Genomic DNA, 55,965 nt, shown 5'->3' on the forward strand with positions numbered 1-55,965 from the left:
ACGTTTGCGAAAGTGGTCATTTTTAGATTAGCGCTAACACGCTCGTCCCAGACGTGGCCCAGCCTGATCAGGAACATGTTGAGGCGCTGCCTGGCGCGGCGGTACTCCGCCGTGGCGTCGTCGAGGGCGCGGTCGAGGTCCCGGGCGGCCTCGACGGCCGCATCGGGCAGCGGGACCTCCACGATGTTGTGGGTGGCGAGCATGCGGGCGATGAACTCGGCGTCGCGCCGGTCGTTCTTGCGGCGCGCGTCCGCCGCCGGCCTCTGCATCTTGGAGACGGCGGCCACGGCGCAGTCGAGGCCGAGCGCGCGCAGCTCGCGCGCCATGTGGAAGCCGGTGGGGCCGCTCTCGTAGCAGGCCCTGGGCTCCTCGAACCCGAGAGCCCACTCCGCGATCTCGGCGGCGTCCGTCCCGAAGTCACGGTGCACCACCTCGCCGGTGAAGGGGTTGAACGCCGCGGCGGCGACCGATCGCGCGTGGACGTCCAGGCCGATGGAGGTAACATGGGGCATGGGAAGCCTCCTCCCCGCAGGTGCGGTAAGGGCTACCGCACGGGCCGATACTCAAAGCCCATTGTGGCATCCCGAGCCCGCGAAAAGAAGCTGCGCCGCGGGGGAGGCGACCCAAATGGCTTTCTCATATCGTCTTGACACCAAGGGTGACACAAAAACTGACACTAAAATCGGATCGTAGTCGTCTAAGGCGTCATTATTTTCGCGCCCTTTTTGCTGATGCTATCGCATGTTTTGTATAAAACGCATGCGTATTTCCATTGAATTCCCCATCTGTTTCGAGCGCAAATGTGGAGACATGGACCACACAACCAGGGCTCCTTCCAGCGGAATTGTATTGCACGAGGGATTTTCGGCAGAACTCGTCAAGCTATTGGTTTGCTTCCGGTACTTACCCGCATGATGGCCCAGTAGATAATCGGCCATGCCCGTGATCCGCACGGCCCGCGGCCGAAACCAGGGGAGGCGCAAATGGACGAAGTCGTCTGCGCAAACACCGCATTCCGCTACTGGCGCTGCCCGCCGCAGGTGCGCGATCTCTACCCGCGCCTGCCCAACTCCGAAGACGGCTGGCGAGCTCTATCTCAATCGCCCTTTGTAATCGACGTCCTCAAGACCCCGATTATCGCTATAGCTTCGCCAGGTTGTTGTAATCACCACTCGGGATTGCGCTCTACTGTTCGCTGGGAAGGGGCATCGGATGCCGGCACAACAATCGACACTCATTTAGGCTTTAGTGTCACCAATCCGCTTAACACGTTATTTACTATGACACGCTTTGTGTCTCAAATAGATCTCGTGCTGGCTATGTACGAACTATGCGGCTGGTTTTCTGTTTTCGAGCCAACTCCCGCTGCCGAAATGCAGCTAAAAATGGCAGAAGAGGAGAATCGCAATTCCAGCACGCAGGATCTGTTCGAACTTGGAGAAGGCGAAGACGAGGTTCCTTGGAAACGAGTTTATGCCCACGCAACCGTTAAGGTCCCAGATAATGAAGGCCAATCGAACAAGCGTGAGGATGGAAGAGAGGTTACGAAACTCAAAGGTACTTCTCTTTGGATGAGAAAGCCGCTTATCGAACTGAGCGACCTGCATCGATTCGCCGATAAGGTCAAAAGTCAAATGTGGGGAAAGCAGTTTTATGATGCCGCTCAACAGGTTATCGGCATTGCTGCATCTCCACTCGAGGTCGCGGGGGTCCTGCTCCTAAGTCGTTCTCGACGTCTAGGTGGTTCAGGTTTCAGATACGTATATCTCAACGATTTAACCCCTCTATCCGAGGCAGCCCAAAGTATCGCAGGTCAAAAGGTCTGCTACGGCGACATCGTGATTGTAAACCCAATGCTAATGAAGGCAGTAATTATCGAGATTCAAGGTGAAGTCATCCATGGATCAGGCGCGGTACTTGACCACGATGCGGAACGTATGACTGCGCTCCAGAGCATGGGTTTCGACGTGTTCCTGGTAACCCACGATATGCTTAACGACAAAAACCAGCTAGACACCATAGTCAAAAGCGTCTGCAGTCGTTTGGGGATTCGATATAAAGCCAAATCCGAGGCGATGAAGCGCGCCGAGACGCGACTGCGAGCAAATGTTTTGTGCAACTGGTTGGAAATCGGGAATTAGCCGGCAACGAGATACTAGAACAACCTTGTTTGCCTGCCAGTTAATTAGTGCCATCTCAAAACCATGCCGGATTACGGGGCTGGACCCGGACCGGCCGTCCATACCCTGCATCTCACGAAATTCGCAAGTCGTCTACCTGCGGTTTTGATTTTACCGATTACGGCATGCCCGAGGGTTCCCGGCCTGGCCCCGTAAACCGGCATGGTTTTGAGATCGCCGGGCGGGCGGGAGCGCGATTGGTCCCGATAATGGGCCTGGTGCCGGCAGGATGGCCGTTGGGCGGGTGGCGGCCCGCGCCGCGGAAGCGAAAAAACGGCGGCCGGCGGGACTCGAGATGTCCCAAGGGCGCCGGAGAGGGGGCGGCGGCCACGCCGCCGCCCGCGGGGCGCGCCCCCGCGGGCCGGATCGGGCACCGCGGGCCCCTCGCTCCCGAGCCCGTACCGCATCCCCGGCCCCGCCGCCGAAAGTTTTTCCGAGATTGTCCTTGCATCGGCGGGGGAGTTCCCGTATAGTACTTCTTCGCACGGGGGCGTAGCTCAGCTGGGAGAGCGCTTGACTGGCAGTCAAGAGGTCAGGGGTTCGATCCCCCTCGTCTCCACCCGAGCATTGAATGAGGCTCCAACGCAAGTTGGGGCCTTTTTTCATATCAATCGTCCTACAGTTTATCTTTACTTAGTGGCTGTTGAAGTAAATCCATCCTAAATTGCAAATATGAATGAAATTAACGCCCTACGCCATTGCAGGCCAAAATAAGGCGTCAACGCAATGTAAAGAGGCCAGGCGTGTTGCCCGGCCTCGAAATACTCTGGTGGGCCCTCCGGGATTCGAACCCAGAACCCAGGGATTATGAGTCCCCTGCGCTAACCGTTGCGCCAAGAGCCCTTATGTACTGTGATAATAATTTCAACAATGGAAATTCATTTCCCATCGGGTTAAATCACGATTTGAAATACTACCATGCACAAGCATGTCGCACAACGCACGATCAAGCCATGTTTTTAACACCCGGTATTCCCTGACAATCAAGATGCATCACAAGAAATATCACTGGATGGGAATTGTTCAAGCCATTATCCCAAGACTGCAAATAGAGTTAACCATCGGCGAACTGGTGCCATTTCAAAACCATGCCGGATTACGGGGCTGGACCCGGACCGGCCGTCCATACCCTGCATTTCACGAAATTCGCAACTCGTCTACCTGCGGTTTTGATTTTACAGATTACGGCATGCCCGAGGGTTCCCGGCCTGGCCCCGTAAACCGGCATGGTTTTGAGATCGCCGGGTGGGCGGGGGCGCGATTGGTCCCGATAATGGGCCTGGTGCCGGCAGGATGGCCGTTGGGCGGGTGGCGGCCCGCGCCGCGGAAGCGAAAAAACGGCGGCCGGCGGGACTCGAGATGTCCCAAGGGCGCCGGGAGGGAGGGCGGCGGCCACGCCGCCGCCCGCGGGGCGCGCCCCCGCGGGCCGGATCGGGCGTCGCGGGCCCCTCGCTCCCGAGCCCGTACCGTATCCCCGGCCCCGCCGCCGAAAGATTTTTCCGAAATTGTCCTTGCATCGGCGGGGGAGTTCCCGTATAGTACTTCTTCGCACGGGGGCGTAGCTCAGCTGGGAGAGCGCTTGACTGGCAGTCAAGAGGTCAGGGGTTCGATCCCCCTCGTCTCCACCCGAGCATTGAATGAGGCTCCAACGCAAGTTGGGGCCTTTTTTCATATAGGCACACAAGGTCAAAGGCGGCACCATGATCCTCCTGGTCGACAAGATCGAAAAAAGCTTCGGCGCGCGCGTCCTCTTTAGCGGCGCGTCCTTTCAGATCAACCCCGGCGAACGCTTTGCGCTCGTGGGACCCAACGGCGCAGGCAAAACCACCATGCTCAAAATCATCATGGGTATCGACAGCCCCGACGCCGGCCAGGTCCAGTACTCCAAGGACTGTCAGGTGGGCTACCTCGAGCAGGAAACCAACCTGGAGCACAAGGACACGACCATCCTCGCCGAGGTCATGGCCGCCGCCAAGGAAATCCGCCGCATGGGTGAGCGCGCCAACGAGCTTCAGGCCCAGATCACCGAGCTCTCCGAGCAGGGCAAGGACGTCGACGCGCTCCTTAACGAGTACGGCCAGGTCCAGGACCGTTTTGAGCACTTGGGCGGCTACGAGCTCGAAAGCAATGCCCGCAAGATCCTGTCCGGTCTGGGCTTTAAGGTCACCGACTTTGAGCGCCCGTGTTCCGAGTTCTCGGGCGGCTGGCAGATGCGCATCGCGCTGGCCAAGCTCTTCCTGCGTCATCCCGACCTGCTACTTCTGGACGAGCCCACCAACCACCTGGACCTCGAAAGCGTCCAGTGGTTGCGCGGCTTTATCGCCAACTACGACGGCGCCGTGCTCATCGTCAGCCACGACCGCGCCTTTATGGACGCCTGCGTCGACCACGTCGCCGCGCTCGAGAACCGCCGCGTGACCACCTACACCGGCAATTACAGCAGCTACCTCAAGCAGCGCGAGGACAACCTGGAGCAGATGCGCGCCAAGCGTGCCGCCCAGGAGCGCGACATCGCCCACATGCAGGTCTTCGTCGACAAGTTCCGCTACAAGCCCACCAAGGCCGCCCAGGCGCAGGAGCGCATCCGCAAGATCGAGCAAATCAAAAAGGAGCTCGTCATCCTGCCCGAGGGCCACAAGCACATCGACTTTAAGTTCCCCGACCCGCCGCGCTCCGGCGATATGGTCGTGAGCCTGGAGGGCGTCTCCAAGTCCTACGGCGACAAGCACATCTACAGCGACATCGACCTCAAGCTCTACCGCGGCGAGCACGTGGCGCTCGTCGGCCCCAACGGCGCCGGCAAGTCCACGCTCATGAAGATCATCGCCGGCCTGGAGCCGCCCACTACCGGCGCGCGCGACCTGGGTACCAACGTGGGCGTGGCCTATTACGCCCAGCACGCGCTCGAAGGCATGACCGAGTCCAACACCGTCCTGCAAGAGATCGACACCGTCACGCCCAAGTGGACCGTGCCGCAGCAGCGCAGCCTACTGGGCGCCTTCCTGTTTAGCGACAACGATTCTATCGAAAAGCAGGTTCGCGTTCTTTCCGGCGGCGAAAAGGCGCGTCTTGCCCTGGCTAAGATGCTCGTTGCCCCCGAGGCACTTCTGTGCCTGGACGAGCCCACTAACCACCTGGACATCGACTCGGTGGACATGCTCGAGAACGCCCTGCAAAACTTCCCCGGCACCATCGTGCTGATTAGCCACGACGAGCACCTGGTGCGAGCCGTGGCCAACCGCGTGATCGACATCCGCGATGGCAAGGTCACGGTCTATGACGGCGACTACGACTACTACCTCTACAAGCGCGAGGACCTCGCGGCCCGCGCCGCCGCCGAGGCTGCAGGGGAGAGCACACCTTCCGCGACCAAGCCCACCAAAGCCAGCGCCGCCCAGGCCGATACCCCCGCCGCAGCGCCTAAGCCGGCCGAGGGCAAAAAGACCAAGGAGCAAAAGCGTGCCGAGGCCCAGGCCCGCGCCGCGCTCAACAAAAAGCTCAAGGGCGTGCGCAACCAGCTCAAGAAGATCGAGGCAGAGCTGGACAAAAAGCGCGCCCGCTATGACGAGCTTATGGAATTGATGGCAAGCGAAGAGCTTTATGCCGATCAGGATAAGTTCAACGCCGCCCTGGGGGAATATAACGGGCTTAAGCAAGAGCTGCCCAAGCTCGAGGACGAATGGCTGGAGCTTTCCACCCAGATCGAAGAGGAGACCGCGCGTGAACTCTCGTAAGGCCGCTGCCGTGGCGATGAGCATCATAGCCATCGCGTGCCGCATCTGCGGCATCTTTATGAGCGCGATGACTGTGCTGCTGTGCTTTAGCGGCCTCACCGCCAAGCTGCAGATCGTGGGCTTTGTCGTTGAGCTTTCTCGCGCGCTGCCGACCGCCATCGCCGGCTATGGCGTCATCACATCGCCCTTTGGCGGCGTGTTCCGCCTGGATTACGCCATCGTGGCCGTCATCCTGTTTGTGGCCGACTACCTGCTCACGCGCGCCTCGCGCCGCGTCCGCTAGGGGAGCGCCATGTCCAGTAGCTACCTCATGAACCTGCTCGCGAGCGCCGTCGCCGTCATCGTGGGCATCGTGATCCACGAGAGCGCACACGCCGCCGCGGCCTGGGCACTCGGCGACAAAACGGCCCGTTCGCGCGGCCGCGTCTCGCTCAACCCGCTCAACCATATCGACCCGTTTGGCACCATCATCCTACCGCTGCTCATGCTCGCGGCCGGTGGCCCGGTGTTCGCCTTCGCCAAGCCCGTGCCCGTCTACCTCAGCAACCTCAAGCACCCCAAGCGCGACGAGGTCTTGGTGAGCGCGGCCGGTCCCGCATCGAACATCGCACTGGCATGCCTTGCCGCGGCCCTCATGCACGCAGCATACGGCAACCTCTACACCAGCATGTCCTTTGCCGTAGCGTCCCAAATCATGAACTTTGGCGCCACCTTTATCGTGGTCAACCTGTCGCTTGCGTTCTTTAACCTTATTCCGATTCCGCCGCTCGACGGCTCGTCGATCATCGTGCCGTTTCTCAAAGGCAAGGCACTCGCCAACTACTACCAACTTCAGCAATACGCCATGCCGATTCTTATCATCGTGCTGTATCTGCTGCCCATGTGGACCGGCATCGATGTGATCGGGCGGTATTTCGACGTTACCGTGTATCCGCTCGCTGGGCAGCTGCTTAACTTCGCAATCGCCGGCATCTAGGGTAAACTTACAGGTCGACCGTGCAAAACGGTCGCAACATGCACCCAAACCGCGCCGCGAAGGCGCCGTCAAAGGAGGTCGAAGATGTCGTATCGCGTGTCGACGCAGGTCTACAGCGGACCGTTCGACCTGCTGCTGCAGTTGGTAACCCGCCAAAAAGTTGATATCGGCGCCATCTCGATCAGCGAGGTGGCCGAGCAGTACCTTGCCGAGGTCGAGCGTATTGAGGCGCTGGACCTGGACGTGGCGAGCGACTTTTTACTGGTCGCGGCAACCCTTTTAGACATCAAGGCCGTCTCGCTGGTGCCCCAGGAGGCCCCCAGCAAATCCGTCGACGATGACGAGATTGACGAAGACCTCGAAGAGCTCAGCGCACTCGACGGCGACGCCCTGCGCGAGGTCCTGATCCAGCGCCTGATCGCCTACAAGCAGTTTAAGGGCGCGGCGGCGGCCCTTGGCGCGCGCATGCAGGCCGAAAGCCGCATGCATCCGCGCGTGGCCGGCCCCGACCCCGAGTTTTTGGGCCTTATGCCCGACTACCTGGCCGGTATCACGCTGCGCGGCCTCGCCGTCATCTGCGCCGACCTGGACGGCAAGCGCCAGACCTTCCTGCTGGAGGCCGAGCACGTGGCGCCGCATCGCGTACCGCTCGACCTGACGGTGGCCTCGGTCGACCGCTTTACCATGGCGCACCAAACCTGCACCTTCCGCGAGCTGCTGGACGGCGACGCCACCACCGAGCAGCTCGTCGTCACCTTCCTGGCCATGCTGGAACTCGCCAAGCGCGGCTCGCTCACCCTGAGCCAGGACGAGATCTTTGGAACCATCCGCATCAACCGCGTCGAGGGCGCCGAGGCCTACGTGCCCGGCGAGGGCCCCGAGCTCACCGAATAGGAGCGGCAACCATGTCAACCTTTTCTACGCTAGAGGCAAACAGCCTCAAAGGCGCCCTCGAGGCGCTCCTGCTGGTTTCGAGCGATCCGGTGAGCGCGCCCGCGCTGGCAGATGCGCTGGATATCGCCCCGGGCGAGTGTGCGTCGCTTTTGGCCGAGCTCAAAGTTGAGTACGAGGAGGCCAATCGCGGCTTTCAGCTGCGCGAGGTTGCCGGCGGCTGGCGCCTGTTTACGCATCCCGCCTACCATGACGTGGTCGAAGCTTATGTGCTGAGCTGGGATACGCAAAAACTGTCGCAGGCGGCACTCGAGACTCTTGCTGTGATCGCCTACCACCAGCCCGTCACGCGCGAGGTGGTCAAGGGCATCCGCGGCGTCAACTCCGACGGCGTCATCGCGTCGCTCGTTGACAAGGGTCTAGTGCGCGAGCTCGGTCGCGACCCCCAGCGCGGTCAGGCCATCATTTACGGCACGACCAACGCCTTTTTGGAGAAGTTCGGTCTGCGCTCCACCCGCGACCTGCCCGATCTGGAGCAGTTTGCCCCCGACGAGCAGTCGCGCCAGTTTATCCGCGAGCGCCTGAGCGGCCGCAGCATTCAGTCTACGCTCGAGGAGCAGGTCGAGGACCTGGACGAAGAGCGCGAGCTGCTGGATACCGATGTTGAGGATGTCGAGGCAGTCGGTGGCGAGGAAACACTTGCCACCGACGACGCTGCGGAGGATACGCATGACGAGGACTAACGAGGCAGGGGAGACGCGCGTCGCCGGTGCCACGGGCGCACCCGCGACCGATGCCCAGCCCGTCTACCCGCACACCATGCGCCTGCAGCGCTTTTTGGCGCGCGCGGGCGTGGCGAGCCGCCGCGGCTCGGAGGACCTGATGACCGCCGGCCGCGTGACCGTCAACGGCCAGGTCGCGACCGAACTGGGCACCAAGGTCGATGTGGACCGCGACCATATCGAGGTTGACGGCATGCCCGTCAAGCTCAACCAGGGCGCCGTGTACCTGATGCTCTACAAGCCGACCGGCTATCTCACCACCATGAGCGATCCGCAGGAGCGCCCCTGCGTGGCCGACCTGGTCCCGCGCGACCGCTTTCCGGGCCTGTTCCCGGTGGGTCGCCTGGACCGCGACACCACGGGCCTTTTGCTCTTTACCACCGACGGCGACCTGTCGCAGGACCTGCTGCACCCCAGCAAGCACGTCTACAAGACCTATCAGGCGCTGGTGGACGGCCACCTGACCGATCGCGACTTGGAACCGCTGCGCCGCGGCATCGAGCTCGACGACGGCCTGTGCCAGCCGGCGATCTGCCGCGTCATTACCGCGCGCGAGGCCGAGGCGGTGGCCCCGCAGGGTGTGAAGCCCGGTACAACCGCCGTGGAGGTCATCATCCGCGAGGGGCGCAAGAACCAGGTCAAGCGCATGCTGAGCAAGATCCACCACCCGGTGATCCGCCTGCACCGCTGCAACTTTGCCGGCCTGGAGCTCAAGGACGTGGCCAAGGGCTCGTGGCGCGAGCTCACCGACCGCGAGGTGCAGATCCTCAAGGCCGGCGGCATCCCGCCCAAGCAGGCCGGCGCCAAGCGCGGCGCTGCGCCGGCGACCCGCACGCGCCACCACGGCAGCCACGGCTCCGCGCCCAAGCGCAACACCTACCGCGAGCGCTACACGGGCTAGCCAGTCCGCCAGCAAGCAGCGCCCGCGTCCCATACCAGCACGTCAACCACCGAAAGGAAGCATTGCATGATCGTCGCCATCGACGGCCCCGCCGGATCCGGCAAGTCCACCATCGCCAAGGAGATCGCCCGCCAGCTGGGCTTTAACAAGCTCGACACGGGCGCCATGTATCGCGCCGTCACCTTCGCCGCGCTCGACCGCGGCATCGATCTGGACGACGAGGCGGCCATCGACGCCCTCGCTGAGCAAATCGAGATCCGCTTTACAAACGGCACCGGCGAGGACACGCGCCTGACCATCGACGGCGCGGACGCCTCGGCTGCCATTCGCACCCCGCAGGTGGACGCCAACGTCTCCAAGGTCTCGGCCTACCCGGGCGTACGCGCGGCCATGCTCATCCATCAGCGTCGCGCCGCCGAGGACCGCGACATCGTGGCCGAGGGTCGCGACATCGGCACCGTCGTGTTCCCCAACGCGCAGGTCAAGGTCTTTCTGACCGCCGACCCGCGCGAGCGCGCCCGTCGCCGCGTGCTGCAGCGCCACCAAAACGATGCCCAGCCGCCCACCGAAGAGCAGCTCGAGGCCGAGGTCGATGAGACGCTCGACGCCCTCAAGCAGCGCGACAAGCTCGACAGCAGCCGTGAGGTCGCGCCGCTTGTGCCCGCCGAGGACGCGGTGCACGTCGACTCCACCGCACATACCATCGACGAGGTCGTCTCGATAATCGAGGACCTCATCAACCAAAGGAGGTAGCTCATGCGCCTGTTTAAGCAGACGCCCGAGGATTACTACAACGCGCCTTATGCCGAGTTCCCCGTGCTCATCCGTGGCACCGTCTTCGTGGTCATGGGCATCCTGTGGGTCTTCTCCAAGCTCATGTGGCGCTGGAAGGTAGAGGACAGCGACCTGCTGTTTGAGCGCCAGGAAGGCCGCGGCAGCGTGGTCATCTGCAACCACACCTCGATGGCCGAGCTCCTGGCTGTAGAGACGGCGCTGTTTTTTGGCGGCCGCCGCGTTCGCCCCATCTTTAAGTCCGAGTTTGCCAAGAGCAAGATCGTGCGCTGGGCCTTTAGCCGCGTGGGCGGCATTCCCGTCGAGCGCGGCACCGCCGACATGAAGTGCCTGCGTGCCGCCCAGCATGCGCTGCAGCGCGGCGAGGACGTCCTGATCTTCCCCGAGGGCACGCGCATCCGCTCGCGCGAGATTAAGCCCGAGGTCCACGGCGGTTTTGCGCTTATCGCCCAGATGGGCAAGGCACCCGTCAACCCGCTCGCCATCTGCGGCTGGTCCGATATCACGCCTGCGGGCAAAAAGCTCATGCGCCCCAAAAAGTGCTGGATTCGTGCCGGCAAGGCCATCTCGCTATCCGATGCACCGGCCGAGCTCAAGCGCAAGGAGCGCCTGGCATGGTTTGAGTCCGAGGCCATGAACCGCGTCTACGCCATGCGCGACGACCTGTGCACCGAGCACCCCGGCAGGTTCTAGCCATGGGCGAGCACGTCATGAATACCGCCGCGACCGCGTCCGACCAGGCCGCCGCCCCCACCATCGAGATCGCAGCGCATGCCGGTACCTGCTACGGCGTACAGCGCGCGCTCGACATGGCACTGGCCGCCGCGCCGCAGGCAGGGGAGAGCGCTCAGGTCCACACGCTGGGTCCGCTTATCCATAACCCCATCGTGGTGCGCGAGCTCGCCGAGGCAGGCGTCGGTCTGGCAGACACCTTGGACGACGCCGCGTCGGGCACCGTGGTCATTCGCGCGCACGGCGTGGTGCCGCAGGTCATCGAGGCTGCTCGCGAGCGCGGCCTTACCGTGGTCGATGCCACCTGCCCCTACGTCAAGAAGGTCCATGTGGCGGCCGAGCGCCTGGTGCGCGAGGGCTACCGTGTGATTGTCGTGGGCGAGCCGGGCCACCCCGAGGTCGAGGGCATCCTGGGCCACGCCGGCGATGACGCGCAGGTCGTGAGTTGCGCCGCCGATGCGGACGCGCTGCCGCTCAAGGGCAAGGTGGGCCTGGTTGTGCAGACCACCCAAACCGCGCAGAACCTGGCCGAGGTAGTGGCCTCCATCACCCCGCGCGTGCAGGAGCTGCGTGTGATTAACACGATCTGCGCTGCCACGAGCGAGCGCCAGCAGGCGGCCGCTGCACTTGCCAACCGCTGCGACTGCATGGTCGTCGTGGGCGGCAAAAATTCGGGCAATACGCGCCGCCTGGCACAGATTTGTGCCGATGTCTGCGAGCACACCCATCACATCGAGGAAGCATCCGAGCTTGAGGCCGCATGGTTTGCCAACGCGCGCCGCATCGGCATCACCGCCGGAGCCTCAACGCCGCAAGAACACATCGAACGCGCCGTTGCGCGCATCAAGGAGCTTTGTCGCTAATCATGGACCAGACCGTACCCGCATACGCCGCCGAGGTGGCCGATTACGGGCGCAGCCGCGACCCCAAGCCGGGTGAGGGCGCGCTCGTAAAGAACGTGCGTCCCGAATCGCCCGCATGGGATGTGGGTATCGAGCCGGGCATGCGCGTGCTCACGGTCAACGGCGAGGCACTCACCGACATGATCGTGTGGCTCTGGGAGGCCGACGAGGACACCGTCGAACTTGAGGTTCTCGACCCGAGCGACGGCACCGTCACCCCCGTGGAGCTCGACCGTTTTCCCGGCGAGGACTGGGGCTTGGAGTTCGATGGCCCCATCTTCGACGGCATGCGTACCTGCGTAAACGCCTGCGTGTTCTGCTTTATGACCATGCTGCCCAAGGGCGGCCGCTCAACGCTCTACATTCGTGACGATGATTACCGCCTGAGCTTTTTGCAGGGCAACTTTGTCACGCTCACGAACCTTTCCGACGAGGACGTGCAAAACGTTATCCAACGCAACATGAGTCCCATGAACGTGTCGGTCCATGCCGTAAGCCCCGACGTCCGCCGCCGCATGATGGGCCGCAACGCCCAGCGCGGCATGGACGTGCTCGAGGCCATCATGGCCGCCGGCATCGAGATCCACGCGCAGATTGTGCTGTGTCCCGGCATGAACGACGGCGAGGAGCTGCAAAAGACCCTACGCTTTTGCGAGGAACACGAGCAGATCACCAGCCTGGGCATTGTGCCGCTGGGCTTTACCAAGCATCAAAACCGCTTTACCTGGTCATACAGCGACAAACCTGAGCTCGCGCGCGAAACCATTGCCATGATCCGTCCCTTCCAGGATCGTGCCTACAAGCGCTTTGGCCGCCACACCTTCCAGATGAGCGATGAGTTCTATCTGGACGCCGGCATCGAGCCACCCCAGGCCGATTTTTACGACGGCTACCCGCAGTATTACGACGGCATCGGTATGATCCGCTCGTATCTGGACGAGACCGACGATGTGCTCACCGCCGACGCCGAGCGTCTGGCCCGCGTCCGCGAGGCAATCGCCGGGCGCAACCAGCGCCTCCTGTGCCTCTCCGGCACCAGCGCGCGCGACACCGTGGCGCGCTTTGTGGAGTCGCCACGGGGCCTTGCCGGCACCGTCACCGCTATCGAAAACCGTTACTTTGGCGGCAACGTGGATGTGACCGGCCTCATCGTCGCCTGCGACATTCTGGAGCAGCTGCCGCAGGACCTCTTGGGGGTTATGCTCTTTGTGCCTAAGGTCATGTTCAACGCTGACGGCATGACGCTTGACGAGTATCATCGTGACGATTTACTCGCAAGCCTTGAAGCTCGCGGCGCCGAGGTTCATGTGGTGTCGACCATGCCGCATGAGCTGCTCGATACCCTGGAGCATATCCTTGGCATTGTGCCCGCAGGCTCTACTAATTCCGCTGACCCTACCCATTAAAGGAGTGCAGATGAAACCTATCGTCGCCGTCGTCGGACGCCCCAACGTGGGCAAGTCCACGCTCGTTAACCGCTTGGCCCAGACCTCGGACGCCATCGTCCATGAGTCCCGCGGCGTAACGCGCGACCGCTCCTACCACACGGCCGATTGGAACGGCCGCGAGTTCACCATCGTCGACACGGGTGGCATCGAGCCGCTCAAGAGCGATGACGTCTTTGCCACGTCCATCCGCGACCAGGCCCTCGCCGCCGCCGAGGAAGCCGCCGTCATCCTATTTGTGGTCGACGGCCGCACCGGCGTCACCGAGGAGGACGAGTCGGTCGCCCGCATGCTCAAGCGCTGCGACAAGCCGGTCTTTCTGCTGGTGAACAAGCTCGACAACCCCGATCGCGAAAACGACAGCATCTGGGAGTTTTATTCGCTCGGCATCGGCGAGCCAACGCCGCTCTCGGCCCTACACGGCCACGGCACGGGCGACCTGCTCGACGACATCGTGGCCCTGCTCCCCGAGGAAGAGGACGAGGTCGCCGATGAGTTCCCCGACGCGCTGAACGTCGCCATCATCGGCCGCCCCAACGCCGGTAAGTCGTCGCTGTTCAACCGTATCCTGGGCGCCGACCGCTCTATCGTGTCCAACATCGCCGGCACGACGCGCGACGCCATCGACACCGTCGTGGAGCGCAACGGCAAGCACTACCGCATGGTCGACACCGCGGGTATTCGCAAGAAGAGCACCGTGTACGAGAACATCGAGTACTACTCCATGGTCCGCGGCCTGCGCGCCATCGACCGTGCTGACGTGGCACTGCTCGTCGTCGACGCCTCCGTAGGCGTTACCGAGCAGGACCAGAAGGTCATGGGCTTGGCCATCGAACGCGGCTGCGCCATCGTCGTTCTGCTCAACAAGTGGGACCTGCTCGACGACGACCGCAAGCGCGAGGCCTGCATGGAGACCGTCGACCGCCGTCTGGGCGTCATGGCTCCCTGGGCCCAGTACCTGCGCATCTCGGCCCTGACTGGCCGTGGCGTCGAGAAGATCTGGGCGATGGTCGACGCTGCCGAGAAGACGCGCTCGCAAAAGATCAGTACCTCGCGCCTCAACACCTTCCTCACCGACCTGCGCGAGTTTGGCCACACCGTGGTGGACGGCAAGCGTCGCCTGCGCATGCACTACGTGACCCAGACGGGCGTCAACCCGCCGACGTTTACGTTCTTCGTCAACCACAGCGACCTGGTCAACGACACCTACCAGCGCTACGTGGAGAACCGCATGCGCTCGACCTTCGATTTTGCCGGCACGCCCATTCGACTCTTCTTTAGGAAGAAGGAGCAAAAGGATGCATAATCCGATTCTGCTGACCGCCATCTGCGCCGTGGTCTCGTTCTTTATCGGAGCGATTCCGTTTGGCCTGATCCTGGGCCGTGTGTTCAACCACACGGATATTCGCAAGGCGGGCTCCGGCAACATCGGCACCACCAACGCCCTGCGCGTAGCCGGTCCCAAGGTCGCCGCGCTCACGCTGCTGCTCGACTGCTTAAAGGGCGCCATCTGCGTCCTTATCGCGCGTCCGCTCATCGCGAGCGTGGGCTATGCCTTCCCGGTGAGCATCATGGCTCCCGGTGCCGCCGGCGACTGGATGCTCGGCGTCATTTGCCTGGCTGCCGTGTGGGGACACATCTTCTCGCCCTACCTCAACTTCCACGGCGGTAAGGGCATTGCCGTGGGGCTGGGCGTCATACTGGCCTGGTACTGGCCCATCGGACTTTCGCTACTGGGCATGTTTATCGTGGCCGTCGCCATCACCAAGTATGTGTCGGTGGGCTCGCTTGCCGCGGCCATCGGTCTTCCCATCGCCGCCTGCGCGGTCTTTCCGTACAGCAGCCTGGGCCTCAAGTTTTGCATGGCGATGATCGGCATCACCGTGGTGTGGGCCCATCGCGCGAACATCAAAAAGCTCATGACGGGTAAGGAATCCAAGCTCTCGTTTACCAAGCGCGTCACCGAGCCCGACGATAAGTAGGAGAGAGTCATGAATGTTGCGCTGATTGGCTCCGGCTCCTGGGGAACCGCCGTCGCCGGCCTTGCCGCCGCGCGAGCCGAGCGCGTGACCATGTGGGCCCACAGCGAGCAGACGGCCGCCGGCATTAACGGTGAGCACCGCAACCCGCGCTATCTGGTGGACTACGAGCTGCCCGGCAACGTCGTCGCCTCCACGGACCTGTCGCGAGCGCTCGACGGTGCCGATGCGATCATCTTTGCCGTGCCCTCCATGCACCTGCGCGACGTGTGCCATCGGGCAGCGCCGTTTATCGATACCGAAACTCCGGTCCTGTGCCTCACCAAGGGCATCGAGCCCGAGTCCGGCATGCTCATGAGCGAGGTCATCGCCAGCGAGATCGGCAACGAGATGCGTGTGGCGGCGCTCTCGGGCCCCAACCATGCCGAGGAGATATGCCGCGGCGGACTTTCCGCCGCCGTCATCGCCAGCAAAGACTCGCAGGTAGGGGAGACCTTTAAGGACCTGCTCCTATCCACGGCCTTCCGCATCTATCTGTCGCAGGACATGACCGGCGTCGAGGTTTGCGGCGCCATGAAAAACGTCATCGCCATCGTGTGCGGCATCTCCGCCGGTACCGGCGCAGGCGACAACACGCTCGCCCTTATCATGACGCGCGGCCTGGCAGAAATCAGCCGACTGGTGCACGCCCGCGGCGGCCAGGCCATGACCTGTATGGGTCTTGCCGGCATGGGCGACCTTATTGCCACCTGCACCTCCGAGCATTCGCGCAACCGCACCTTCGGCTACGAGTTTGCCCACGGCGTATCGCTCGACGAGTACCAGGCGCGCACGCATATGGTGGTCGAGGGCGCCGTCGCCGCCCGCAGCGTGAGCGAGCTCGCCCGTTCGCTGGGCGTAGACATTCCGCTCACCTTTGCCGTGGAGCAAACGCTCTACAACGGTGTTACTTTGGATAGGGCGCTCGAGATCCTTACCGACCGCGTCCCCTCTCAAGAGTTCTACGGACTCACCGACTAGCGCAGAAAGGCTACTACCATGGGTTCCATCAAAATCGCTCCGTCCGTCCTCTCAGCCGACATGGCCAACCTCAAGGGCGAGCTCGACAAGATCGCCGGCGCCGACTATGTGCACTTCGACGTCATGGACGGTCACTTTACCGGCAACCTCACCTTTGGCGTCGAAATCCTCAAGGCCGTCAAGCGCTCCACCAAGGTGCCGGTCGACGCGCACCTGATGGTGTCGAACCCCGACGAGACCGTCGATTGGTATGCCGACGCCGGCGCCGATATGATCACCGTGCACTATGAGGCCTCCACGCACCTGCACCGCACGCTCACACACCTACAGCAGCGCGGCGTCAAGGCCGGCGTGGTACTCAACCCCGCCACCCCCGTCTGCGTGCTCGAGAGCATTATCGAGGTCGTCGACATGGTGCTGCTCATGAGCGTGAACCCCGGCTTTGGCGGCCAGAGCTTTATCCCGGGCACGCTGCATAAGCTCCACGAGCTCAAGGCCATGTGCGAGCGCCACGGTGTGTCGCCCATGATCGAGGTCGACGGCGGCATCTCTTCCAAAAACATCGCCGAGGTCGTCAAGGCCGGCGCCAACGTACTCGTAGCCGGCTCCGCCGTATTTAAGTCCGAAGATCCCGCCGCCGAGGTTGCGCTGCTGCAGAAGCTGGGCAACGAGGCCGCACAGGAGGCATAAACCCTTATGACCGCAGGTCAAAACCGCATACCCGTGAATCTTGACTATGCCGCCTCGACGCCCATGCGCGCCGAGGCGCTCCTTGCGCAGCGCGAGTACGACGAAAGCGAGCTTGCAGGCGTCAACCCCAACTCGCTGCACTCGCTCGGCCGCAAGGCTGCCGCACGTCTGGAGGTTGCACGCCGCGAGATCGCCCGCAGCTTTGGCGCGCGCGTTCGCCCGTCCGAGATCGTCCTAACCAACGGCGGTACCGAGGCCAACCAGCTGGCGCTCCTCGGACTTGCCGAGGGTGCTCGTCAGCGCGATCGTAAGCGCGAGCGCGTGATCGTGTCTGCGATCGAGCACGATTCGATTCTGGACAACCTGCCGCTGCTGCGAGCCGCCGGCTTTACCGTCGACCTGGTGCAGCCCTGCCGTGCGGGCTACATCGAGCCTGCCGAGCTGAGCGACTTGTTGGGCGACGACGTCGCGCTCGTGAGCATCATGGCCGCCAACAACGAGACCGGTGTGGTACAGCCTATTCGCGAGCTTGCCGCGGCTGCGCACACCGCGGGTGCCCTGTTCCACACCGATGCCATCCAGGGCTATCTGCATATTCCGCTCGATGTGACCGAGCTGGGCGTCGATGCTATGACCGTTGCAGCACACAAGATTGGCGGCCCCGTAGCCTCCGGCGCCTTATACCTAAAAAGCCGCACGCCGCTGCGCCCCCGCATCTTTGGCGGAGGACAGGAAGCCGGACGTCGTGCCGGCACGCAGGACCTGCGCACGCAGCTGGCCTTTGCCGCTGCCGCCTCGTCTCTGGCGCCCCATGTGGCTCAGGAGCGCGAGAAGCTGCAAGCCCTTTCCGACAAGCTCTACGCCACGCTTACGGCCAATCCACGCTTTCACGCTACCATGGGCGACTACACGCAGGCCGACCGTCTGCCCGGCATGGTTTCGATCTATATTGACGGCATGGACTCCGAGGAGCTCATCATCAAGCTCGACGCCGCCGGCTTTGAGGTTTCGGCCGGATCGGCTTGCTCGAGCGGCAGCATGGACCCGAGCCACGTGCTCAGCGCCATGGGCATTGGTCGCGAGCAGGCGCTGGGCGCACTGCGCATCTCCTTCGATGACCGCGTGAATCCGAGCGATCTGGACGACTTTGCCCAGACGCTGCTCTCGATCGTAGGTGCCGCATGATCGTCGCCGAGCTCGAGCGCGCCCTGCTGGCACGCTATCCCAAGACGGACGCCGAGCCCTGGGACCACGTAGGCTTATCCGTTGGCGACCCCGACGACGAGATCCGCGGCGTTGCCTGCGCGCTTGACGCTACCAGGGACAACGTGCAGCGCGCCTTGGAAGCCGGAGCCAACGTGTTGCTCACGCATCATCCCGTCTACATCAAGGCGCCCGAGTCGTTTTGCCCGCCCAGCGCAACGCGCCCCCAGTGCAGCGCGGCGCTCTACGAGGCGGCCCGCTGCGGGGTGAGCATTATCTCGCTCCACACCAACCTGGACCGCTCGCACGAGGCACGCATCTGCCTAAGTAAGCTGTTGGACGCCGTGCCCGATAGCTCGCTGGAGCACGTGGACGACCCCGAGTCGACCGGCCTGGGCGCGCTTGCGACACTCAACGACCCGTGCACGCTGTGCGATCTTGCCGCCCGTGCTGCCACGGCCTTTGGCAGCGACCCACGCGTATGGGGCGATGCCGAGCGCCCGTGCCGCACCGTCGCCATTCTGGGCGGCTCCCTCGGCGACTTTGGCGAGCTTGCCATCGCCGCCGGTGCGGATGTCATCGTGACGGGCGAGGCGGGCTATCACGTGGCGCAAGATCTTGCCTTGCGCGGGCTGAGCGTGATCTTGCTCGGCCACGATCGCTCCGAGGAGCCGTTCGTGGATATCTTGATGAACTCTGCGGTTGACGCCGGGGTCGACCCCCGTCATGCGATTAAAATACTGAACCCTTGCCAATGGTGGACTGTGACAAAAGGAGAGAACTTATGAGCGCCGGCGCTACGCTACTCAAGCTGCAACAGATCGATTTGGAGCTCGCCCGCAACAAGAGTGAACTTGCCAATATGCCGGAGCTCAAGGAGCTCGCCTCAAAGCGCAAAACCTATGTAAAGCTTAAGTCCGAAATGACCAAGCTCTATGCTCAGCGCAAGGACCTCGACATTGAGCTGGACGATCTCAACACCACCGAGATCCAGACCAACAACGCCATCGAGGCCGCCAAGAAACGCCACTTCGACGGCTCTGACTACCGCGAGGTCCAGGATCTGGAAAACGAGCTCGCCACCCTGGCCAAGCGACTGGACAAGATTGAGCACACCCGCAAGGATGTCGTTGTCGCCCACAAGGAGGCGCTCGACCGTGAGGCTCGCGCGCAGGCCATCATCGCCAAATTCGAGGAGGGCGTGAAGGCCGACACCAAGGCCGCCCGTGCCAAGGCCGCCGACCTGCAGGCCCAGATTGATGCCGCCACCAAGGAGCGCACCGCGCTTGCCGCCACGCTGCCGACCGACGTGCTCACCGACTACGAGCGTCTACTCAAGCAGTTCCGTGGCCTGGCCGTCGAGACCATCAAGGGCAACATCCCCACGGTCTGCCACACCGCGCTGCAGGCGTCGTCCATGAGCGACCTCAACCACGACGGTAGTGAGATTACGCACTGCCCGTACTGCCACCGCCTGCTCGTGCTCCCCAACAAGGAAGCCTAACAATGACGACGGCACCCGACAATTCAATGCAACTTGAGGGAAAAACGATCCTGCTGGGCATTACCGGCGGGATCGCCGCCTATAAGTCGTGCAATATCGTGCGCCTGCTGCAAAAGCGCGGCGCCCGCGTCAAGGTCGTTATGAGCGAGCATGCCACCGAGTTTGTAGGCCCGCTCACCTTTCGCGCGCTCACGGGCGAGCCGGTCGCTGTAGGTCTGTTCGACGACCCCTCCGACCCCATCCACCATATCTCGCTGGCGCAGGAGCCCGACTTGGTGGTCGTGGCGCCCGCGACGGCCAATATCATCGCCAAGATGGCCAACGGCATCGCCGATGACCTCATCTCCACTACGTTGCTTGCCACGCCGCGTCCTATCGTGGTCGCGCCAGCCATGAACAATGGCATGTGGAAGGCGCCGGCCACGCAGGCCAACATGACCACGCTGCGCGAGCGCGGTGTCCACGTTGTGGGTCCGGGTAGCGGCTACCTTGCCTGCGGCGATGTTGACACGGGACGCATGAGCGAGCCCGAGGACATCGTCGAGGCCGTCTGCAAGCTGCTCGACCCCGCTCCTCAGGACCTTGTGGGCAAGCGCATCGTAATCACCGCCGGCCCCACGTACGAGCCGATCGACCCCGTGCGCTTCATAGGCAACCGTTCATCGGGCAAGATGGGCATCGCCCTGGCGGGGGAGGCCGCGCGCCGCGGTGCCGCCGTCACGCTTGTGCTGGGACCGACATCGCTCGACGTTCCCCGCGGTGTAGCGTGCGTGCGCGTACAAACCGCCGCGGAAATGCTCCAGGCTGCGCTGAGCGCCTTCCAGACGGCCGACGCGGCCATTTGTGCCGCCGCCGTCGCCGACTACACGCCTGCGGCCCCGGCGAACCATAAACTCAAAAAGGCCAACGAGCGCCTGGGTCGAATTGAGCTCGTCGAGACCGTTGACATCCTGGCCGAGCTCTCAAGCCAAAAGGGCGATCGCCGTGTGATCGGCTTTGCGGCCGAGACCGATAACGTCGTGGAGTACGCGCAGCGCAAACTCGTGCGCAAGGGTTGCGATGCCATTATCGCCAACGATGTCTCGCGCGCCGATTCGGGCTTTGGGACCGATACCAACAAGGCCTGGATAGTGAGTACAGCGGGCACGCAAGAACTTCCCGTACTAACAAAACCCCAGCTCGCAGATACAATTTTAGACTTGCTTCAAAATTTGTAAAAAAGTTCTTGCACAAGGACAAAGTTTCGGGTTACTATACTCCCTGTTGCAAGCGAGAGCAGAGCAACAAACAAAAGCTTCGGGACGTGGCGCAGCTTGGTAGCGCACTTGACTGGGGGTCAAGGGGTCGCTGGTTCGAATCCAGTCGTCCCGACCAGAAGTTTGCAGGTCAGGCACCTAGTGCCTGACCTATTTTGTTTTAAACAGTTGCTTAATTTTGATTAAGCAACAGGGTGCCAAAAATCTACCTGAGCGATAATCGCCTATTGCTGCTACTTGCGCGTTTTGCATACGCATGAGTCGATTTATTAACGCGATATGAATCTACATACGCGTAGCTGGTATACAGCCGAGTACAGGCTGTATTTATCGCGGCGATTTACACAGATATAGCGACTGTAACGAACAAGCGTGTCGCTGTATTTATTCCAGTAGTTCACTTGATCGGTGGACAAGTGGGCTGTTGCAACGAAACGCCAAGCGGGATGGACCCCATACGAGGTCGCCGCAAAGATAATGGCGGGGGAGTGCGGCAGACGCTCTGAGAGCCGCTGTATGACCCCATATTTCCTCAACCCGACTACCTGTGCCACGAACCTAAAATAGTTCGTACACTTGCCAAAAGAAAAGCCCGCGCGGGATCGCGCGGGCTTTATGGCTGAGATTAGAAGCAGAAGGCGGGGAACACGTAATAGGCGAACGTCGCGCTGCCGTAATCCAAACCACCGCTGCCACGGACACAGCGGAAGCTCGCGGAGTAGCCCGAACGCACGGAGCGGGTCCAGTGATCAAATCTCGACGAAGCACCGGAATAGCTCGACTTCGTCACGCCCCTGGAAGCGTAATACTCGTACTGGGTGCCGTCGGAGTCTAGATCGCCCCAGACCTCGGTCGAGCTGAGGAGGAAGACCCTGTCGGTCGTGGCCGAGGGAGTGCCGGCGGTGCCTCCGCCCCTGTTATCGGTTAACTTCGTGACGGACTTCATTTTAGACTGGAGCTCGGAGGGCAAAAGCGCCCAGAGGTCTCCGTTATTGAGGCGATCGCGGAGTTCGGACTTCTCCCAGCCGCCAGCGTTGGTGTTCGAAGCGTTTATTCTCTGGGAAGCTAGGGCAGTGTTGGTTGCCTCGAACGTGAGACCCGCCCTGTCCGAACCGCCAGCGAGGTCGTCGTGATTTATGCCGATGATACGGTACTGAAGGGCCTGGCCATTCGTGAGCTTGACCGACCAAACCGTTCCCGCATCCATGGCGCCCTTGGCCTTGGCGTAGACCACAGAAGACGTGCCGTTCTTCGCGATGTCGGTGGCGGCGGCCTTCTGCTCGTCGAGCGTCCAGTCCTTGGCCTCCTTCTGCGCGACGGTCTTCATCGCCTCGCGGTAGGCCTTCTCCTCGGCCGAGATGAAGTTGTCCCCGTCGGTACCGGAGTCGACCGTGTTCGTGACCTGGCTGAACTGGTTACGGATGGCGCCAGCCACGCCGGGACCCGCGAACACGATGACAAGGCCGATGACGGCCACGATCAGGACGTATTCGATAATTGACTGTCCTCGGAGACGGGTACCTCTAGGAGATACCCGTCTCCGAAGGTTCTGCGCCGCTGCATGCATATGCGACACTCCCTTCGTGTAAGGGTTGATATTGCATGCAGGAGCGTACGATGGGGTGATTCGGTCAACCCTCAACGTGCCGCAGCGGCAACCGCATCGACGGTAGGGGAGAAAACCGAGCGTCTTGAATGCAGTCAATTGCCCTCTCAAAGCCTCGCACGGCTGCACCTTGTCGATATAAAGGCGATTGTGGGCGCCACCCTTGTACCGCCCAATATTCGACAATCTTGCTCGAGTTTCCCGCGCCGGGTCTGGCAGCTGTACCAAAGGCATAGAGACGCATGGCTATAATAACGCCCGTATGAGAAACAACGCGATTCGAACTGTCTGTTCGCCCACGAGAAAGAATCGTCCATGAGCATATTCGACAAAGGCTTCGACCCGCTGCAGGAGATTCAGAGGGCCACTAAGACTGCCGGCGAGGCGACGGCCAGGATTGCCGAGGGGGCATCTGGGGTGGCGGTAGCGGCAGGCGCTGCGATCGTGGACGCGGCTACAACGGCGGGCGCGGCAATCGCAGGGGCGGCGGGCGGCGCGAAGGCCGTCCTCGACGAAAAAGAGGCCGAAAGACTTGATGCGGAGAAGGTGGAGTACGCGCCCAAGGTACAGGAAGCCTTGAGGGCGATTGAGGCCACCCGCGCACAGGAGCTACTCGGCTCATTCCAGGAGTCTCCGCTCCCGTTGACGGAAGCCAATGCCGCCAAGGTGAAGTCAGCCTTCCCGATACCGAGGGAACAGACCGTCGTCTGGGCCGACGCCGAGTTCGACCTCAGGCCCAGCGGCATCGCCATGACCGAAAAGGGCGTCTACATCAAGGCAGACGCCGATGCGTTCGCCGTCCCGGGGAAGGAAAAGAGGCAGTCCCGCCTCTTCTACTTCGAATGGGCGTACTTCGAACCCAGCTCCTTCGCCTCCGACGGTGAAGGCAACCTTGCGCTCACCGTCGACGAATCGTGCCGGAGCCAGTTCGTATCCCGCTGCAAGGCGCTCCGTGGCCTCGAGGATGACCGCGCCGCCGGCATCGACAGCGAGCTTGCCGCAGTGGACGATACGGCGGTTAAAGCCGTAGCAGTCGCGGCTGCGGCAACCATCAACAGCAACGGGGAGGTCTTCGTCGAGCAACGGGCCTCGGTCAACAACCCTGCGGGCCACGGAGAACTTGCCGAGGAGGCGAACAGCATCATCGACAGGCTCCAGGGTCACCAGGCCGAGATTCTGGGGAGGGACAACGCGAAGAACGGACCCGACCGAAGTGTCGACGGCGTTCTGATCCAGACCAAGTACTACAAGACGGCACGCGGCTCCCTCGAGGCATGCTTCGATCCGAGCAGCCATCAGTATCGCTACCTCACAGAAGACCGCACGCCGATGCAGCTCGAAGTCCCGAAAGACCAGTACCAGCAGGTGCTCCGCGGTTTCGAGAAGAAGATTAGCCAAGGCAAGGTCCCCGGCGTCAGCGACCCCAGGGACGCCGAGAAGATCGTCCGCAAGGGCAAGCTCACATACGACCAGGCGGTGAACCTCACCAAGCCGGGAACGATTGAATCGGTGGCCTATGACGCCGCGACCGGCGCGGTCACATGCTCCTGCGCGTTCGGCCTGTCGTTTCTGGCGACGACGTTCATGGCGTACAGGGAGACCAAGGACATCACCGGTGCCGTCCAGGCTGGCATCGCCGCCGGCGTCCAGGTGTTCGGCTTGTCCTTCGCCCAGCATATGGTCGTCTCACAGCTCTCCAGAACGGGGCTTTCCAACGCTTTGATGGCGCCCAGCCAGGCGTTGGTCGGCAAGCTCGGATTCAAGGCGTCCGTCACAATCGTCAACGGCCTGCGCGCCCTTACGGGCAAGACCGCCATCAGCGGGGCGGCCGCCTCCAAGCAGCTCGCGAAGATGCTAAGGGGCAATGCCGTCTCGGCAGCGGTGACCCTCGCCGTGTTCTCGGTCCCCGAGACCTACAGGCTCTTCCAGGGCAAGGCAAGTGGCGCCCAGTACGCCCAGAACATGGCATGCCTCGCCACCTCGATCACCGGGGGAATCGCCGGCGCCGCTGCGGCAGGAGTCGCGGCGGCGAAGGTCGGTGCCGCGGCCGGCACGGCGGTGTCGCCCGGCGTGGGGACCGTCGTCGGCCTCGCGGGCGGCATGGTCGGCGGAACGGTCGGCACGGCGGCCGCGGGAGTAGTCGGCGGGATACTGTTCGAAGGCGACAGCGCGTCTTTCGGGCGCTACTTCAGCGCCATGGTGTCGTGCATGGCGGTCGAGTACCTGCTCGACGGACGCGAGATGGACGAGCTGCTTGCTGCCCTAGACGGCGTAAAGCCGGAGGAGTTCAAGGCGCTGATGGAGGAGACGCTCCCATCGCAGTTCCAAGAGGCGGAGGTCCGGGCGTTCCTTGTCCCGATGTTCGATGAGGTTGTGTCGCGCAGGGAGCGCTTCGCGCTTCCCACCAGCAGGCAGATATCCGACGCCCTTGTCAAGATCGAGCAGACGATACGTGCGGACAGTCACTCGGCCTCCACCGCCATGCGCACGACCTCTTCCATCGAGTAGCGGGTACCGTCATCCCCGTCCAAGGCCTCGTTGTAGGCCATGATGTCCGCCATGTCCTCAGCCTTCTCGAGCGCGGCCCTTCTCACGAACTCGGGAAAGGACATGCCCGCGGCGTCCGCATGGCCCTGAATCAAGGCCCTTTCGCCCTCATCGAATTTGATCTCGCAGATCGCCATGGTTGCCCCCGTCAACGCCGCCATCGAAGTGAATCCATTATCCACCCACCGCATACGCCCCGAACTCGAAACGCCGACCAGAATGGGCTCAATACGAGGGAGCCGCAGAGATAATGGCGGGGGAGTGCGGCAGGCGCTCTAAGAGCCGCTGTATGAGCCCATTTTCAACAACTCGATTGCCTGTGCCAAGAACCTCAAATCGTTCGTGCGGTTACCAAGAGCCACCTGCTGCGTGAAGGTGATCTGGTCCCGGAGCGTGTCCGCGGTCGCGCGAGCTGCGGCGAGTTCGACCTTCGCGGCCGGCAGTTTCTTGACAATCGGGATCAAGATGACAGGGGCAGCCTTATACCCGAGCTCTTAGAGCACGGAAGTCATCGCACCGACGGCGACAGGCTTCCATTCCGGGCATCCACCGGACCCCTATGCGGCGGCCTCCCGGTCGGAGTCGTCGGACTGCTTGCCGTATATGGTCGCCCGGCGCATGGCTGCCGCGCTTTTGGCGCATGCAGCGGACACCCCGAAACCGTCCGATATAGCGCACGTCCATGCCTCCTCGCCATCTGTATACGCCTGCTTCACCTCATCTTCCGCGCCGATAGCTGCCAGTATTTCCAAAATCTGTGCTGGATTCTCTTCATGGACAAGGATATCCCGGAGCGGACGGGAGTCTTCTACGGAATCCAGCACATCGAGAAGATGTTTCTGCTGAGACTTATACTTGCCGAGGTTAAACGCGATGGTGCCATACACACTCTTGCCGAACCTCGTAGAGTAGGTGTTGCCGCCAGCGTCGTCATTGATGAGCGCGCTGAGATCGCCTGCCGTCATATTTATTAAGTCCAACATGTCATTTCCTTTCGATATGGGGGTTGTTTTACCGCTTCGGTTGATGCATTGGCCGTCTTCTTGCGGCTTGAAGCGGCTCATAACTTACTATACCCAAATTTTGTCTAGACATAACAGATATATAGTAGCCATAAAAGGGAAGATATTCATGTATAGTATTAAGCGTATTTCTTGGTTGGTTATGTGGTAGCCGCCGGACGCGAGACAAAAGGAGCGACGATGAGCACACGTGAGGGGCTGGCCCAGGTCAGCATGAACGTACCCGATAAACTCTACTGTGAATATAAAAAAGTCCTGAAATCAAGAATCCCGAAGAGCAATACGACACGAGACTTTACCCATCACATGCTCGACGTCGTAAACGCCGCTCGCGCAAAGAAGGGAGAGGGGCCATACGAAGATTAGAGGCCGGTGCGGCGAAAGCCTCAAGGAAAGGAGATTGCTGACATGGATGTGATCGCCGGCAGGCTGAATGACGACGAGCTGTATACGCAGGGGTTTATCTATGACGATGACTGGACCTAGCCCCACCACGGACGAGGAAATCGAGCTGTCCTGTGCCGCCGCCATGCTTCGGCTCGACCGTGTGGCGGTGCAGGCGGTGGTCGAGGATGCCGAGCGCCTAGGCATCTCGATTTACGCCCAGGCGCTCACGTTGTGGTTTCTCGGAGGCGCCGCCGCCGCACGCTATCCAGGACCCACCGAGAATGTGCTCCGGTTCTCGGAATGGATCCTCTCGGGCCGCGGGGCGCGGGAACATATCCGCACGCCGCGCGAGAATGAGCCCGTCGACGATTGGGGGACCCATGAAACTTCGCCTCTTCCCAAGGCCAATCAAGAAGATGACCGTCGATGTGTGCCTTGAGGCCCACATCGCCCGCTTCGGTTTCATCCCATGGGGCCTCCCGTCACTTCCCGACGATGCGGTCGTCGGGACGGTCGAGGAGGCCATGGAGACAGGGGTTCCCTGCGAAGACGGGCCACTGCCGCCCGGATGCATCCCGTGACCGCCTGCAGGAAAGGATTATTTTGGCACTGGGTTTTGGCTCTGGGTTTGCATTGTGTCGGGGGTTCACTTTTTGGGTGCCGTACAGCATGGCGACCGGCGTCATCGAGTCAGCTGGCCGGCGACGCCGGCGGTCGAATTGACTTGAGCACCAAAAAGGGATCCAGCCATCTGGCTGGATCCCTTTTTAATCATAGTCGCCATCGTAGACGAAACCCTCATCCAGGATTTCGTTCATGTAGCGGATTGCCTTCTCGACCGGCCAGTCACCCTGGGCGAGGCCCCAGATCGGCACGGACATGGTCCCGAAGTAATTCACACCCGTCTCGAGAAGGAGCTCCCGCGCTTTCTCGATGTCGGCTCGGAGGAACGCAGACGGGATGAACGCCTGATAGTAGATATCCATGTTCTCCGTGTCCACGGCGAACAGGCCCGCCCGTACCCTCACATCGTTCAACGCATTCGAGAACTCGGTGAAAGCCGCGCACGTGTCGGGTGTCACGACTCTGGGCGACGGAAACGTCGTGGCCATCACGCCGCCGTCCAGGACCCTCATCGAGATCTGCAGGGAAATCCGAGGGTCTTTAATGACGAAATGGGCCTCGTCGTCGGCGAGGACCTGAACCGGCTCGCCGTTCGGGCCGGTAGCCCAGCTCCCGTATACCCTGAGGTATCTTCTGTCGAGTCCGGCCTGATCGCGGGCGATTTTCTCCACGATATCTCGGTCCGTGGCCCTGCCTCCGACTAAGACCTCCATGATGGATACCTCCCCTGCGCCCTAGTGCCGGCCCAGCCCCGGACCCGAGTACCTGCCGGTCTCCGAGTCGTAGGTCAGCACCGCGACCTCGCCGTTCTTCATGACGTTCCCGTCGATGTAGTAATGGCTGGTCCCGTCATGCCAGATACCGCGGTAGCCCGCGATGCCCGAGACCGCCTCGGTGTTGACGTGCCCGGCGATAACGTCGAGGTCGAAGTGCTGCCCGACATACATCGGGGGCATCGACGTGAAAAATTCCCCAGGAGTTCCGGGCTTCCACCAATCGACGCCCGCCTCCTCGTAGATGCCGGCATGGACGAACACCTGCCCGAAAGGCGACTCCCAGTAGTACGGGAGTCGCCTGACCCACCTGATGACGTCACCGTGAGATTTCCTTATGCGCCCCACCGTGTAGCGGTACGCCTCCTCGAAGCGCTTCAGGACGAGGAGGTGCCGCACATGCTCGAACTCATCCGGCTCGAGGAAGGACCTCGCGGTCGCCAGGTTGCTGTCAGCGAGCTTCCACGCCTGCGCGAAGTCGGGGTTGTCCACATTGGACATGTACTCGAGGAGCTGCTCCTCATGGTTTCCGCGCAGCGCGATGACGCGCGCGCCGTAGCGCTCCTGCAGCCCCATGACGGTCCTGAACACCCCGAGCGAGTCGGGGCCCCTGTCGCAGTAGTCGCCGAGGAGGACCAGCATGGAATCCTCGGATTCCATGTCGACAGTCTCCAGGGCCTTCAGAAATGGCTCAAGGCATCCGTGGATATCCGTCATGCAGTAAATGCGCATACATCTGCCTCCTCAGGATTAGTGTCTGGTCGCGGGCGCCCGCTTGCCAAAGACAGAGTACCGCTCTGTCTGACGAAGCGCAGCCCCCAGCGTGAGCAATTTCAGTATAGACGCTCATCAGGACAGCCGAGGACACCCGGTACGCAGGAGGGTGCCACGAGGTGACCTCATCATTCGAAGCGGCACCCCGTCCCAAAACGCATACCGTCCGGCACGACCGACAGTCGAGCCTTGCGCCCCTTTCGAGCAGCGCTGGAACCCCTTGCCGGAACCCACGCAGCCGATGGCAGGGGAATTGAGCCGCGGCCATCGAGGTGCTGACCTAGGGACGGCGCCCTCGTCATCCTCGCAGTGGATGTCGACCACCGCAGCGGGGTATACAGGCGGGGATAGGGCAGTAGCCGGCGGCGGGGACGGCGGAGAAATCCGTCATCGGGAGCCGCCGATCGAAACTCCATGTTGTTGCCGCAGCGGTAAGACCCCATCCGGATTATCACCCGGATTTGCCTTCTAGTGGATATGTCAGATGACGGAGACAGGAGGCAGACCGTGGGCATCAGAAGGAAGTAATTGATATGGGGCGGAGATTTTCTCCGCCCCATATCGTTCTAATGGGTTTTATGCCGATTTGAGGATGTTCACGGCCTATTCGATTGCGGCTAAACGCAGGAACTCAGACTTCTTTATGCCGCTCGTGGCGGCCCGTCAGGGTTCCCGCCCAAGAGCCGGATTCATACTCTGCGCACTCGCGCTCGATGTCCTCGTTCGTGATCACGGTTCCGTTTGCAAGCCTGAACTCCATCGGTGACCTCTCCCGCTCGCCGCCTCGAGCTCCTTCAGCGTCTTCTTGCTCGGCGGTGACACGCCGTCGCACCTTCCCGATGTAGGGGTTCGGAACGCTGTCGGAGAAGTCGACGTTCTCGGGAATCTTATCGGTGCTTACGTCATTTCCTATCATGGATACGCCCTATTGCTCCTCGACGAACCCGCCGTTGAGATAGTACTTGTGCAAGAGGTCGTCCCTTTCCACGGACAATTCCCTCAACGTGCCGTGGAGTTCGTCCATATAGCAATCAAGCAAACGACTGTCGTTCTCCCAGGCATCCAGGAAATCGCGGATGCACTGAGACGAGTCAGCGGGAACCTCGAAGCCCCAATCCTCGGGCTCCTTGATCCTATATCCCTTGATAGTCCTCATGGCCCTGCTCCTCTCCATGCGCCTGTCTGCGGTTACCCATACGGTACTGGAGAGCGCGGTACTCTAGTATTCTACCGTCGCGGTACGGTGATACCGGCTGAAGCGCCAAAAGAAAAGCCCGCGCGTGGTCATGCGGGCTTACCAGCTAGATGCAGATAGGGCTAGAAGCAGAAATCAGGTCTGACACTATTATTAACAGATGAATATGCGGCTTCCAGCTTTGTTTGACTCGAATGCGTAAGGCCTTTTCCCGCCCAACTATTATCAAGGGATCGCATCATACCAGAATCCCAGATCTTAGCGTACTGTTCGCCCTCGTTCTCAAGCCAGGAATAATCGCTTAGGCTCGATACGGGATCACCATAAAGTTCTCGATAGGAAGGAATAAAAACTCGGTCTTCAGTCTTCGAGACAGAAGCCGTTTTAGACATACCGTTATCGTTGTTTGTCCACTTAATTACTGGAACCAGCTTCTGCTGATAGTCTGTTGGGAACAGCTTGAACAGTTCGCCATTGTTGAGATTGCTCCTCAAAGGTGACTTATCCCATGGGCCACGAGCATCTATACGTCCATCAGCGAGTTCCTGATCGAGCTGTAGCGTCAGACCGGCCTTGCCCGAACCGTCCGCGAGGTCATCGTGGTTGATGCCGATGATTCGATAGGTCACAGTCCTGCCATCGGTGAGCTTCATCGGCCACGAAGTGTTCGCGTCCATGGCTGCCTTGGCTTTGGCGTATACGACCGAAAATGTGCCGTTCTTGGCGATGTCGGTGGCGGCCTTCTGCTCATCGAGGGTCCAGTCCTTGGCCTCCTTCTGGGCTACGGTCTTCATCGCTTCCTTATACGCCTTTTCCTCGGCGCTCATGAAGTTGTCTCCGTCGGTGCCGGCGTCGACCGTGTTCGCCACCTGGTTGAACTGGTTTCGGATGGCACCGACCACGCCGGGTCCCGCGAACACGATCACAAGGCCGATGACCGCGATAATCAGTACGTACTCGATAATCGATTGCCCTCGGAGACGGGTCGTTTCAGGAGTGACCCCCCCCGAGGCGAAAATGCCGCTGCATGCATATGCGGCTCCCTTCGCTTAAGGGTTTGCAATACGAGCCGAGCATAGGGCTAATTCAGATTTCTGCACCGGTCTTGCCGCAGCGGCAAAGAGTAATTAGCTCAACGTCTGCGCAGCTTAACCGACCGCTCACACAATCGAATTTGTTGCTCAACAAATTCGCAGGTGAGGACAGTAGAATTGGTGTTATCGAAAGTAACGGAGGACCGCCGGTGTCGAAGCGGGCGGTCGAGAAGAAAGGACGGAAATGAGAATGCTGGAGCTGATAATCCTCATCCTGCCCCTCCTGGCAATCGTCGCCAACATCTGCGGCGTGGCGGAGCTTGTCAAGATCGCCAGAGCCAAGGGGCATTACACCAATGGCGCGGGAATCCTCTGGTTCATCGGCCTTTTCGGCACGGCGCTCATGGTCGGCCTGATCGTCTGCGCACTGCCAGACCGAGCGGCACCGGCGCCCAGCGCAAAAACGGATGAAGATGCCCTGCCCGTGGTGTAGACATGTCAAAGTACAAGATCGTCTACCGCGACGCCAACCCCTCTTGGCAGGAACTCTGCCCCGTCAGGTTACTGGCCGTCCAGGTCTCCAGGGACACCGAGACGGGAGCCTGCTTCCTCCAGACAAAAATCGTCAACGTATCGACGAAACCCATCGGCCGCATAGAGTTCACAGTCGGACTCGAGGGCGAGGGAGGGGAGACGGAGACCGTCGACTTCTCGCTCCTAGATGCCGACCTGCCCGCCGGCGAGGTACTCAGGCCCAAGGCGGTGAGAATCAAGCTGTCTGTTATCACCGGCTCGCGTGCCGTTGTGACCCGAGCGGACGGCGAGACGTCCTTCGGAGATCCGATCGACATCGATAGCCCCGCGCCACTCGCACTCACCGGGGTCGAGGAGTCGGAACGCGATGTCCTGCTCTCCGAGATGGGGGCCGATACCTTCAAATGCTCAGGCGTCCATTCCGAGCACGATGGATGGTGGCAGTGCGGCTGCGGGGCGGTGAACCTCAAGCGCGGCACCTGCTGGAACTGCGGCTCCGTGCGCGAGAAACTGGCGAATCTGGAAGATGCCGCGTTCCTGGATGAATCCAGAAGGGACAGGGTCTACAAGACGAGCGTCGCGATACTCGAGAAGGGCAACAGGAAGGAAGCTGAGGCCGCTAAGGAAAGCCTCGAGAAGTTGGCCGAGCAGGGCTACGGGGATTCGGGCGAGAAGGCAAGAGAGGCCGAAGCGAAGATTGCGAACCTCTCGAAAAGGAGGAAGAAGATAGCCGTCGCGGCTGTCGCTGGCATCGTCCTGCTTGCCGTCATGGTCGCCATCTCGCCCCTGCCTTCCATGCTCGAGACGAAGGCGGACATGAAGGCGGAGCAGGAGATAATCGAGAGCAAGTCGATCGGTCAAACAGTCGAGCTCGGGACCTATTCGGAAGACCTTTCGACCTATAAGGGCACCTCGGTCGCCGGCAGACCAATCAGATGGGTCGTAGTCGACAAGGAGGACGGACGGGCCCTTCTCGTAACCCAGCAGTGCATCGACGAGATGGCGTTCGATACGCAAGGCGACGCAACCGATTTCGAGTCCAGCTCGCTATACGACTATCTGAACGGCAGTTTCAAGGATTACGCCTTCAGCGACGCAGAGCGCGGCCTTATCGACGGAGATGTCACCATCCTCGGCTCCTTCATGGTTTTCGACCGCGCCCCGTCGGAGGATTTCCTGTACGCAACGTCGGTAAAGGGCGGGAACGAAGATGAGGAATGGTGGACCTCTACCGTCGAAGAGTATAGCGGCAGCTGGCTCTACGACGACATTTACTATGACGGTCAGCCTCTGGTAAATTACGTGAACACGTGGGGCGATATCGAATCAGGCGATGACGGGTACGAGCAGGATGAAGTGCTCGGAGTCCGCCCCGCTATCTGGGTCAAATTGAATTAGCAGTCGGTTTTCCCATAGGTTGAATTGCGAAGGCGGCTCCCGAATCATCGGGAGCCGCCTTCATGCGTTCACTTGAACTCGTCAATTGCCATATTTTGGGAAGAATAAGCAATTGCTTATAGCAACGAAGAGTCAACGACTTTCCCGTTCAATACGTCTGCGCAACAAAAACCTGTACAACAGCCTCCAAAAACAACATTTTTCGACATGTTTGGAGGCTGGTGTATACAAAAGCGATAAACATCCCGGCCGATACCGTCCTCCACATGTCTGGACTCTCTATGCTTACGCTGGATAGACGTCGCCAGAACGGGTATAGTATCGAGAGTTTTGTCGTTTACCAGCGGGGGAGTCCTGTGGGCATCAAAAAGAAGATCAAAAAGGAGCTTATCGGCACCTCCGATTACCCGTCGAATAAGATTTTCACGATCTCCAATTTCATTACCTTCACGCGCCTGATCCTCACGCTGGTCTTCCTGTACCTGTTTGTGACGGACAACAACCGTGTCGTCGCCATTGTCATCTATGCCATCGCGGCCTCCACCGACTGGATGGACGGTCAGATTGCCCGCATGACCAAAACGGTCTCGTGGCTCGGCAAGGTTATGGATCCCATCTGCGACCGTGCGCTGCTATTTACAGGCGTTTTAGGTCTCGTGGTTCGCGGCGAGCTTCCCATCTGGGTCTGCGTGCTCATCATCGGTCGCGATATCTACCTGGGCATCGGCACGCTCATCGTGCGCCACTACCACCGCCGCCCCATCGACGTAGTGTTTCCCGGCAAGATTGCCACGGCGCTGCTCATGACCGGCTTCTCGCTCATGCTGCTGGGCTTTCCCACCGTGGACGGCTGGCATCTGCTGCCTGCCACGTTCACGGCCTTCCCGGGCCTCAACGGCAGCTCGGTACCGCTCGGCATCTTTTTTGTGTATGGCGGCGTCATCTTCTCCATGCTCACCGCTGTCATCTATTCCATTAAGGGTGGAGCGGCCATTAAACAGGCTGTTGCGCATCCAGAGGACGAAGACGTCGACTTTCTTAACCCCGAAATCGAAGACTAAGCCATTGGGGTATTATTACGTACAGTTCATTCTTTGCGGCATGTCCGCGTTAAGTTAGGGGTTGTCATGGACAACATGGTTAACAATATGCCTCAAAACGATAAGACTGCCGACGCAACCTGCGTCTTCCGTGTGCCTTCGAGCGACGTTACCGTTCCCGATCTTATGGCGAACGTTCGCATCACCGCCCCCGTTCTGTCTATTGTCAAGGGGCCGCAGACCGGTGCTGCCTTTGAACTCGAGGATGATGTGACCACCATTGGCCGCGATCCGGCAAACGGCATTTTCCTCAATGACATGACCGTATCGCGTAGCCACGCACGCATTATTCGCGAGGGTCTGGCTGCTCGCATCGAGGACTTAGGCTCGCTCAACGGCACGTGGGTTGATGGCGCCATCGTCAATGCCGCCCCGCTGCACGACGGATCTTCCGTCCAGATCGGTACGTTTACGCTCATCTACCACGAGAGCACGCCGGAGCGCATCGAAACCGGTGAGTAGGGCATGGCCGAACGCAACTATCTGAGTATCGGCCAGGTCGTCAATTTACTTCGAGGCGCATACCCCGATCTTTCGAACTCAAAAATTAGATTTCTAGAAGATGAGGGGCTCATCACCCCTCATCGTACGCCTAAGGGGTATCGCCAATACTCCAAGGAGGACGTTGACCGTCTAGAGGTCATTCTGCACCTGCAGAAGACTCGCTACATGCCGCTCAACGTGATCAAGCAACGTCTGGAAAACGCTACAGATCTCTCCACGCTTGCCTACGAGGTGGGTCTGCTGTCCGATGTTCCGCTCAAGACGGAACCAAAGGAAACCAAGCAGAAACTGCACCCCATCGAGACCATTCCGGATATGTTGGGCGTCGAGATCTCGTTTATTCGCTCCTTGGCCGAAAACGACCTTATTCGCATTATCAAGAGTCCGCAGAACCGTGAGCTCGTCGACGGGCGCGATTTTCCGATTATCCGCTACTGTTCCGAGCTGTCACGCTTTCATATCGAGCCGCGAAACCTTCGTCAGTACGTATCATCCGCCAACCGCGAGTCTTCGATGTTCGAGCAAGTGCTCGTGAGTATGCTTGGCATGGACACCTCCGATGACGAACGCGATGCCAAGCTCGAACGCGCGTTTAAGAAGTTACATGACCTCACCGAGGGCGTGCATACTGCGCTGCTCAAAAACCGCGTGTTTGAGTCACTCAACGCCGTAGTCGAGGACGCCGATATCGATGCCCTCGATGAGGAGATCGCACGCTCCGAATCAACCAAAGCCAAAAGCGAAGAGGCATCTGCCTCCGCGGTCCCCGTGCGCGAGGAATCCCTCGTGCAGCCGCTTAAGGTTGTCGCCCCCTCGCACACCGGCACCGCCAGCGCGGACAAATAAACGCTTCTACAAACCAGCCTCCCATGAAAGGTCACACCATGTACGACTTCGAATCTCACATCGTCGACATCCCCGACTATCCCGAGCCCGGAGTCGTCTTTAAGGACATCACGCCGCTCTTTAGCAATCCCGAAGCGCTTAAAGCCATGGTCGACGCGCTAGCGGAGCATTTCTCCGGCATGGGCATCACTAAGGTTGTAGGACCCGAGGCTCGCGGTTTTATGGTAGGCGTGCCTGTTGCCGTGGCACTCGGCGCCGGCTTTGTTCCTGCACGTAAACCGGGAAAACTGCCACGTAAGACCGTTAGCCAGGAATACGAGCTCGAGTATGGAACCGATTCGATTGAGATTCACGTCGATGCCATCAGCTCTAAAGATACCGTGTTGATTCTGGACGACTTGGTCGCGACGGGCGGAACCGTCGAGGCAACAGGTAAACTGGTGCGAGATATGGGCGCAAAGCTCGTAGGTTATGGTTGTATCCTTGAGCTTGCGTTTCTTAATCCGCGCAAGAAGCTCACGCCTTCTAACGAGGACGTTGAGCTCTTTAGCCTGGTAACGGTGGACTAGCCGCTACCCTTAGATACCGGAAAGGAAGCTCCATGCGCACAGCAAACACGCACAAAAACATGGCACGCTGCGCAGCTACGGCAACCCTCGCTTGTGTTTTGGGCTTGGGCCTCGCGGCTCCTGCCTATGCCGATACCGCGTCCGATCTTGCCGCTGCTCGTACCAAACTCGAGCAGATCGGTACGCAAACCCAGCAAATTCATGAAGAACTCTCCGCTCAGACGCAGGAGCTTGATCAGACTGCAGGCGAGATCACGCAAAAGCAGCAAGAGATTGCCGAGGGCCAGGCAAAGCTTTCGAGCTACGTTGCCGGTGAGTACAAGACCGGCGGTCTGAGTCTCCTTCAGGTTCTGACGGGCGTCGACGATCTGGGCGATATGCTCAACCGTTTGTTCTACTACGGCAAGGTTTCCGACAAGCAGGCCCAGACCATTCAGGAGGTCAAGGACCTTAAGCAGCAGCTCACCGATAAGCAGGCCGAGCAGGAGAAGAACGTCGCCGCGACGCAGAAGAAGGTCGACGAACTCAACGCCCAGCAGGCTGAGGCCCAGAGTGTCGTGAACTCCCTGGATTCACAGCTGCAGGCCGAGCTTGCTGCCGAGGCCGAGGCGAACGCCGCGCTGCAGGCTGGCATAAATGCCAGCACCGCCGAAAAGGCCACGGTGAGCAACGACACCGCCGGTACGACCGAGAACACCAACAATGGTGGCGGTACGACCAACAACGGCGGCGGCAACACGCCTGCGCCCGCGCCCGCTCCTGCTCCCACGCCGCAGCCCTCCACGCCCGCCCCGGCACCGGCCCCTTCCGCGCCGAGCCAGTCCGTTGACGGCGGCAGCGTTGTCTCTCGCGCTTATAGCAAGCTTGGTTGCGCTTATTCCTGGGGCGGCATTGGCCCGAACAGCTTTGACTGCTCCGGCTTTGTAAGCTACTGCCTCACCGGCCGCTACTGCCGCCTGGGCACTACCGGCACCTTCATGGGTTGGCCCCGTGTTTCTGATCCTCAGCCTGGCGACGTCGTTGTTAACTCTTACCACACCGGCATCTACATTGGTAACGGCCAGATGATCCATGCTTCCGACTACAGCACGGGCGTTATCATCAGCTCTGTTGCCGCTGGCATGAACAACAATTATATTTTCGTTCGCTATTAAGTCTTTTAACTCAGCTAACGAAAGTGGACCTCGTATCCTTTGGGAGCGAGGTCCATTGTTTTATCTCGACCGCCCATTTTGTGTGTAAACTACAATCTAGTTTTGAATACTAGATATGCGCAGCATCTGTCCAAAAGATAGCTATAATTGTTGAGGAACAACTAGAAAGGACCCTCAATGAGCTGGGCACTCATCTCAGATTCGAGCTGCAATCTTCGCGATTGGCAACCAACCGCACCTCATACCACCTTTGCATTTGCACCCCTTAAGATCCGAGTGGGGGAGCGTGAATTTGTCGACGATCTCTCGCTCGATGTTCACGAGCTTAATGTTGCCATTCAATCGGAATCCAGCGCATCATCGAGCTCCTGCCCAAGCGTAGGGGAGTGGGCTGAGCTCTTTAAGCTCGCCGACAAGACGATCTGCATGCCCATCTCCGAGGGCGTCTCGGGAAGCTACAATGCCGCGGCCACTGCGCGTGACATGGTGCTTGCCGAAGAGCCCAATCGTAAGATTCACCTGGTTAATTCGCGCGCAGCAGGCGGCAAGATGGACCTGATCTTCTTACTGTTTGATCGCTATCTTGCAAGTAAACCGGATGCCTCCTTTGAGGAAGCCTGCGCCTACTTCGATAGCTTGGAGCAGAACAGCAAGATCCTCTTTAGTTTATGCAATTACGAAAACCTTGCGAAGGCCGGACGTATCCCCAAGGCGGCCGGTGTTATTGCCAACAAGCTCAACATCCGCATTTTGGGCACGGCGAGCGAAGCGGGCGAAATTGAACTCGTTGGGCATACGCGTGGCGAAAAGAAGATGCTCACCAAGATTGTTGACACCATGGAGGCCGAGGGTTTCACGGGCGGCGAGGTCATCATCGATCACGTTGAGAACGAAGCTGGAGCCCAGGCGCTTGCCGACCGCATTGTGGAGCACTGGCCAGGCTCCAAGACTATCATCATGCCCTGCAACGGCCTAGATTCCTATTACGCCGAGATGCATGGTCTCATCATCGGCTACGGCATGGGCATGGCTTCGGGCCAATAAAGCTCAACCAAGCAAAAACGCGGACGGGACAAAGTGACTGATGGCTCTTTATCCCGCCCGCGCTATACGTCGCCTAGCTATTAAACCCATTGAACTTGAGGTAGCTCATCAGGTACGCCTTCGAAACGAAGGACGATACCGCACTACGTACGAGCAGCGATTCGCGCGTAACCTGATGTGCGGTATCGGGCACGGGAGTCTGCTCAAGGGAAAAAGCCGCACGAATCGATGCCTCAAGTTGATCGACTACATAATCGAAGGCCGTCGGAGCGTCGTAGCTCAAGCGCTGAATATTAAAGAGCGCCTGAACCGCAGCGATGGGCAGCACCTGCTTAAAGATACAAATGGCAATGAGACGCGCAATCTGCTCGCGGCCATACTGCTTTTTAACCGGAGCAGGAACGAGACCGACCTTTACGTAGTTATTGATCATCGAAGGCGTGATAACGGGCTGCTCTACGCAAATCGAAAGCGGCTCCATCCACAGTGCAACATATTCAATAACCTGATCGCGATAGAGCGTTACGTTGGGCAGCTGGTCATAGCGTGGCAGGCTCAACGCATTGAGTTTACCCACCATATCGGACTGAATAAATGCATCCGGCAGCACCGTCGGCTGAATATCCTCCGGCTTAATGCTGACCGATGTATCGGACATCGGGATAACATGTTTGACGTGGTTCATAAGAGGCCTCCGTTCGTTTTCTATATTGTATTCTAGATTATCTAGTTTTGCATACCACATAGCCGCTAAGTAAAAGTGGTTGGACAGCACATTGACGCACCGTCCAACCACTTTGTATAAAGATAGCAACCTTACATAAGATATATTATCGTACTTATCCTCGTAAGAAGGCGTATGCGCTGGTAGCCGCTATGGCTCCGTCCGAAACGGCGGTCACAACCTGGCGTAAACGCTTGGAACGGATATCGCCGGCAGCAAACAAACCCGGCGTGCGCGTGGCCATCGAGTCGTCGGTAACGATACCGCCGTCAGGCGCCAGATCCACCAGATGCTGTACAAGCTCAGTATGGGGCTGTGTTCCGGCAAAGACAAAGATGCCAAACGAGCCAGGATCAAAGAACTCGGAATAGGTATCACCAGTGGCGTTGTCCTTAAACGTGATAGTTGTAGGCATGGCCTCGCCCGATAGCTCCACAATACTAGTTTGGTACCTAACAGAAACATTATCTTTAGCGAGCACCTTTTGAACCACGCCATCGGGAGCACGGAACTGATCGCGGCGCAAGACGATGGTCACGCTGCTGGCAATTTCTGATAAGAACAGGGCTTCCTCGCAGGCAGCATTACCGCCGCCAATGACAAAGACCTGTTTGCCACGAAAGAACATGCCGTCACACGTCGCACAATACGAAACGCCGCGACCGCGATACGTATCCTCGCCAACAAAACCAGCAGAGCGCGGCGTGGCGCCCATGCAAGCGATAACACTCGAGGCCAGCGTATCGCCCGTATCGTGATGCACCGTAAACAGCGCCGCATCCGCATCGTAATCGATACCCGTAACCATGCTCCATGCAACCTGTGCTCCCAGGCCCTCTGCATGCTGCTGAAAACGCTCGCCGAGTTCGGCGCCGCTCAAGAGCGGAATGCCCGGATAGTTCTCGACCTCATTGGTTGTGGCGATCTGTCCTCCCGACATGCCCTGTTCAATCACGGTCGTCGTTAGGTTGGATCGCGCAGCATAAATGGCTGCAGCATAGCCCGCTGGGCCGCCACCGATAATCGCAACATCGATCGGCTGATTGGTAGTCATGGAGTGTCCTCTCATCGAAACATTGGCGTTCTTTGCGCTCATACCCAAATTTAGGAGAACATGACAGTCATGCACTACAATGATTCTTTGCGAAACAACGATGAAGGGGAGTTATCGATGGATCAAACGCAGATGGGCAATGACGCTCCCCTGCCCACGCAAAGCGCCCCCCAATCGGAACAATTGATGCCGTCACCTGGACAAAAGCCCTTAGTGACCATTGTCCACGCATCGGTTGGTTCGGGACACAAAGCGGCAGCAAACGCTATCGCGCAAGCATTCGAGCTTATACGCGGCACCAAGGGCATACCGCAGGATGTCGAGATTGAGGTCTTGGATATCCTCGATTTTGGACGCATAAAATTCGACGGCAACAAAACGGCCGCATCGTTTACCGGCGCCACACGCCCAATTTATGACTTGACCTGGCGATATACCCTTACCGGACACCTGCTTTGGGGCGGCGGCACGGCATGGTCGCGCATTATGTTCCCCGCATTTAACGAATACGTTCGCACTCGTAGGCCTATTGCCGTGGTCGCCACACATATCACGGCAGCCAACGTTGCGGTTGGTGCGCGCGTCATTACGGGCATCGATTATCCCGTCATTTGCGTGCCGACCGATTACGAAGTCGAGGGCTGGTGGCCCCATAAGGACACTGACTTATTCTGCGTGGCAAACGAGTTTATGGCCGAGACGCTCCGCCCACGCAAGGTACCTGAGGCAAAGATACGCATTACGGGCATCCCTATTCGCGCTGGATTTGACACGGATTACAATCGTAAGGAAGAACTCGAGAAGTTCAATCTCCCTACCGACAAGACCATTGTGCTGGTAATGGCCGGCGCCAGTTTACCTCAACCGTACGTTCGCTTTCGCGCGGCGATGGACCACACCCTCCCCTTCCTCCGTAGCTTCGAGGACATGCACTTTGTCTTTTTGCCGGGCAAGGACACGGAATACGCCACGCGCCTGAAAACGCTCTTCGAAGCCATGAAACTCGAAAACGTCACGGTCCTTGACTATGTCGATGACATGGCAGCGCTCATGCACGGATGCGATCTGGCCATTCTCAAATCGGGCGGACTCACTGTTACCGAATGCCTGTGTGCACACCTACCGATGATTCTGCTGGGCAAGTCCTATGGCCAGGAAAAGGCCAATACCACCATGCTCACCGACTTGGGCGCCAGCATGCATGTCACCACCGCACGCGAGCTCATCGTGACGCTGCGCCATCTCCACGACCATCCCGAGTCGCTCAAGGCACTGCTCATCAATGGCGAAGTGCTACGCCGTCCACACGCGGCCGAGGACATCGCCATCGCAACCATGGAACTTGTAGGCAAGCCCCAAAAGCGCAAACGAGCCTTCTGCCGCTTCTACTGGGGCGGAAAACCCGCTCATATCCGCTAGGGTCTTAATGTCCGCTTACCCGTGGGAGGCCCCTATATATCATCCCGTGCTCAAACATTCTCGCTTCGCTGCGAAACTGCGCGCGGGACGATATATAGGGGCCTCCCACGGGTAAGCTGCGTTTACGTATTAGCAGCTATACCAGATTCCCCACCATTAGAATCTGCAAAGGCAAAACCGGAAAATTCAAATGTAGTAAGTCAATGCGACAAAGGGACTGTTCCTTTGTCGCATTGACTTACTAGAATGTAAATAATTTTCAAGCGAGTAGCCGCCCGCCCGCCTCTCACACATATCGTTCCACGCGCAGTTTCGCAGCGAGCGAAGCGATGCGAGAATGTTTGAGCATGGAACGATATGTGTGAGAGGCGGGCGGGAGGGATGCGAGCGCCCCCGCGAGAATGTTTGAGCATGGGATGATATATAGGCGGGTCGGGCTGGTCAGCGGACAGTACGTAAACGACTAGGCGACGCCGCTGGAGCCGAAGCCTCCGTTGCCTCGGTCGGTTTCGTCTAGTTCGTCTACCTCCACGAGATTGACCGTGGGAACTTCTTGGATGACGAGTTGAGCGATTCGGTCACCCTTGTTGATCTGGATTTCATTGGATGGATCCAGGTTGATAAGGATGACTTTAAGCTCACCTCGATAGTGGGCGTCTATAAGACCGGGCGTGTTGACTATAGACAGACCCTGCTTAATAGCCAGGCCACTGCGAGGCTGAACGAAGCCAGCGTATCCATCGGGCAGCGCGATCGCAAGGCCGGTAGAGACCAAGCGTCGCTCGAAGGGCTTAAGGGTACAGTCCTCATTGGCACGGAGGTCCAAACCGGCATCTGTGGGATGGGCGTATTTGGGAAGCTCGATCGTAGGGTCGAGACGCTTAATGTTGACCGTAATGTTGGACATAAAATCACCTTAGCTTGTCGAGCTCTTGCAAAAACTCATCGATGTCTTTGAAATCGCGATAGACCGAGGCAAAGCGAATGTAGGCCACCTTGTCGATCTTGGCCAAGCGCTTAAGCACCATGTCGCCCAGGTCGTGGGACGTAACAGCCGTCAGCGTACGGGAACGCAGCTCCACCTCGATGTCATCGATGAGCTCATTGAGCTTTTTCGTGTCGATGTCGCGCTTAATCGTAGCGCGCATTAAGCCGACCAGCAGCTTATTGCGATCGAACCGCTGCCTTGACCCATCAGATTTGATGACCTCGATGGGGTCTTCGCATCGCTCGAATGTTGTGAAGCGATAGTTGCACGAACAACATTCACGACGGCGTTTAATGGTGTTATTAGATTCCTGCATACGGGAATCGACAACACGGGTATGTGCATTGCCGCATCTGGGACAGCGCATGGTACCTCCTCCAAAACGATAACAAGGGTACCATGTGCCGGAGTTTAAATCTTACGAACGCGAAGGAACTTTAAGAACGACACCCGCATCGAGTGACCCATGCTCCAGATGATTGACACTGCGAATTATGTCAGAAGTCTCCTGCGTAGAAAGACCGTCAACGGAATGCTCCTGAGCAAGCGACCACAAGGAATCGCCAGACTGAACACGGACGGTCTCATAGGTAACGTTAGATGCCGATTCGGCATATGCGGCGTGACGAGCGCTGAAGATCGAGGTAGCAAGTACAAAGAAGAGCGTGAGCGCAACGGCCAGGGCGACAATCGTCGAGGCCTTCAGAGCAACGGGGGCCGAAGTCGTGGCGACGCACTGGCTGCGGACGGGCTTTCCGGGCAGTGTTTGAAAACCAGATCGGCCGCCTTTGACAACCGTGAAAGCCGGCGCCGCAGGCGTCTCGAGCTTAAGGGCGAGGTTTCCCTGGACCATATCCGTTGCATTCATCATGTTCTCCTCTCGCGTTTTTTGACGAGAACTGTTTTATCAAGCCGCGAGGACAAAAAAGTCTAGCGCGGGAACGAGTGTTCGGTTATTATTATCTTCGAACAGTTGTTCCTGTCAAGCAAACATAGAACATTTGTTTGGGTTAGGTAGAGAGGAATCCCTGATGGCTCGCAAAATTACCAAGCGACAGCAGCAGATTTACGACTTCATCAAGGAGTATCAGCAGGAAAAGGGCTATCCGCCCAGCGTGCGTGAGATGGCTTCGGCTGTGGGTCTTTCCTCCCCTAGCACCGTACATGCGCATCTCTCCGCACTGGAAGCACGCGGCCTGCTCAAACGTGACGCCACCAAGCCTCGTGCCCTAGAGCTCTTTGACGAGGACGGAGCCTCCGTCTCCATCTCAAAGTCCGATGAGCCCACGGCACCCCGCGGAACCGTATCGCTACCCCTCGTGGGCCGTGTCGCCGCGGGGATCCCCATCCTTGCCGAGCAGAATATCGAGGACACCTTTACCATCCCGACCGAGATCGCAACGGACCAGGGGTCTTTTATCCTCGAGGTCCACGGCAATTCGATGATTAACGTCGGTATCCTTAACGGCGACTATATCATCGTTCGCGAACAGAAGAGTGCCATGAATGGCGAGATCGTTGTGGCCATGATCGATGGCTCCGCAACGGTCAAAACGTTCTACAAGGAGCAGGGACGAGTTCGCTTGCAGCCCGAAAACGACACCATGGAGCCCATCTATGCGACAAATCCGACGATCCTGGGCAAGGTTGTTGGATTGATGCGCCGGTTCTCGTAATGCAAAACCGCATCACGGTCTTTGATACCATTCGCGGATTTACCATGCTGTCGATGGCAGGATTTCATGCTTGCTACGATCTTGCCTATCTTTATGGTTGGGATATGCCCTGGTTTACTCAGACCATCTTCCAAGACATCTGGCGTGCCAGCATCAGTTGGGTGTTTTTGTTTATTGCCGGCTGGATGTGCACCCTCTCGCGCAACAACATCAAGCGTGCCGTCAAATATGCCGCTGCCGCTTTTGTTGTATGGGTCGCGACGACGCTCGTCTCAGTCGATGACTCGGTGAACTTCGGCATCATGTTCTGCATGGCGGCCTGCACCGCCATTGTCGCGCTCGCGCGTCCGGTGATCGTTAAAGTGCCGTCGGTATGGGGTTTAGCAATTTGCCTCACACTCTTTACCCTTACCTGGAGCATTCCTAAAACGGTTTATCCTATCCCCTATTTAGCTTGGCTGGGTTTCCCAAGCCCAGACTTTGTCTCTGGTGATTACTATCCAGTCATACCATTCTTATTTATGTACCTTGTAGGCTTCTTTGCCGCCCACACGACTCAGGAAGCAAACTATGAGGCGCCGGGATGGGCCTATGCGAATCCCATCCCGGCGCTCGCAAGTCTCGGGCGCCATGCGCTGCCGTTCTACCTGCTTCATCAACCGGTTATCTTGGGTGTACTGGAGCTGATTTACTCTGTTCGATAACGCTCGAGACGCGGTGCGATACGGGCTGGAAGCTTTGCCACAATACGAACGCCGTCCTCGAGGTATTCCTCGTGCAGAAGGGTTCCCTGTTCGTGCACGAGCGTGATTAACGCGCCCTCTCGATACGGGATATCGGCCGAGAGCAACACGTCCGTAGCGGCCGCTTCACGAGCGATGCGATCGACTAAGTCATCAACGCCCTCACCCGTCTGAGCCGAGAACAATACCGCCTCGGGATAGCGCCGGCGAAAGCTCAAGCGGTCGACGCTATCGAGCAGATCGATTTTATTGAACACGGTAAGCGTCAGGCGCTCACCGGCACCAATCTCGTCAAGGACACGATCAACCGCCTCAAGCTGACGTTCGTAATCCTCATCGGAAGCATCCACAACTTTAAGAACCAAATCGGCGCCGAGCACCTCGGAAAGCGTAGATTTAAACGCGTCGACCAGGCCATGGGGCAGCTTTTGAATAAAGCCAACGGTATCAGTGATCGTCATGCCACGGCCACCGGGTAAACGATACGAACGCGTCGTAGGATCGAGCGTGGCAAACAGCTTATCCTGCGAAAGTACCGTGGATCCCGTCAATCGATTAAGCAACGTCGACTTACCGGCATTGGTGTAGCCAGCCAACGCTACGCGAAACGCCGGCGATTCAATACGGCTTTTCGATTGCACATCACGACGTTGTTCAACCTGTTTCAATTCGCGTCGAAGAGCTGCGATCTTATCGCGAATCAGGCGACGGTCGACCTCGAGCTGGCTTTCGCCCTGGCCAAAACGCGATCCAATGCCGCCACGCGTCTGTTCCTTAGCAAGGTGGCTCCACATACCTCGCAGACGGGGCAGCAGATACTGCAACTGAGCCAGCTGTACCTGTAAGCGACCCTCACGCGTCTGAGCATGCAGGCCAAAGATATCCAAAATCAACGCCGTACGGTCAATAATCTTGACCGGTTCGCCCACGGCTTTCTCAAGATAGGACTGCTGTGAAGGAGTCAAGTCGTCGTCGAAGATTACAACATCCGCATCCATACGATGCACCAAACCGCATAGCTCCTCGACCTTACCGGAGCCGATAAACGATTTGGGATAAGGTTTAACCAGACGCTGAGACAAGCGTGCCACGCATTGGGCTCCAGCAGTGTGAGCCAAGCGCTCGAGCTCGTCGAGCGAACGGTCGAGCGGCCAGGCGTTATCGCGCCACTCAACACCAACCAAGACGGCACGCTCAGGTTCAGGCGCCGTGGGAACCAAGGGAAAACGTGCCATTAGGCAGCCTCAACACGACGGTAGATATCATCGACGACCTCATCGATCGTAAACTCATCCATATCGAACCACACGATGCGGTCGTCACGCTTAAACCAGGAAAGTTGGCGCTTGGCATAGCGACGTGAGCGCATCTTGATAAGCTCGCGGGCCTCATCCATGGTAATAGCGCCTCGCAAGGCATCAATAATCTCTTTGTAACCGATTGCCTGCATCGACGTGAGTGCATCACCCAGGCCCTGGTCCATAAGGCCACGGACCTCATCAACCAGCCCCTGCTCAAACATAAGGTCGACACGCAGGTTAATGCGCTCATACAGCACTTCACGGCTACGCGTCAGACCAAACCACAAGGCATGATAACGCTCACGTGGAACGCTGAATTTCGACTTCTGCTGGGCATACGACACACCGTCATCGTGCATCTCGAGCGCACGGATCACGCGGCGCACGTTATGAGGATGAATCACGGCAGCCGATTCCGGATCACGCTCGGCAAGCAGGGCATGCAATGCTTTCTCGCCAATACGCTCGGCAAGCTCCTGATAACCCGTGCGACGTTCGTCCTTGAGCTCTCCCGAAGGAAAATCCATTTCATCGAGTGCAGCCTTAAGATACAAGCCCGTGCCGCCGCAAAAGACCGGAAGCCGTTGCTCACCAAGCAAACGCTCGATATGCGCCCGGGCATCAGACTGATAGAGCGCAGCAGAATACGCGACGCCCGGGTCCACGATATCGACAAGGCGCAGGGGCACCGAGCACTCCTCAGGCATCATCTTGGCCGTACCGATATCCATACCGCGATAGATTTGCATCGCGTCACACGATAACACTTCAGACGACAGACGAGCAGCCAGGCGGTCGGCAACATCACTCTTGCCGACCGCCGTCGGACCGACGATCGCTACGGCAGAAAGGTTTGTGCCGGGGGAAACCATTAGCGAGGCTCACCCACAACGGAGCCAGACAGATACCACGTCTTGGCGACATCCACATCAACGTCGACGATTTTGCCGATAAGCTGATCGATGCAATAGCCAGCGGGAATCGGCGCATGCACTGTCTGGTTCTTAGGACTTTTACCAAGAAGGACAGCGTCGTTTTTCTTGCTCGTGCCCTCAATAAGCGCAGGCACCACGGTGTGAAGCTCGCCCTGGTTATACTCGTATGCCGTCGTCTCGATAACCTTGACCAGACGGTTAAAGCGCTCAAGGATAACCTCATGCGGGGTGGGATCATAGATCTCAGCTGCCGGGGTACCGGCGCGCTTGGAGTAAATAAACGTGTAGGCCTGGGCATAGCGAACCGTCTCGGCAAGCGAGAGCGTCTGCTCAAAGTCTTGCTCGGTCTCGCCCGGGAAGCCCACGATGATGTCGGTCGAAAGCGCAATTTCGGGCATACGGTTACGAATGCGATCGACCAGGCCCAGATAATCCTCGCGCGTGTACCGACGATTCATCTCTTTAAGGATACGCGTGGAACCCGACTGAACGGCTAGGTGAAGCTGCGGCATAACGGCAGGTGTCTCGGCCATAGCATCGATGGTCTCGGGAAGCAAATCCTTGGGGTGCGAAGAAGTAAAGAAGATACGCTCGACGCCCGTATCACCCACGGCGCGCAGCAGGTCGGCAAAGCGCGGCTTGCCAAAGAGATCGCGACCGTAGGAGTTAACGTTTTGTCCCAGCAGCGTAATCTCGCGCACACCCTGACGCACCAGACCCGTCACCTCGTCGACAATCTCCTCGAAGGGGCGGCTCTTCTCGCGACCACGGACGTACGGCACGATGCAGTACGTGCAGAAGTTGTTGCAGCCCGTCATGATGGGCACCCATGCATGATACTGCGTCTCGCGATGCCACGGCATACTCATAGCGTCCGTATCTTCATGTTCATTCGTGCGGATATGGCGCTTGCCATCCATAAACGCCTCGGCGATAAGCTCCGCCACGTGCGCAATCGAATGCGTACCAAAAATAACGTTGACGTTATCGACGTTGGTGAGCAAGCCCTCGCCATCGCGCTGAGCGATGCAGCCACCCACGGCGACCACACGCTTGCCCGAAGGAGAAGGAGGAAGACTCTTGCAGGAATTGCACTGACCATACAGGCGCGTATCGGCAGCCTCGCGCACACAGCACGTCATGAATACGACAATATCGGCATGCTCCGGATCGAGCGCCATAAGACAGCCATAGGAATCGAGCAAACCGCTCACGCGCTCGGAGTCGTGCTGATTCATCTGGCAGCCGAATGTGCGGATAAAATAGGTTTTACCGGCAAGAATATCGCGTACGAAGCGCTGGTCCATGAGCTTACATCCTAACGATGATATCGACGGGGCACAAAGGTGCTACAAACGTGCGAAAACTCGCTTACGCAACAGGCTTAACGTCGTCCATGACGACATTGTCCATAGCAGCCCGATTAATCTGGTGAACGTAGATAGAGAGACGGATTGCCGTGCGAGACTCCCCGTTAATGAGGATGTCAGAGAACACCGGCGCACAAGAGACATCAAAGCCAGTCGGAATCAAAAAACCTCGCGCAATGGCAACGGCCTTTATGGCCTGGTTGACGGCGCCGGCACCGACGCACTGAATGTTGACGGGAACGCCATCTTTGACCATACCGGCAATGGCGCCGGCAACGGACGCGGGCGATGATTTGCTTGATACCTTCAGGCAATCCATGAAGAAACTCCTGCGTTTAAAAGTACGTTTTAACTGCAATAACTGTATCGTACCGAGCGGACTCGGTAAAGATGCTACTCCTCTTTGGCAAGATCGAACGTCACGGTGATGCGATCACGTGAAACGCGAATCTTAGGGTCGCCGCACAGATTGAGGTAATACCGGGCGGCGAGGTCATTGAAGTCGCGCTCGACAGCACGCGAAAACTGCGCCATGTCATCCTTGGCAATGCGAAGGCCTCGACGGTCCTTGGCAAGATCGACTGGAGCCGGCAAATGCGAGGTGGAATCGCGCTCGCGCAGCAGACGCGCGCACACACCGCGAACGGGCTTAATCTGTCCTGACAGAATACGGTGGGCAGTACGCTCGGACATCTCGAGACCCAGCCCGGAGCAAATCCGGATAAAATCCTCGGCATCCGAAGCGAGACCTAAACGATCGATAACCGGAAGCTCACACTCGTCATCGATAAAGAGCAGGCGTGACGTATCGAGACGACTGGAAGCCTGGGCATACAGGGTGGCAGCGATCTCGGACGGAGAGCCCAGATACACGTCGCAGTCGCGCAGCTCCTCAAGGGCAAACTCGCAGGCTGCGCGAATGATGTTGTGAGGACCGCGAGCGCATACATAGCGGCCGTCTTCGTCTTTAACCGCCTGAGGCCAGCTCGACTGGTCGGCGCGCTCAGCCAAGCGATCGGTATCAACGCACACCTTAAACGCTGAGCCCAAATCGACGCCCGATGTAACAACGCGTGCCTCATCGGTGTTCTGCTTGATAGAGAACAGCGCCATACCACGACCGTGAACACCCCAACGGTCCATCTTCATGCTCTCGAGCTTGGAGGTGACACGGGCATCGAAGATACGCTCCTGCATATCCTGCGGCACACCCGAACCGTTATCCAGGAAGAGGAGGGTACGAACACCCTCCTCCTTGGTCGTGGCTAGATAGACCTTATCGGCTCCGGCATCGCGAGCATTACGCAGCATCTCGATGACAATGTCCTCTACATGCTGAATGTCATGCTTGGCCTGACGGCGCTCGGCTTCCGAAACGCGGAGGCGGACATACCCCTCGCCAAGGTTTTCCTCGACGCGAAGGTTGCCCTCCCCCGACATCGACGCGATAAATGAGATGAGCTCGTTCGCGTCGTTCATGTTATTTAGCGATATCGACGGCACGGCTCTCGCGAATCACGACAACGCGCACCTGACCGGGATACTCCATCTCTTCCTCGATCTGATGGGCGATATCGTGCGCAAGCACCGTGGACTGGGCATCGGAAATCTTGTCCGGCTGAACCATGACATGGACCTCGCGACCGGCCTGCATAGCATAGGTACGCTCGACACCGTCATGAGAGTTGGCAATCTCCTCGAGCTTCTCAAGGCGCTTGATGTAGCTCTCGGCCGACTCGCGACGGGCGCCGGGACGAGAAGCGGAAACAGCATCGGCAGCCTGGACCAGAACGTCGAGCACCGTGTTGGGGTCGACATCGGCATGATGGGCCTCGATTGCGTGGACGATAACGGGCTTCTCGCCATAACGGCGGGCAAGCTCGGCACCAATCACAGCATGCGGACCCTCAACGTCGTGGTCGATGGCCTTGCCCAGGTCATGCAGAAGACCCGCGCGCTTGGCGGTCACAACATCCAGACCAAGCTCGGAGGCCATGATGCCGCACAGGTCGGAGACCTCAAGCGAGTGCTGTAGCACGTTCTGACCAAACGAGGTGCGGTAGCGCAGGGCGCCCAGGGTTTTGACGATCTCGGGATGCAGGTCGTGGATTCCGGTATCGAAGGCGGCCTGCTCGCCGGCTTCGAGCACACGCTGCTGAACCAAGTCAGCAGCCTTGTGGTACATCTCCTCGATGCGGGCGGGGTGAATACGACCGTCGGCAATGAGGTTCTCGAGCGCCACGCGGGCGGTCTCACGACGGACCGGATCAAAGCTCGAAAGCACGACAGTCTCGGGGGTGTCATCGATCACAAGGTTGACGCCGGAAACCTGCTCGAAAGTACGGATGTTACGACCCTCGCGACCGATGATGCGGCCCTTAAGGTCATCGGAGGGAATATGAACGGACGTGACGGTGACCTCGGCGGTATGGTCGGCGGCACAACGCTGGATCGCCAGGGAGAGAATCTCCTGAGCGGTCTTGTGGCACTCGGCGCGGACCTGTTGCTCGGACTCACGGATGATGGTGGCCGCCTCATGGGTAACCTCGCCGCGGACCTTGTCGAGCAGCTCCTTGTGAGCATCCTCGCGCGTAAGGTCGGCAATACGCTCGAGCTCGGAGGTCTGCTTGGCGCAAAGCTCCTCAAGTTCGCGAGAGCGCTTCTCGACCTGACCGGCCTGGCTGGACAGCTGATGCTCGCGCTTATCGAGCGCATCGTTGCGTCGGTCGAGCGATTCCTCGCGCTGCATCACGCGATTTTCGAGCGCGCGAATCTCGCTCTTACGCTGCTTGTCCTCGGCCTCGGCGGCCTGTTTGTTCTTGATGATCTCTTCCTTAGCCTCAAGCAGAGCCTCTTTTTTGAGGGTCTCGGCCTGACGCTTAGCATCACCGATCAGGGACTCTGCCTGCGCGTGTGCCGACTGAATCTTTTCTTCGGCCTCGTGAAGACTACCCTGCTTGGCGGTGCGCATGTAGGCAATGGCGACGATGGCACCCAAAACAATGCCAACGAGCGCTGCAATGATAAGCGGCATGCTCACTCCTTTTTATGGATTCGTTACACAACAAAGCGAACCGTCCATACGAACGGCTCGCGACATTTGAGTAATATGGGCGCAGCTTATGCGGGTCGGATACAGATAAACATATAAACAAACTCATCGCAGATGAGCACATATCACAATGCAAATGACAGTAATTATCCTACGTTGAACCGCAACAACTGTCAAATTGACGCACCCAGCACGGCGCCTATCGAGCGGTGAACGGCAGGGGCGTAACGTGCGCATGCTTAAACGTCGCATTTCTCGCTTAAGGCATCAAGGCGCTCCTTAACGGCATCCGCGGCAATGTGATAGGAAAAGCCCTTGCCCATCAAAAATCTGACGAGCTTTTCGAATGCACGTGCCTCGGGAACGCGACGCTTAGCGAGCAAAGCCGATGCGCGAGCCAAGTCGTCATCCTCGGCAAAATAAGCCTCGGGATACCCTGGAATCTCATCAAGTGCAACATGGCGACGCTTGAGTTCAGTCTCGATTTTGCGCTGTCCCCAACCACGACGCTTACGCTCCTCGATAAAGTACGAGCAAAAGCGGTTCTCATCCAAAAAACGATACTCGATGGCACGATTGACGGCAAAGTCGATCGCGGGCTGACGAAAGCCATAGCGCGCCAACTTATCGCGCACCTCGCCTGTAGCATGATCACGACGCGAAAGCATCTCGGTCACCATGGTGAGCGCACACTTGCATTCGATAAGCTGTACCGCCTCGCGAAAGTCATCCCAGTCGCAGGGAAGATCGAGACGGTTCTGAACGTACACACGTGCCACACGCACGGGAATCCAAATGGACCGTTCAAAACCGCCCTCCAGATCGCAATCGATATGTGCACAGGGCTTTTTAGACGCATAACCGCTCGAGAACGAGGAGGCCGTCTTCTTATCCGGAAAAACGACCCTAGCCTCGGTCACCGTATACGACATGTCGGCATCCGTTACTCGTCGTCATCGTCGAGCATCGCGGAGCCATCGATGGCATACAGCTCGTCAAACTCCTCGGGGGCGGGCTGATCGGTCAACTCAACCTCGGAGGGGGCATCATCGTCATACTCAAGACCGCAGGCAAGGCGAACCTTGTGCTCGATCTCGTCGGCGCAATCGGGATGCTCGCGCAGGAACGTCTTAGCGGCCTCGCGACCGTTGCCGAGTTTGTCCTCACCATAGGCAAACCAAGACCCCATCTTTTTGCATATGCCGCACTCGACAGCCATATCCAGAATCGAGCCCTCTTTAGAAATGCCGGTGCCATACATGATGTCAAATTCGGCCGAGCGGAACGGAGCAGCCACCTTGTTCTTAACGACCTTGGCACGTACGCGATTGCCGATAACCTCGTCCTTGAGCTTGATGGTATCGATTTTGCGAATATCGATACGCACGGAAGAGAAGAACTTGAGTGCGCGGCCGCCTGTGGTGGTCTCGGGGTTGCCGAACATGACGCCGATCTTCTCGCGCAATTGGTTAATGAAGATGCAGGTTGTGTTGGACTTGGCAAGCGAGCCGGCGAGCTTGCGGAGCGCCTGACTCATCAAGCGAGCCTGCAGACCCACCGTCGTGTCACCGATCTCGCCCTCGATTTCTGCACGCGGAGTCAAAGCGGCAACAGAGTCGACGACGATGGCGTCGATGGCACCGGAACGCACAAGCATGTCAACGATCTCGAGCGCCTGTTCACCCGTATCGGGCTGGGAAATCAGCACCTCGTCGATATCGACGCCGATGCGCGCGGCGTAGGTGGGATCAAGCGCATGCTCAGCATCGATAAAAGCCACGACACCGCCCATGGCCTGCGCCTCTGCAAGAATCTCGAGCGAAAGCGTTGTCTTACCGGAGGACTCGGGGCCATAAATCTCAACGATACGGCCGCGCGGCACGCCGCCGATACCCAAGGCGGCATCGAGCGCCAGAGAGCCCGTCGGAATAGCCTCGACCTCGAGCTCGGGACCGCCGTCGCCATACCTCATAATAGAACCCTGGCCGAACTTCTTCTCGATCTCGGCCTTGGTAGTGGCGATCATCTCGTCGCGCTCTTTACCCGTCGTGCGCGTATGAACGGTACGTACGGGACCTGAATTCTTGGCCATGAATAGCCCTCCTCTTAACAACCTGAATCGATGATAAACGAACGGCTGTTCGTGGTCAACCGTTCAGGTTCATCATATGCACCCGTCCATTCCAAAACCCGACCAAACGCCGACCAATCACCGACCAAACGCTTGACCATGCCAATCGCAAATACGAGTGCTTGTACAAATTAAAGACATGTGCCAGCGCAAGCGCATTCCTTGCCAAAGGTCCCTATCTCCACAATTAAGGGGCCCTAAGGCCCCTTAAAACACGTCTATTCCATGGAATTGAGCACGCGGACAATGCGTTCCAAAGCCTCAGCGACCGCATAGGCGCGGACGCACGACCGATCACCCTCGTAGTGACAGCGCGCAGACTCAACGACCGTCGCTCCCCCATCGGCTGCACGATACGCCCAGCCGATATAGAACGTGCCGGCGGGGTCTTGCTCGGTGCCGCCGCCGGGCCCAGCGTAGCCCGTTGCGCTCACGGCGACATCGCTCTGATAGAGGTCCAGCGAGCCCGCGGCCATCTCACGCGCCGTCTGATGCGACACAGCGCTAAACCGATCGAGCGTTTCCTGCTCGACGCCGAGCACGCGATGTTTGATCTCATCGCAGTAGGTCACCGCACCGCCACGAAGCACCGCCGAGGCACCCGGGATATCGGCAATCGTCGAGGCGATCATGCCCGCCGTCAGCGACTCCGCCGTCGACACCGTCACGCCACGGGCACTCGCGCGCTCGACAATATCGCGCGCCAGCTCCTCGTTGTTTGCGGCGATCTGCAAATAAGACTCCGTCATACCCACCAGGACCTAGACCGAAAAGACGATCTTACGGCAGTTCCAGAAGTACTGGGCACCCGAGATAATGGTCAAAATGACGGCGATGACGTACAGGAAGCGCGACACCGAATAGACACCGAGCAGCAGCGACGCCGGCCCCAGCTGAAGACCGGCCATCGCAAAGACGCACAGATAGCCACAGATGGAAACCATCGTGGTCGCCGTCTTGTACTTGCCGAGCTTATCGGCGGCAATGACCACACCGGCAGCACTCGCGACCATGCGAAGTGCGCTCACCAACAGCTCGCGGAACAGGATAATGAACACGGACCACACGGTCACCGCACCAAAATCCAAGAACAGCAGCAAGGCCGAGAACACCAGCAACTTGTCGGCGATGGGGTCCAAGAACTTGCCGAAATCGGTGATCTCGTTGCGTGAGCGCGCCAGATAGCCGTCGACCTTATCGGTGCACGACAGGATCACATACAGAATGAAGGCAGCGGCGGCGAGCGGGCCGTCGAAGGTGCTCCAGTCCGTACCGGCAACGGCCCCATGAGACAGGGCCGAGACGATCATGAACACCGGAATAAAGACGATGCGAACGCACGTCACGATGTTGGCGGGCGTCCAAACGCTCGTCAGTTCCTTATTGCTCTCGTTTGCCACGACGCTCTCCTACTCCACAACATGGCCGATAAGCTCATAGCAGAAGCTATCGGTAAACTCGACGGTCAAAATATCGCCCACGGACGCCTCGCTGGCGTCCAGATGCACCGCGCCATCGGAATCGGGCGCCTGGAACCAGGCATGACCGATCAGCTCGGCGCCGTCCTCGGTCTCCTCGATACCGTCGACGATTACCTGGGCGCGCTCGCCCACATGGGCTGCCGTGGCGGCAAAACCCAGCGACTCGGCCAGATCCATGGCCTCCTGGGCGCGCTCGAGCTTGACCTCCTCATCGACCTGGCCCTCCATATTGGCGGCCAGGCTGCCCTCCTCCCGCGAGTAGGCAAAGACGCTCGTATAGTCAAAGCCGACGGTGTCCATAAAGTCGATAAGATCACGGAACTCGTCGTCGGTCTCGGTCGGAAAGCCGACCATGGCCGTGGAGCGAATCACGATGCCGGGGATACGATCACGAAGATCGCGGAACAGTTCCTCGAGCTCCTGACGCGAACCGGAGCGACGCATGGCCTTGAGGATGCGCGCGTCGCAGTGCTGCACGGGGATATCGATATAGGGCAATACCTCGGGCGTATCGCGAATCGTCTCGATAAGCTCGTCGGTCATGCCCTCGGGCTGCAGATAGAGCACGCGAACCCAGACGTTGTGCGGGCGCACAGCCTCGGCGACGGCACGCAGCAGCTGCGCCAGATTGCGCGGTGAGGCCTCAGCGGCGTCCTCATCGGCAAAGTCGGTGCCCCAAATGCCCGTGTCTTGGCCGATCAGCACGATCTCGCGCACACCGCCGGCAACCAGGTCGCGCACCTCGGAGATAATGCTTTCGGCATTGCGCGAATGATAGCGACCGCGAATGTAGGGAATCATGCAGAAGCTGCAAAAACGATTGCAGCCATCGGAGATCTTGACGTAGGCGACAGCGCCCTCGACGGTACGCTTGACCTGCGGGATATAGGCAGCGATTTCACGCTCCACACCAAGAACGCCATCGATGACAGAGACGATACCGTCTTCCTCATCGGCCTTCACAAATGCCGCGACCTCGGGCAGCTCGTCGGG

Annotated in this window: 58 protein-coding genes and 4 tRNA genes (1 of these 62 only partly in view); 36 read left to right on the forward strand and 26 right to left on the reverse strand. The window is 59.3% G+C overall.

All coding sequences use genetic code 11. From position 1 onward, the window contains the following. Positions 1 to 512, reverse strand: a 512-nt coding sequence (locus ACQRC0_RS00005) for an IS110 family transposase (RefSeq protein ID WP_427726725.1), incomplete at its 3' end; no start/stop codon positions are given. A 471-nt stretch (positions 513 to 983) separates the two neighbouring features. On the opposite strand from ACQRC0_RS00005, the gene ACQRC0_RS00010 reads away from it, so the two are divergent. Together ACQRC0_RS00010 and ACQRC0_RS00015 are read left to right on the forward strand one after the other, a co-directional pair. After that, complete coding sequence (locus tag ACQRC0_RS00010; protein ID WP_427726727.1) at positions 984 to 2,141, forward strand: hypothetical protein; 1,158 nt, start codon at positions 984 to 986, stop codon at positions 2,139 to 2,141. A gap of 525 nt (positions 2,142 to 2,666) precedes the next feature. Further along, positions 2,667 to 2,739, forward strand: a tRNA-Ala gene (locus ACQRC0_RS00015). Positions 2,740 to 2,947: 208 nt separating this feature from the next. On the opposite strand, the gene ACQRC0_RS00020 is transcribed toward ACQRC0_RS00015, so the two are convergent. Further along, positions 2,948 to 3,023, reverse strand: a tRNA-Ile gene (locus tag ACQRC0_RS00020). A gap of 709 nt (positions 3,024 to 3,732) precedes the next feature. Here ACQRC0_RS00020 and ACQRC0_RS00025 point away from each other — a divergent pair. The 20 genes from ACQRC0_RS00025 to ACQRC0_RS00120 all read left to right on the forward strand — a co-directional run bounded on the left by ACQRC0_RS00025 (position 3,733) and on the right by ACQRC0_RS00120 (position 21,105). Beyond that, positions 3,733 to 3,805: transfer RNA gene (locus ACQRC0_RS00025), tRNA-Ala, on the forward strand. Positions 3,806 to 3,880: 75 nt separating this feature from the next. Continuing rightward, the gene (locus ACQRC0_RS00030; RefSeq protein ID WP_427726729.1) at positions 3,881 to 5,914 is read left to right on the forward strand and encodes an ABC-F family ATP-binding cassette domain-containing protein; all 2,034 of its coding nucleotides are present in this window, start codon (positions 3,881 to 3,883) and stop codon (positions 5,912 to 5,914) included. Beyond that, entirely contained in the window at positions 5,901 to 6,197 is a 297-nt protein-coding gene (locus ACQRC0_RS00035) for a hypothetical protein (RefSeq protein ID WP_370450603.1), read from the forward strand. Before ACQRC0_RS00030 ends, ACQRC0_RS00035 begins: the two co-directional genes overlap by 14 nt. A gap of 9 nt (positions 6,198 to 6,206) precedes the next feature. After that, positions 6,207 to 6,890, forward strand: a complete 684-nt coding sequence (locus tag ACQRC0_RS00040) for a site-2 protease family protein (RefSeq protein ID WP_427726731.1) — start codon at positions 6,207 to 6,209, stop codon at positions 6,888 to 6,890. Positions 6,891 to 6,974: 84 nt separating this feature from the next. Further along, positions 6,975 to 7,784 carry a segregation and condensation protein A gene (locus ACQRC0_RS00045; RefSeq protein WP_427726734.1) on the forward strand — a complete coding sequence of 270 codons (810 nt, stop codon included), beginning with the start codon at positions 6,975 to 6,977 and terminating at the stop codon, positions 7,782 to 7,784. A gap of 11 nt (positions 7,785 to 7,795) precedes the next feature. Beyond that, positions 7,796 to 8,524: an SMC-Scp complex subunit ScpB gene (gene scpB / locus ACQRC0_RS00050; RefSeq protein ID WP_427726736.1), complete on the forward strand. Its 729-nt coding sequence runs from the start codon at positions 7,796 to 7,798 to the stop codon at positions 8,522 to 8,524. After that, the gene (locus ACQRC0_RS00055; RefSeq protein ID WP_427726738.1) at positions 8,511 to 9,464 is read left to right on the forward strand and encodes a pseudouridine synthase; all 954 of its coding nucleotides are present in this window, start codon (positions 8,511 to 8,513) and stop codon (positions 9,462 to 9,464) included. The genes scpB and ACQRC0_RS00055 overlap by 14 nt, the downstream gene beginning before the upstream one ends. Before the next feature lie 66 nt (positions 9,465 to 9,530). Beyond that, positions 9,531 to 10,217, forward strand: coding sequence for a (d)CMP kinase (gene cmk, locus ACQRC0_RS00060; RefSeq protein ID WP_154516475.1), 687 nt, complete (start codon positions 9,531 to 9,533; stop codon positions 10,215 to 10,217). Between the two features lie 3 nt (positions 10,218 to 10,220). Continuing rightward, a complete protein-coding gene (locus ACQRC0_RS00065) occupies positions 10,221 to 10,949 on the forward strand; it encodes a lysophospholipid acyltransferase family protein (protein WP_427726740.1) in 729 nt (242 codons plus the stop codon). Between the two features lie 2 nt (positions 10,950 to 10,951). After that, positions 10,952 to 11,851: a 4-hydroxy-3-methylbut-2-enyl diphosphate reductase gene (locus ACQRC0_RS00070; RefSeq protein WP_427726742.1), complete on the forward strand. Its 900-nt coding sequence runs from the start codon at positions 10,952 to 10,954 to the stop codon at positions 11,849 to 11,851. 2 nt (positions 11,852 to 11,853) lie between these two features. After that, a complete protein-coding gene (locus tag ACQRC0_RS00075) occupies positions 11,854 to 13,296 on the forward strand; it encodes a DUF512 domain-containing protein (RefSeq protein WP_427726744.1) in 1,443 nt (480 codons plus the stop codon). A gap of 10 nt (positions 13,297 to 13,306) precedes the next feature. Next, on the forward strand, positions 13,307 to 14,641 hold the full coding sequence (der, locus tag ACQRC0_RS00080) for a ribosome biogenesis GTPase Der (protein ID WP_427726746.1): 1,335 nt from the start codon (positions 13,307 to 13,309) through the stop codon (positions 14,639 to 14,641). Continuing rightward, positions 14,634 to 15,317 (forward strand): glycerol-3-phosphate 1-O-acyltransferase PlsY, encoded by a 684-nt coding sequence (plsY, locus tag ACQRC0_RS00085; protein ID WP_427717425.1) that lies wholly within the window; start codon positions 14,634 to 14,636, stop codon positions 15,315 to 15,317. The genes der and plsY overlap by 8 nt, the downstream gene beginning before the upstream one ends. Before the next feature lie 9 nt (positions 15,318 to 15,326). Beyond that, a complete protein-coding gene (locus ACQRC0_RS00090) occupies positions 15,327 to 16,334 on the forward strand; it encodes an NAD(P)H-dependent glycerol-3-phosphate dehydrogenase (RefSeq protein WP_427726748.1) in 1,008 nt (335 codons plus the stop codon). Positions 16,335 to 16,352: 18 nt separating this feature from the next. Continuing rightward, a complete protein-coding gene (gene rpe / locus ACQRC0_RS00095) occupies positions 16,353 to 17,024 on the forward strand; it encodes a ribulose-phosphate 3-epimerase (protein WP_427717430.1) in 672 nt (223 codons plus the stop codon). Between the two features lie 6 nt (positions 17,025 to 17,030). Continuing rightward, on the forward strand, positions 17,031 to 18,209 hold the full coding sequence (locus ACQRC0_RS00100; protein WP_427726750.1) for a cysteine desulfurase family protein: 1,179 nt from the start codon (positions 17,031 to 17,033) through the stop codon (positions 18,207 to 18,209). After that, positions 18,206 to 19,015, forward strand: coding sequence for a Nif3-like dinuclear metal center hexameric protein (locus tag ACQRC0_RS00105; RefSeq protein ID WP_427726752.1), 810 nt, complete (start codon positions 18,206 to 18,208; stop codon positions 19,013 to 19,015). The genes ACQRC0_RS00100 and ACQRC0_RS00105 overlap by 4 nt, the downstream gene beginning before the upstream one ends. Then, positions 19,012 to 19,731, forward strand: a complete 720-nt coding sequence (locus ACQRC0_RS00110; protein WP_427726754.1) for a zinc ribbon domain-containing protein — start codon at positions 19,012 to 19,014, stop codon at positions 19,729 to 19,731. The genes ACQRC0_RS00105 and ACQRC0_RS00110 overlap by 4 nt, the downstream gene beginning before the upstream one ends. Before the next feature lie 2 nt (positions 19,732 to 19,733). Continuing rightward, the gene (gene coaBC / locus ACQRC0_RS00115) at positions 19,734 to 20,948 is read left to right on the forward strand and encodes a bifunctional phosphopantothenoylcysteine decarboxylase/phosphopantothenate--cysteine ligase CoaBC (RefSeq protein WP_427726756.1); all 1,215 of its coding nucleotides are present in this window, start codon (positions 19,734 to 19,736) and stop codon (positions 20,946 to 20,948) included. An 80-nt stretch (positions 20,949 to 21,028) separates the two neighbouring features. Then, positions 21,029 to 21,105, forward strand: a tRNA-Pro gene (locus ACQRC0_RS00120). Positions 21,106 to 21,612: 507 nt separating this feature from the next. On the opposite strand, the gene ACQRC0_RS00125 is transcribed toward ACQRC0_RS00120, so the two are convergent. Beyond that, positions 21,613 to 22,464, reverse strand: coding sequence for a DUF6273 domain-containing protein (locus ACQRC0_RS00125; RefSeq protein WP_427726757.1), 852 nt, complete (start codon positions 22,462 to 22,464; stop codon positions 21,613 to 21,615). A gap of 444 nt (positions 22,465 to 22,908) precedes the next feature. Here ACQRC0_RS00125 and ACQRC0_RS00130 point away from each other — a divergent pair, with 444 nt between their 5' ends. Then, a complete protein-coding gene (locus ACQRC0_RS00130; protein ID WP_427726759.1) occupies positions 22,909 to 25,101 on the forward strand; it encodes a hypothetical protein in 2,193 nt (730 codons plus the stop codon). On the opposite strand, the gene ACQRC0_RS00135 is transcribed toward ACQRC0_RS00130, so the two are convergent. Together ACQRC0_RS00135 and ACQRC0_RS00140 are read right to left on the reverse strand one after the other, a co-directional pair. Further along, positions 25,056 to 25,322 carry a DUF6290 family protein gene (locus ACQRC0_RS00135; protein WP_427726761.1) on the reverse strand — a complete coding sequence of 89 codons (267 nt, stop codon included), beginning with the start codon at positions 25,320 to 25,322 and terminating at the stop codon, positions 25,056 to 25,058. The genes ACQRC0_RS00130 and ACQRC0_RS00135 overlap by 46 nt on opposite strands. A gap of 375 nt (positions 25,323 to 25,697) precedes the next feature. After that, entirely contained in the window at positions 25,698 to 26,204 is a 507-nt protein-coding gene (locus ACQRC0_RS00140) for a hypothetical protein (protein ID WP_427726763.1), read from the reverse strand. A gap of 138 nt (positions 26,205 to 26,342) precedes the next feature. Here ACQRC0_RS00140 and ACQRC0_RS00145 point away from each other — a divergent pair, with 138 nt between their 5' ends. Together ACQRC0_RS00145 and ACQRC0_RS00150 are read left to right on the forward strand one after the other, a co-directional pair. Then, the gene (locus ACQRC0_RS00145; protein WP_427726765.1) at positions 26,343 to 26,528 is read left to right on the forward strand and encodes a hypothetical protein; all 186 of its coding nucleotides are present in this window, start codon (positions 26,343 to 26,345) and stop codon (positions 26,526 to 26,528) included. 100 nt (positions 26,529 to 26,628) lie between these two features. Further along, entirely contained in the window at positions 26,629 to 26,988 is a 360-nt protein-coding gene (locus ACQRC0_RS00150) for a hypothetical protein (protein ID WP_427726767.1), read from the forward strand. 328 nt (positions 26,989 to 27,316) lie between these two features. Here ACQRC0_RS00150 and ACQRC0_RS00155 read toward each other — a convergent pair whose 3' ends face one another. The 5 genes from ACQRC0_RS00155 to ACQRC0_RS00175 form a co-directional block, all read right to left on the reverse strand. Continuing rightward, a complete protein-coding gene (locus ACQRC0_RS00155; protein WP_427726769.1) occupies positions 27,317 to 27,886 on the reverse strand; it encodes a hypothetical protein in 570 nt (189 codons plus the stop codon). A gap of 21 nt (positions 27,887 to 27,907) precedes the next feature. Further along, positions 27,908 to 28,678: a metallophosphoesterase gene (locus tag ACQRC0_RS00160; protein ID WP_427726770.1), complete on the reverse strand. Its 771-nt coding sequence runs from the start codon at positions 28,676 to 28,678 to the stop codon at positions 27,908 to 27,910. Positions 28,679 to 29,351: 673 nt separating this feature from the next. Further along, entirely contained in the window at positions 29,352 to 29,636 is a 285-nt protein-coding gene (locus tag ACQRC0_RS00165; protein WP_427726773.1) for a hypothetical protein, read from the reverse strand. Between the two features lie 9 nt (positions 29,637 to 29,645). Continuing rightward, positions 29,646 to 29,876 carry a hypothetical protein gene (locus ACQRC0_RS00170; protein WP_427726776.1) on the reverse strand — a complete coding sequence of 77 codons (231 nt, stop codon included), beginning with the start codon at positions 29,874 to 29,876 and terminating at the stop codon, positions 29,646 to 29,648. A gap of 161 nt (positions 29,877 to 30,037) precedes the next feature. Beyond that, positions 30,038 to 30,742: a DUF6273 domain-containing protein gene (locus tag ACQRC0_RS00175; RefSeq protein WP_427726779.1), complete on the reverse strand. Its 705-nt coding sequence runs from the start codon at positions 30,740 to 30,742 to the stop codon at positions 30,038 to 30,040. Positions 30,743 to 31,193: 451 nt separating this feature from the next. Between ACQRC0_RS00175 and ACQRC0_RS00180 the strand changes: the two genes are divergently transcribed. From ACQRC0_RS00180 to ACQRC0_RS00215, 8 genes are all read left to right on the forward strand, one after another. After that, positions 31,194 to 31,442: a hypothetical protein gene (locus ACQRC0_RS00180; RefSeq protein ID WP_427726782.1), complete on the forward strand. Its 249-nt coding sequence runs from the start codon at positions 31,194 to 31,196 to the stop codon at positions 31,440 to 31,442. Between the two features lie 2 nt (positions 31,443 to 31,444). Next, entirely contained in the window at positions 31,445 to 32,881 is a 1,437-nt protein-coding gene (locus ACQRC0_RS00185; RefSeq protein ID WP_427726784.1) for a hypothetical protein, read from the forward strand. A 356-nt stretch (positions 32,882 to 33,237) separates the two neighbouring features. After that, on the forward strand, positions 33,238 to 33,942 hold the full coding sequence (locus ACQRC0_RS00190; RefSeq protein ID WP_427726787.1) for a CDP-alcohol phosphatidyltransferase family protein: 705 nt from the start codon (positions 33,238 to 33,240) through the stop codon (positions 33,940 to 33,942). 66 nt (positions 33,943 to 34,008) lie between these two features. Continuing rightward, on the forward strand, positions 34,009 to 34,443 hold the full coding sequence (locus tag ACQRC0_RS00195) for an FHA domain-containing protein (RefSeq protein ID WP_195838557.1): 435 nt from the start codon (positions 34,009 to 34,011) through the stop codon (positions 34,441 to 34,443). Positions 34,444 to 34,446: 3 nt separating this feature from the next. Continuing rightward, positions 34,447 to 35,331 (forward strand): MerR family transcriptional regulator, encoded by an 885-nt coding sequence (locus ACQRC0_RS00200; RefSeq protein WP_154516382.1) that lies wholly within the window; start codon positions 34,447 to 34,449, stop codon positions 35,329 to 35,331. Positions 35,332 to 35,369: 38 nt separating this feature from the next. Continuing rightward, positions 35,370 to 35,900, forward strand: a complete 531-nt coding sequence (locus ACQRC0_RS00205; RefSeq protein WP_195838556.1) for an adenine phosphoribosyltransferase — start codon at positions 35,370 to 35,372, stop codon at positions 35,898 to 35,900. A gap of 32 nt (positions 35,901 to 35,932) precedes the next feature. Beyond that, complete coding sequence (locus ACQRC0_RS00210) at positions 35,933 to 37,054, forward strand: coiled-coil domain-containing protein (RefSeq protein ID WP_154516376.1); 1,122 nt, start codon at positions 35,933 to 35,935, stop codon at positions 37,052 to 37,054. A gap of 177 nt (positions 37,055 to 37,231) precedes the next feature. After that, the gene (locus ACQRC0_RS00215) at positions 37,232 to 38,098 is read left to right on the forward strand and encodes a DegV family protein (RefSeq protein WP_427726790.1); all 867 of its coding nucleotides are present in this window, start codon (positions 37,232 to 37,234) and stop codon (positions 38,096 to 38,098) included. 73 nt (positions 38,099 to 38,171) lie between these two features. Here ACQRC0_RS00215 and ACQRC0_RS00220 read toward each other — a convergent pair whose 3' ends face one another. Together ACQRC0_RS00220 and ACQRC0_RS00225 are read right to left on the reverse strand one after the other, a co-directional pair. Continuing rightward, a complete protein-coding gene (locus tag ACQRC0_RS00220) occupies positions 38,172 to 38,783 on the reverse strand; it encodes a DUF1836 domain-containing protein (RefSeq protein ID WP_427726793.1) in 612 nt (203 codons plus the stop codon). 154 nt (positions 38,784 to 38,937) lie between these two features. Further along, entirely contained in the window at positions 38,938 to 39,876 is a 939-nt protein-coding gene (locus ACQRC0_RS00225) for an NAD(P)/FAD-dependent oxidoreductase (RefSeq protein WP_427726795.1), read from the reverse strand. A 213-nt stretch (positions 39,877 to 40,089) separates the two neighbouring features. Here ACQRC0_RS00225 and ACQRC0_RS00230 point away from each other — a divergent pair, with 213 nt between their 5' ends. Beyond that, a complete protein-coding gene (locus ACQRC0_RS00230) occupies positions 40,090 to 41,295 on the forward strand; it encodes an MGDG synthase family glycosyltransferase (protein WP_427726798.1) in 1,206 nt (401 codons plus the stop codon). A gap of 463 nt (positions 41,296 to 41,758) precedes the next feature. Here ACQRC0_RS00230 and dut read toward each other — a convergent pair whose 3' ends face one another. The 3 genes from dut to ACQRC0_RS00245 are packed head-to-tail and all read right to left on the reverse strand — an operon-like array spanning position 41,759 to position 43,154. Then, positions 41,759 to 42,202, reverse strand: coding sequence for a dUTP diphosphatase (gene dut / locus ACQRC0_RS00235; protein ID WP_427726800.1), 444 nt, complete (start codon positions 42,200 to 42,202; stop codon positions 41,759 to 41,761). A gap of 4 nt (positions 42,203 to 42,206) precedes the next feature. Continuing rightward, positions 42,207 to 42,650, reverse strand: coding sequence for a transcriptional regulator NrdR (gene nrdR / locus ACQRC0_RS00240; protein WP_427717459.1), 444 nt, complete (start codon positions 42,648 to 42,650; stop codon positions 42,207 to 42,209). A 51-nt stretch (positions 42,651 to 42,701) separates the two neighbouring features. Further along, positions 42,702 to 43,154, reverse strand: a complete 453-nt coding sequence (locus ACQRC0_RS00245; protein WP_427726802.1) for a LysM peptidoglycan-binding domain-containing protein — start codon at positions 43,152 to 43,154, stop codon at positions 42,702 to 42,704. 160 nt (positions 43,155 to 43,314) lie between these two features. On the opposite strand from ACQRC0_RS00245, the gene lexA reads away from it, so the two are divergent. Both lexA and ACQRC0_RS00255 read left to right on the forward strand, forming a co-directional pair. After that, positions 43,315 to 43,959, forward strand: a complete 645-nt coding sequence (lexA, locus tag ACQRC0_RS00250) for a transcriptional repressor LexA (protein ID WP_427717464.1) — start codon at positions 43,315 to 43,317, stop codon at positions 43,957 to 43,959. Continuing rightward, a complete protein-coding gene (locus ACQRC0_RS00255; protein WP_427726804.1) occupies positions 43,959 to 44,663 on the forward strand; it encodes a heparan-alpha-glucosaminide N-acetyltransferase in 705 nt (234 codons plus the stop codon). The genes lexA and ACQRC0_RS00255 overlap by 1 nt, the downstream gene beginning before the upstream one ends. On the opposite strand, the gene hflX is transcribed toward ACQRC0_RS00255, so the two are convergent. The 11 genes from hflX to rimO form a co-directional block, all read right to left on the reverse strand. After that, positions 44,648 to 45,937, reverse strand: a complete 1,290-nt coding sequence (gene hflX / locus ACQRC0_RS00260; protein WP_427726806.1) for a GTPase HflX — start codon at positions 45,935 to 45,937, stop codon at positions 44,648 to 44,650. The genes ACQRC0_RS00255 and hflX overlap by 16 nt on opposite strands. Continuing rightward, positions 45,937 to 46,875, reverse strand: a complete 939-nt coding sequence (gene miaA, locus ACQRC0_RS00265) for a tRNA (adenosine(37)-N6)-dimethylallyltransferase MiaA (protein WP_427726809.1) — start codon at positions 46,873 to 46,875, stop codon at positions 45,937 to 45,939. Before miaA ends, hflX begins: the two co-directional genes overlap by 1 nt. Beyond that, positions 46,875 to 48,245, reverse strand: coding sequence for a tRNA (N6-isopentenyl adenosine(37)-C2)-methylthiotransferase MiaB (gene miaB, locus ACQRC0_RS00270; protein ID WP_427726811.1), 1,371 nt, complete (start codon positions 48,243 to 48,245; stop codon positions 46,875 to 46,877). Before miaB ends, miaA begins: the two co-directional genes overlap by 1 nt. A gap of 64 nt (positions 48,246 to 48,309) precedes the next feature. Beyond that, on the reverse strand, positions 48,310 to 48,627 hold the full coding sequence (locus ACQRC0_RS00275; RefSeq protein WP_118079896.1) for a stage V sporulation protein S: 318 nt from the start codon (positions 48,625 to 48,627) through the stop codon (positions 48,310 to 48,312). Positions 48,628 to 48,701: 74 nt separating this feature from the next. Continuing rightward, a complete protein-coding gene (locus ACQRC0_RS00280) occupies positions 48,702 to 49,787 on the reverse strand; it encodes an ATP-binding protein (RefSeq protein ID WP_427717475.1) in 1,086 nt (361 codons plus the stop codon). 1 nt (position 49,788) lies between these two features. Next, a complete protein-coding gene (gene rny, locus ACQRC0_RS00285; RefSeq protein ID WP_427726813.1) occupies positions 49,789 to 51,342 on the reverse strand; it encodes a ribonuclease Y in 1,554 nt (517 codons plus the stop codon). 257 nt (positions 51,343 to 51,599) lie between these two features. Beyond that, entirely contained in the window at positions 51,600 to 52,292 is a 693-nt protein-coding gene (locus ACQRC0_RS00290) for a regulatory protein RecX (protein ID WP_427726815.1), read from the reverse strand. An 11-nt stretch (positions 52,293 to 52,303) separates the two neighbouring features. Beyond that, on the reverse strand, positions 52,304 to 53,452 hold the full coding sequence (recA, locus tag ACQRC0_RS00295) for a recombinase RecA (RefSeq protein WP_154516331.1): 1,149 nt from the start codon (positions 53,450 to 53,452) through the stop codon (positions 52,304 to 52,306). Between the two features lie 257 nt (positions 53,453 to 53,709). Then, entirely contained in the window at positions 53,710 to 54,225 is a 516-nt protein-coding gene (locus tag ACQRC0_RS00300; protein ID WP_427717479.1) for a CinA family protein, read from the reverse strand. A gap of 27 nt (positions 54,226 to 54,252) precedes the next feature. Further along, positions 54,253 to 54,801, reverse strand: a complete 549-nt coding sequence (pgsA, locus tag ACQRC0_RS00305) for a CDP-diacylglycerol--glycerol-3-phosphate 3-phosphatidyltransferase (RefSeq protein WP_427726984.1) — start codon at positions 54,799 to 54,801, stop codon at positions 54,253 to 54,255. Between the two features lie 99 nt (positions 54,802 to 54,900). Beyond that, a protein-coding gene (rimO, locus tag ACQRC0_RS00310; protein WP_154516325.1) for a 30S ribosomal protein S12 methylthiotransferase RimO crosses the window boundary here: on the reverse strand, positions 54,901 to 55,965 show its 3' portion. Its footprint extends 285 nt past the window's final position; the window shows 1,065 of its 1,350 coding nt (coding positions 286–1,350); its start codon lies off the right edge, out of view — the gene reads right to left on this strand; it ends in the stop codon at positions 54,901 to 54,903.

This window comes from Collinsella sp. SGI.033, from assembly GCF_050315135.1.
In the GTDB taxonomy this organism is placed as follows: domain Bacteria; phylum Actinomycetota; class Coriobacteriia; order Coriobacteriales; family Coriobacteriaceae; genus Collinsella.

Excerpts from the sequence above, each read along its gene's own strand:
- ACQRC0_RS00180 (WP_427726782.1), top strand. The coding sequence starts at position 31,194 with ATGAGAATGCTGGAGCTGATAATCCTCATCCTGCCCCTCCTGGCAATC.
- rpe (WP_427717430.1), top strand. The coding sequence starts at position 16,353 with ATGGGTTCCATCAAAATCGCTCCGTCCGTCCTCTCAGCCGACATGGCC.
- ACQRC0_RS00100 (WP_427726750.1), top strand. The coding sequence starts at position 17,031 with ATGACCGCAGGTCAAAACCGCATACCCGTGAATCTTGACTATGCCGCC.
- ACQRC0_RS00175 (WP_427726779.1), bottom strand. The coding sequence starts at position 30,742 with ATGAGCGCCGAGGAAAAGGCGTATAAGGAAGCGATGAAGACCGTAGCC.
- ACQRC0_RS00245 (WP_427726802.1), bottom strand. The coding sequence starts at position 43,154 with ATGATGAATGCAACGGATATGGTCCAGGGAAACCTCGCCCTTAAGCTC.
- nrdR (WP_427717459.1), bottom strand. The coding sequence starts at position 42,650 with ATGCGCTGTCCCAGATGCGGCAATGCACATACCCGTGTTGTCGATTCC.
- ACQRC0_RS00220 (WP_427726793.1), bottom strand. The coding sequence starts at position 38,783 with ATGAACCACGTCAAACATGTTATCCCGATGTCCGATACATCGGTCAGC.
- ACQRC0_RS00200 (WP_154516382.1), top strand. The coding sequence starts at position 34,447 with ATGGCCGAACGCAACTATCTGAGTATCGGCCAGGTCGTCAATTTACTT.
- dut (WP_427726800.1), bottom strand. The coding sequence starts at position 42,202 with ATGTCCAACATTACGGTCAACATTAAGCGTCTCGACCCTACGATCGAG.
- ACQRC0_RS00170 (WP_427726776.1), bottom strand. The coding sequence starts at position 29,876 with ATGAGGACTATCAAGGGATATAGGATCAAGGAGCCCGAGGATTGGGGC.
- ACQRC0_RS00040 (WP_427726731.1), top strand. The coding sequence starts at position 6,207 with ATGTCCAGTAGCTACCTCATGAACCTGCTCGCGAGCGCCGTCGCCGTC.
- ACQRC0_RS00275 (WP_118079896.1), bottom strand. The coding sequence starts at position 48,627 with ATGGATTGCCTGAAGGTATCAAGCAAATCATCGCCCGCGTCCGTTGCC.
- ACQRC0_RS00150 (WP_427726767.1), top strand. The coding sequence starts at position 26,629 with ATGACGATGACTGGACCTAGCCCCACCACGGACGAGGAAATCGAGCTG.
- scpB (WP_427726736.1), top strand. The coding sequence starts at position 7,796 with ATGTCAACCTTTTCTACGCTAGAGGCAAACAGCCTCAAAGGCGCCCTC.
- ACQRC0_RS00155 (WP_427726769.1), bottom strand. The coding sequence starts at position 27,886 with ATGGAGGTCTTAGTCGGAGGCAGGGCCACGGACCGAGATATCGTGGAG.
- ACQRC0_RS00215 (WP_427726790.1), top strand. The coding sequence starts at position 37,232 with ATGAGCTGGGCACTCATCTCAGATTCGAGCTGCAATCTTCGCGATTGG.
- ACQRC0_RS00160 (WP_427726770.1), bottom strand. The coding sequence starts at position 28,678 with ATGCGCATTTACTGCATGACGGATATCCACGGATGCCTTGAGCCATTT.
- cmk (WP_154516475.1), top strand. The coding sequence starts at position 9,531 with ATGATCGTCGCCATCGACGGCCCCGCCGGATCCGGCAAGTCCACCATC.
- ACQRC0_RS00030 (WP_427726729.1), top strand. The coding sequence starts at position 3,881 with ATGATCCTCCTGGTCGACAAGATCGAAAAAAGCTTCGGCGCGCGCGTC.
- coaBC (WP_427726756.1), top strand. The coding sequence starts at position 19,734 with ATGACGACGGCACCCGACAATTCAATGCAACTTGAGGGAAAAACGATC.
- ACQRC0_RS00055 (WP_427726738.1), top strand. The coding sequence starts at position 8,511 with ATGACGAGGACTAACGAGGCAGGGGAGACGCGCGTCGCCGGTGCCACG.
- miaB (WP_427726811.1), bottom strand. The coding sequence starts at position 48,245 with ATGGACCAGCGCTTCGTACGCGATATTCTTGCCGGTAAAACCTATTTT.
- ACQRC0_RS00070 (WP_427726742.1), top strand. The coding sequence starts at position 10,952 with ATGGGCGAGCACGTCATGAATACCGCCGCGACCGCGTCCGACCAGGCC.
- lexA (WP_427717464.1), top strand. The coding sequence starts at position 43,315 with ATGGCTCGCAAAATTACCAAGCGACAGCAGCAGATTTACGACTTCATC.
- rny (WP_427726813.1), bottom strand. The coding sequence starts at position 51,342 with ATGCCGCTTATCATTGCAGCGCTCGTTGGCATTGTTTTGGGTGCCATC.
- ACQRC0_RS00145 (WP_427726765.1), top strand. The coding sequence starts at position 26,343 with ATGAGCACACGTGAGGGGCTGGCCCAGGTCAGCATGAACGTACCCGAT.
- ACQRC0_RS00280 (WP_427717475.1), bottom strand. The coding sequence starts at position 49,787 with ATGAACGACGCGAACGAGCTCATCTCATTTATCGCGTCGATGTCGGGG.
- pgsA (WP_427726984.1), bottom strand. The coding sequence starts at position 54,801 with ATGATCGTCTCGGCCCTGTCTCATGGGGCCGTTGCCGGTACGGACTGG.
- ACQRC0_RS00045 (WP_427726734.1), top strand. The coding sequence starts at position 6,975 with ATGTCGTATCGCGTGTCGACGCAGGTCTACAGCGGACCGTTCGACCTG.
- ACQRC0_RS00130 (WP_427726759.1), top strand. The coding sequence starts at position 22,909 with ATGAGCATATTCGACAAAGGCTTCGACCCGCTGCAGGAGATTCAGAGG.
- hflX (WP_427726806.1), bottom strand. The coding sequence starts at position 45,937 with ATGGCACGTTTTCCCTTGGTTCCCACGGCGCCTGAACCTGAGCGTGCC.
- ACQRC0_RS00225 (WP_427726795.1), bottom strand. The coding sequence starts at position 39,876 with ATGACTACCAATCAGCCGATCGATGTTGCGATTATCGGTGGCGGCCCA.
- ACQRC0_RS00105 (WP_427726752.1), top strand. The coding sequence starts at position 18,206 with ATGATCGTCGCCGAGCTCGAGCGCGCCCTGCTGGCACGCTATCCCAAG.
- plsY (WP_427717425.1), top strand. The coding sequence starts at position 14,634 with ATGCATAATCCGATTCTGCTGACCGCCATCTGCGCCGTGGTCTCGTTC.
- ACQRC0_RS00075 (WP_427726744.1), top strand. The coding sequence starts at position 11,854 with ATGGACCAGACCGTACCCGCATACGCCGCCGAGGTGGCCGATTACGGG.
- ACQRC0_RS00210 (WP_154516376.1), top strand. The coding sequence starts at position 35,933 with ATGCGCACAGCAAACACGCACAAAAACATGGCACGCTGCGCAGCTACG.
- ACQRC0_RS00205 (WP_195838556.1), top strand. The coding sequence starts at position 35,370 with ATGTACGACTTCGAATCTCACATCGTCGACATCCCCGACTATCCCGAG.
- ACQRC0_RS00255 (WP_427726804.1), top strand. The coding sequence starts at position 43,959 with ATGCAAAACCGCATCACGGTCTTTGATACCATTCGCGGATTTACCATG.
- der (WP_427726746.1), top strand. The coding sequence starts at position 13,307 with ATGAAACCTATCGTCGCCGTCGTCGGACGCCCCAACGTGGGCAAGTCC.
- ACQRC0_RS00195 (WP_195838557.1), top strand. The coding sequence starts at position 34,009 with ATGGACAACATGGTTAACAATATGCCTCAAAACGATAAGACTGCCGAC.
- ACQRC0_RS00165 (WP_427726773.1), bottom strand. The coding sequence starts at position 29,636 with ATGATAGGAAATGACGTAAGCACCGATAAGATTCCCGAGAACGTCGAC.
- miaA (WP_427726809.1), bottom strand. The coding sequence starts at position 46,875 with ATGGTTTCCCCCGGCACAAACCTTTCTGCCGTAGCGATCGTCGGTCCG.
- ACQRC0_RS00010 (WP_427726727.1), top strand. The coding sequence starts at position 984 with ATGGACGAAGTCGTCTGCGCAAACACCGCATTCCGCTACTGGCGCTGC.
- ACQRC0_RS00110 (WP_427726754.1), top strand. The coding sequence starts at position 19,012 with ATGAGCGCCGGCGCTACGCTACTCAAGCTGCAACAGATCGATTTGGAG.
- recA (WP_154516331.1), bottom strand. The coding sequence starts at position 53,452 with ATGGCCAAGAATTCAGGTCCCGTACGTACCGTTCATACGCGCACGACG.
- ACQRC0_RS00185 (WP_427726784.1), top strand. The coding sequence starts at position 31,445 with ATGTCAAAGTACAAGATCGTCTACCGCGACGCCAACCCCTCTTGGCAG.
- ACQRC0_RS00290 (WP_427726815.1), bottom strand. The coding sequence starts at position 52,292 with ATGTCGTATACGGTGACCGAGGCTAGGGTCGTTTTTCCGGATAAGAAG.
- ACQRC0_RS00140 (WP_427726763.1), bottom strand. The coding sequence starts at position 26,204 with ATGAGCCGCTTCAAGCCGCAAGAAGACGGCCAATGCATCAACCGAAGC.
- ACQRC0_RS00065 (WP_427726740.1), top strand. The coding sequence starts at position 10,221 with ATGCGCCTGTTTAAGCAGACGCCCGAGGATTACTACAACGCGCCTTAT.
- ACQRC0_RS00090 (WP_427726748.1), top strand. The coding sequence starts at position 15,327 with ATGAATGTTGCGCTGATTGGCTCCGGCTCCTGGGGAACCGCCGTCGCC.